This is a genomic window from Roseovarius sp. MMSF_3298 (assembly GCF_030733705.1).
Taxonomy (GTDB): domain Bacteria; phylum Pseudomonadota; class Alphaproteobacteria; order Rhodobacterales; family Rhodobacteraceae; genus Roseovarius; species Roseovarius confluentis.
Map to the genome: position 1 here is coordinate 109,503 of NZ_JASHIN010000002.1, position 55,384 is coordinate 164,886.

A 55,384-nucleotide genomic window follows, 5' to 3' on the forward strand; every position below is an offset into this window, starting at 1 on the left:
TTTCGGGATGGGCAAGCGGCACGGGGCGCTGGCGATGTTCCACCGCGCGCATCCGCGGCTGGGCACGCCGGTTCTGGCGACGTTGCTGGTGGGCGCAGGTGTGATCGCGGGGGCGCTGGCCCTGCCGGTCGCCGATCTGGCCGAAGTGACCTCGGCCATCCTGCTGTCGGTGTTCGTGCTCGTCAACGCGGCGCTGATCGCGATGAAGTTCAAGAGCCCCGAGGCGCCGTTCCGGGTGCCGATGGCCGTGCCGGTCTTCGGGCTGGTCGCGGCGCTGGCCGCCTTTGGCGTGACGATTGGAGGTGTCGTGTGACCGTAGTCTTGCTGGCCTGTCTGTGGGTGGTTGCGGGATCGCTCGTGGCGTTTCTGCCGATGCGCCATCAATACGCGCCGGGGATCGCGCTTTTGGTGCTTGCCCCGGTGTTGATCTGGATGGTCGGGCAGGAGTATGGCGTCGTACCCGCCGCGCTGGCGGTGCTGGCGTTTGTGTCGATGTTTCGCAATCCGCTGCGCTATTTCGCGCGGCGCCTCGGAGGTGAAAGACCGGAGATACCGAAATGAGCCTGTCCCTTGTTCTTGCCTGTATCTGGGCCGTGGCGGCCAATCTTCTGGCGATGATCCCGAGCCGGGACAATCACTGGCGGCGGGCCTATCTGTTGGTCGCCGTGGGTATCCCGATCCTGGGCTATGTCACCTGGCAGAACGGGCCCTGGGTCGGTCTGTTCGTGCTGGCGGCGGGCATGAGCCTGTTGCGCTGGCCGGTGATCTATCTTGGCCGCTGGGCCCGGCGGGCTGTCGGCGGGGACGTGGCCCGCGATGGGGATTGAGTATTTTCGGCAAGAAAAAGCGCGGTTGGTCTTTTATCCCGGAACAGGGTGAGGCAATAGCTGGCGCATGAGCGATTTTCCCGAGGTACGTGGCCGGTTGAGCGAGAAGCGGATGCTGGCCGATCTGACCTGGCTGCGTGTGGGCGGGCCGGCGGACTGGTTGTTTCAGCCGGCCGATCTTGACGATCTGGCGGCGTTCCTGCGCGATCTGTCGCCAGGCGTGACGGTCTTTCCCATGGGGGTTGGCAGCAACCTGATCGTGCGGGACGGTGGCTTGCGCGCCGTGGTGATCCGGCTGGGACGCGGGTTCAATTCCATCGAGGTCGAGGGCACGCGCGTGACCGCCGGGGCGGCGGCGCTGGATGCGCACGTGGCCCGCCGGGCCGGCGAGGCGGGGGTCGACCTGACCTTTCTGCGGACCATTCCCGGCGCCATTGGCGGGGCCGTGCGCATGAATGCAGGGTGTTACGGCAGTTACGTGGCCGATCATTTCGTCGAGGCGCAGGCGGTCAGCCGCGCGGGCGAGGTGGTGACGCTGAGCGCCGATGATCTGAAGTTCCAATATAGACAGACCGATCTGCCCGAGGGCTGGGTCATCACGCGGGCGACGTTCGATGGCGTTGCGGGCGATCCTGAGGACCTGGCCATGCGAATGGAAGCGCAGCTGAAGAAGCGCGACGAGACGCAGCCGACCAAGGATCGCACGGCCGGAAGCACGTTTCGCAATCCGGCCGGGTTCAGCAGCACCGGGCGGGCCGACGACACCCATGACCTGAAGGCGTGGAAGGTGATCGACAACGCCGGGATGCGCGGCGCCACGCGGGGCGGGGCGCAGATGAGCGAGAAGCATTCCAACTTCCTGATCAATACCGGGGGCGCCACGGCGGCGGACCTGGAAGGTTTGGGCGAGGAAGTGCGAAAAAAGGTTTTCCAAGACAGCGGAATAGAGTTACATTGGGAAATCATGAGGGTCGGCGAAACGGCCCCTTCCGCGGATTGAGGCGGACACAATAAAACAAGGGTCGATAACGACCCGGGACATTGAGGCAGTAAGGTGGTTTCTTCGAGCGGAAACGCCCCGACTGTTGCGGTGATAATGGGTGGCCCCTCGGCCGAACGCGAGGTGTCCCTCTCGTCAGGACAGGAATGCGCCGCAGCACTCCGGGAGGCAGGCTATGAGGTGGTCGAGGTCGATGCCGGCCGCGACCTTGCCGTGGTTCTGGCGGATCTCGAACCCGACGTGGTGTTCAACGCCCTGCATGGCCGCTGGGGCGAGGATGGCTGCGTGCAGGGTTTGCTGGAATGGATGCAGATCCCCTATACGCATTCGGGCGTTCTGTCCTCGGCGCTGGCGCTGGACAAGCAGCGCACCAAGGCGGTGTACCGGGCCGCGGGCCTGCCGGTGGTCAACAGCATCATCGTGGACAAGGACGAGGTGGCCAAGGCGCATGTGATGCCGCCGCCCTACGTGGTGAAGCCAAATAACGAAGGCTCGTCCGTGGGCGTCTACATCGTGCACGAAGCCGCGAACGCGCCGCCGCAGCTGTCCGAGGACATGCCGCGATCGGTCATGGTGGAGGCGTTCGCGCCCGGGCGGGAACTGACGACCTCGGTGATCGGCGACCGGGCGCTGGGGGTGACGGATATCATCACCGATGGCTGGTACGATTATCATGCGAAATATGCCGCCGGTGGGTCGCGCCACGTGATCCCGGCGGACATTCCGCAGGAAATTGCCGAGGCCTGCGAGGATTACGCGCTGCGGGCGCATGAGGTGCTGGGCTGTCGCGGTTTGAGCCGCACGGATTTCCGCTGGGACGAGGCGAAAGGGCTGGACGGCCTGATCCTGCTGGAGACCAACACCCAGCCCGGAATGACCCCCACATCGCTGAGCCCCGAGCAGGCGCAGGCGGCGGGCATGAGTTTTCCGCAATTGTGCGACTGGCTGGTGAAGGACGCGTCATGCAACAGGTGAAACGACTGGAGCCCAAGGCCGATCCCGCGCCGTCGCGTTGGTCCTATCGCTATCAGCGGCTGATGCTGACGCCGCTGTTTCGTAAGCTTCTGCGGGTGGGGGTGCCGTTCTGCCTGGCCTTCGGTCTGGGCACTGCGTATTTTTCGGACCCCGAGCGGCAGGAGGCAATCGCGCTGGCGGTGGCCGATATCCGCGAGCAGATCGAGACGCGGCCCGAATTCATGGTGAACCTGCTGGCCGTGGAAGGCGCCAGCGGCACGGTCGAGGAGGATATTCGCGAGATTTTCCCGCATGACCTGCCGGCCAGTTCCTTTGACATCGACCTTGACGCGGTGCGCGTGTCGATCACCGGGCTTCCGGCTGTGGCCAACGCATCTGTCCGCGTGCGGCAGGGCGGTGTGCTGGTGGCGCAGGTGGAAGAGCGCCAGCCGGTGGCGATCTGGCGGTCGCGCGATGGACTGGGCGTGGTGGACGTCGAAGGCGTGGTGATCGGCGATATCGCGCAGCGGGCGGACCGCGCCGACCTGCCGGTGATCGCCGGCACGGGCGCGAGCGAGGCGGTGCCCGAGGCGCTGGAGATCCTGAAGGCGGCGGCGCCGCTGCGGTCGCGGCTGCGCGGGCTGGTGCGCATGGGCGAGCGGCGCTGGGACGTGGTGCTGGATCGTGACCAGCGCATCCTCTTGCCGGAAACCGATCCGGTGCGCGCGTTGGAGCGCGTGATCGTTCTGGCCGAAGTGCAGGACATGCTGGAGCGGGATGTTGCGGCGGTGGACATGCGCCTTGCGTCCCGGCCGACCATAAGAATGAACGAAAACGCGGTGTCCGAGTGGTGGCGCGTGACAAACATGACCGTAGGGGCGGAATAAGATGATCGAGCTTTATGAATCGCAAAGGGCGATGCGGAACATGCGCCGGGCGGCGATGCAGCGCGGTGTCGTGGCGGTTCTGGACGTCGGGACCTCGAAGATCGCCTGCCTCGTGCTGCGTTTCGACGGCAGCGACCGGCTGCGCGAGACCGAGGGTGTGGGTGCTCTGGCCGGTCAGGCCGGGTTCCGGGTGATCGGGGCCGCGACGACGCGGTCGCGCGGCGTGCGATACGGCGAGATCACGACGATGGCCGAGACCGAGCGGGCCATCCGCACGGCCCTGCAGGCGGCGCAGAAGATGGCCAATATCCGCGTCGACCACGTGATTGCCTGTTTCTCGGGGGCCGAGCCGCGCAGCTATGGCCTGGCGGGCCAGGTGGAACTGGAAGCCAGCACCGTGTCCGAGCAGGACATCAGCCGGGTGCTGTCGTCCTGTGACGTGCCCGATTTCGGCGAAGGGCGCGAGGTGCTGCATGCCCAGCCGGTGAATTTCGCGCTGGACCACCGCTCGGGACTCAATGATCCGCGCGGGCAGCTGGGACAGGACCTGGCGGTGGACATGCACATGCTGACGGTCGATGGCGCGGCGGTCCAGAACCTGGCGCATTGCGTGAAACGCTGCGACCTGGAACTGGCGGGGCTGGCAAGCTCGGCCTACGTCTCGGGGATTTCGTCGCTGGTCGAGGACGAGCAGGAGTTGGGCGCGGCCTGCATCGACATGGGCGGCGGCAGCGCCGGCGTGTCGATCTTCATGAAAAAACACATGATCTATGCCGACACGGTGCGGATCGGGGGCGAACATGTCACCGGCGACATCTCGATGGGGCTGCAGGTGCCGCATGCCACGGCGGAGCGGATCAAGACCTTCTATGGCGGCGTCGTCGCCACGGGCATGGACGACCGCGAGATGATCGAAATCGGCGGCGAGACCGGCGATTGGGAGCATGACCGGCGCACGGTGAGCCGTGCCGAACTGATCGGCATCATGCGGCCTCGGGTCGAGGAGATCCTGGAGGAAGTGCGCGCGCGGCTGGACGCCGCCGGGTTCCAGCATTTGCAGAGCCAGCAGATCGTGCTGACCGGCGGCGGCAGCCAGATCCCCGGCCTTGACGGGCTGGCGACGCGCATCCTGGGACAACAGGTGCGGCTGGGCCGGCCGTTGCGGGTGCACGGGTTGCCACAGGCGGCGACCGGGGCGGGGTTTGCCAGCGCGGTGGGTATGTGCCTGTTCGCGGCGAATCCCCAGGACGAATGGTGGGACTTTGAAATTCCGGTGGATCGCTACCCGGCGCGGTCCCTCAAGCGGGCGGTAAAATGGTTCAAGGACAACTGGTGATCGCAAAATCTGGGGGTTTCGGCGAAATCCCGCGTGAAAGCGTGAAAAAACACCCATATTTTGTGGCATTTCCTTGTTTTTTGGGTGACGTAACGGCGACGGGACGGTACTGTTAATACAATTTAGGCGGATTAAGCCTGCGCAAGGCGGGCACAACAGCAGGCAAAGAAGGCGGAGCAATGACACTTAATCTCAGCATGCCAGGTCAGGGACAGGACCATGAACTCAAGCCGCGCATCACCGTTTTCGGTGTCGGCGGGGCAGGCGGCAACGCCGTCAACAACATGATCGAGAAGCAGCTGGAAGGCGTCGATTTCGTCGTCGCCAACACCGATGCGCAGGCGCTGTCCCAGAGCAACGCGCCGAACCGCATCCAGCTGGGTGTGAAAGTCACCGAAGGTCTTGGCGCCGGCGCGAAAGCCGCCGTGGGTGCAGCGGCCGCAGAAGAGAATATCGAACAGATCGTCGACCAGCTGGCGGGGGCGCACATGTGCTTCATCACCGCCGGCATGGGCGGCGGCACGGGCACCGGCGCGGCCCCGATCATCGCTCAGGCAGCGCGTGAACTTGGCGTGCTAACCGTCGGCGTCGTCACGAAACCTTTCCAGTTCGAAGGCGCCAAGCGGATGCGCCAGGCCGAGGAAGGCGTGGACATGCTGCAGAAGATGGTCGACACGCTGATCATCATCCCGAACCAGAACCTTTTCCGTCTGGCGAACGAGAAAACGACCTTCACCGAGGCGTTCTCGTTGGCCGATGACGTTCTTTACCAGGGTGTGAAGGGTGTGACCGACCTGATGGTGCGCCCGGGCCTGATCAACCTCGACTTTGCCGACGTGCGCGCGGTGATGGACGAGATGGGCAAGGCGATGATGGGAACCGGCGAGGACGACAGCGAAGAGCGCGCGATCCAGGCTGCCGAGAAGGCCATAGCGAACCCGCTGCTGGACGAAATCAGCCTGCGCGGGGCGAAGGGTGTCCTGATCAACATCACCGGCGGGCACGACCTGACGCTGTTCGAGCTGGACGAAGCGGCCAACCGCATCCGCGAGGAAGTGGACGCCGACGCCAACATCATCGTGGGCAGCACGATGGATCCGACGATGGAAGGCTTCATGCGCGTCTCCGTCGTGGCCACCGGCATCGACGCCAGCGACGAGAGCAAGGAAATCCCGGTGCCGCGTCGCTCGCTTGCAGAGCCGCTTAAGCCGGTTGAAGACGTCGAGGTCGAGGCGATCGAGGCCTACGAGGAAAAAGTCGAGCCGGTAGCGGAGCCCGCCGTGGCGGCGAGCACCGAAACGGCCGAAGAGCAGATGGAAGACATCTTCGAGGCCGAGAGCGGCGAGCGCGACTTGCCGCCGCCGGCCTATACGCCGCGCCCCGAGCCCGAAACTTTCGTGGCGCAGGCGGAAGAACCCGAGACCTTCGTGGCGCCCAAGGCCCCCGCGCCGGGCACCCCGTCGCAGGACGCTCTGGCCCGGCTTCAGGCCGCGGTGCATCACCGTGGCGGCGAAACCCGCCAGCCAGCGCAAGAAGCGCCCGCAGCTGCACAGGGGCAGGGTCCGGCACATGCCGCCGAGAAGCCGCGTTTCGGGATCAACTCGCTGATCAACCGGATGACGGGTCATGGCATGGAAGGGCAGCCGCAGCAGCCGCAGCGCCCGGTGCGCCAGCAGCCGCCGATGCAGGCCACGGCGCCGCAGCCGGAGGTGCGCGACGAGCGTGAGGAAGAGGACGACCAGATCGAAATTCCCGCATTCCTGCGCCGCCAGGCGAACTGATCCGAACAATAAATCACTATGCTAAGGGGCCGCGAAGAGCGGCCCTTTTTCGTTGTGGTGCAAGGAGTTGGCCGGTTGTGCGGCAGAGTTGGCAAAAAACCGCCAAGCCTTGCAACATCGATGTTTCAGCGCGTTGCAAAGAGTGAATTGAGGATTTCTTCGGAGCGAAATAGGTGTGGCTGAGTTAATTAAAATATGCCGATCTTCGGCCTGAGGTAAGCACGTGCAAAATACGGTCAAAACCCCGGTATCTTTCGATGGCCTCGGCCTGCACTCGGGTGCGCCCGCGCGCCTGACCATCCTGCCGGCGCCGGCGAACCGCGGAATCGTCTTTCGCCGGATCGACGGCGATTTGCGTGACTGCGAAATCCCGGCGCGCTGGGACATGGTGAACCAGTCGCCGCTTTGCACCCTTCTGGAAAACGCGGCGGGCGTCAGTATTTCGACGGTCGAGCACATCATGGCGGCCCTGTCGGGATGCGGTGTGCACAACGCGGTGATCGAGGTCAACGGACCGGAGGTGCCCATCCTGGATGGCAGCTCGGCCCCGTTCGTGCATGGCATCCTGTCCACCGGGCTGCGCCGGCAGCACGCGCCGGTACGCGCGCTGAAGGTTCTGAAGCCTGTCGAGGTGGCCAAGGGTGACGCAAAGGCCCGGCTGGTGCCGCATGACACGCTGCTGCTGGAATTCGTGATCGAGTTCGATGATGCGGCGATCGGGCGGCAGAAAAAGCTTCTGAATATGTCGAACGGCAGTTTCGTGCGCGAATTGTCGACCGCGCGCACCTTCTGCCGCAAGGCGGACGTGGACGCGATGCGCGCCAACGGTTTGGCCCTGGGTGGCAATCCCGGAGAGAACGCGGTGGTCTTCGACGGGGACCGTGTGCTGAGCCCAGGCGGGCTGCGCCAGCCGGATGAACCGGTGCGGCACAAGATGCTGGATGCGCTTGGCGACCTGGCGCTGGCCGGTCTGCCGATCCTGGGCCATTACAGCGGCCTGCGCGCCGGTCATGCGGTCACCAACGACCTGCTGCGCGCGATGTTCGCCCAGCCCGATACGTTCGAGATCGTGACCTGCGACGCCGAGACCGCCGCCCGGCTGCCCGGCGCGGGCGTGCATTGGGCCGAGGTGCCTGAGGTCGCCTGACCACAGGTTAGTGCTTTGTGACCTGCAATCGGGTCTAAGGCGTTTTGCACCGGAAAATTATGTGCTAGGACGCCGTTGATATTGCAGATATGATCCTGCGACATCACGCGGCCTTAAGGCCTGAACACGAGTTTAGCACAGGGCTTTTGGGGGTACGTGCGAGCATGACAGGCGGCAGAATCGGGATCGGTTTGGCAGCGGCCCTCGTGGCCTCGACACTCCTTGCAAGCTGTGGTGGCGTCAACTCGCGCATTTCGCGCGGTGAAGTCGACTACGAACAGTTCACGGCGGAACAGATTTTCGGCCGGGCCGAGTACGACTTGGCAAGCGGTGACCCCGAACAGGCGGCGGAACTCTTCGCCGAGGTCGAGCGGCTGTATCCCTATTCGGAGTGGGCCAAGCGCGCCGTGATCATGCAGGCCTTTGCCTATCACAAGGACGAGGATTACGAGAACAGCCGGTCCGCCGCGCAGAGGTATCTCGATTTCTATCCCGCCGATGGCGATGCGGCCTATGCGCAATACCTGCTGGCGCTCAGCTATTACGATCAGATCGACGAGGTGGGCCGCGATCAAGGGCTGACGTTCCAGGCGCTGCAATCGCTGCGACAGGTGATCGAACAGTATCCCGACAGCGAATATACCAGCTCGGCGATCCTGAAGTTCGACCTGGCCTTCGACCACCTGGCGGCCAAGGAAATGGAGATCGGGCGCTATTACCTGCGGCGCGATCACTTCACGTCGGCCATCAACCGCTTTCGCGTCGTGGTCGAGGATTTCCAGACCACGACCCACACCGCCGAGGCGCTGCACCGGCTGGTCGAGGCGTACCTGTCGCTGGGCCTGACGAACGAGGCACGCACGGCAGGCGCGATCCTGGGCCACAACTTCAAGAGCACCGAATGGTACGAGGACAGTTACAAGCTGTTGACCGGGCAGGGGCTGACACTGGAAGCGGTGGGCGACAGCTGGCTGCGGCAGGTCTATCGGCAAACGATCCTCGGACGCTGGTTGTAACCGCCCGGGGGGCCTGATGCTCCGCGCGTTGGAGATTCGTGACATTCTGATCATCGACCGGCTGGACCTGGCGTTTCAGCCCGGTCTGAACGTGCTGACCGGCGAGACCGGGGCCGGCAAGTCGATCCTGCTGGACTCGCTGGGCTTCGTGCTGGGCTGGCGCGGACGGGCCGAACTGGTGCGGCAGGGGGCCGAGCAGGGCGAGGTGGTGGCCGAGTTCGATCTGCCCGAAGGGCACGCGGCACGGGCGGTACTGGAAGAGGCGGGGCTGCCGGTGGAGGACACGCTGCTGCTGCGGCGCGTGAACACCGGCGACGGGCGCAAGACGGCCTGGGTCAATGACCGCCGCTGCTCGGGTGACGTGCTGCGGGCGCTGTCGGACACGCTGGTGGAACTGCATGGGCAGCATGACGACCGGGGCCTGCTGGACCCCAAGGGGCACCGGGACCTGCTCGATGAGTTTGGCGGGCTGTCGGGACTGCGCGAAAAGGTGCGCGGCGCGTGGAAGGCGCGCAGCGCGGCGCGCAAGGCGTTGCGCGAGGCCGAAGCGAAGCTGGCCGAGATGCGCGCCGAGGAAGAATTCCTGCGCCACGCGGTCGAGGAACTGGACGCGTTGTCGCCCCAGCCGGGCGAGGAGGCGGAGCTGGACACGCGCCGCCGCCTGATGCAGCAGTCCGAACGCATCCGCGAGGATATCGCCAAGGCGCAGGCCGCCCTGCGCGATGGCGCCGAAGGGCAGGCGCAGGATGCGCTGCGCTGGCTGGAAGGGGCTGCCGACAAGGCCGAGGGCCGGTTAGAGGAGGCGCTGGCCGCCCTTGGCCGCGCCATGGTCGAACTGGACGAGGCCGCGAGCGGCGTCGAGGATTGCCTTGAGGCGCTGACCTTCAATCCGCTGGAATTGGAAGAGACCGAAGAGCGGCTTTTCGCGATCCGGGCGCTGGCCCGCAAGCATGGCGTGGCGCCGGATGACCTGGCCGGGTTTGCCGAGGGCGTGCGCGACCAGGTTGCGACCCTGGAACAGGGCGATGCGGACCTCAAGGCGTTGCAGGCGGCGGTCACGGAGGCGGATGCGGCCTATGCCGAGGCCGCCGGGACGCTGAGTGATGCGCGAACCAAGGCGGCGGGCAAGCTGGACAAGGCCGTGATGGCCGAACTGGCGCCGCTGAAAATGGATCGCGCGGTCTTTGCGACGCAAGTGACCCAAGCCGATCCCGGAGAAACGGGACAGGACGCGGTGACCTTTACCGTGGCCACCAATCCCGGCGCGCCGGCAGGCCCCTTGGGCAAGATCGCCTCGGGCGGGGAGTTGAGCCGGTTCCTGCTGGCGCTCAAGGTCTGCCTGACCGGCGGGCAAAGCGGCCTCACGCTGATATTCGACGAAATTGACCGGGGCGTGGGCGGGGCCACCGCCGATGCCGTGGGCCGGCGGCTGGCGGGGCTGGCGTCGGACAACCAGGTTCTGGTGGTCACCCATTCGCCGCAGGTTGCGGCAAGAGGCGCGCACCACTGGCGCGTCGAAAAGCGCGTGGCCAAGGGGCAGACGCTGTCGACGGTCACGGCGCTGGATGCAGGGGCGCGCACCGACGAGATCGCGCGGATGTTGTCGGGCGAAACCATTACCGAGGAGGCTCGCGCCGCCGCCGAGGCGCTGATGGCGGGCTGACCCCCGGCATTTCCTCTGGCCATAATTATCCCGGCGAAGCGGCGAAACCGCAGGTTCGCCGTCGGGGGCAGCGCCCCCTCTTCGAGGCGTCACACGCGCCGCGCGGTCAGTTGCGGGGCGGCACGAGTTTGCCGGGGTTCATGATGTTGTCTGGGTCAAGCGCCTGCTTGATCGTACCCATGAGGCCCCAGGCGGGACCATGTTCGCGTTCCATGTAGCCCAGCTTGCCCACGCCGATGCCATGCTCGCCCGTGGCGGTACCGCCGAGCGACAGCGCCAGCTCGACCAGATGCTCGGAGGCTTTCAGCACGCGGGCCTTGTCGGCGGCATCCTCGGGGTCGAATTGCAGGATGGCGTGGAAATTGCCGTCGCCCACATGTCCCAGGATCGGGCCTTCGATGCCTTGCGCATCGAGGTCGCGCCGCGTCTCTTCAATGGCGCGGGCCAGGTTCGAGATCGGCACGCAGATATCGGTGACCAGCGCCTTGGTTCCGGGACGGTGAGCGACGATGGCGTGATAGGCGGCGTGGCGCATGGCCCAGAGCGCGGAGCGTTCCTCGGTCTTGCGGGCCCAGTCGAAGCCCTTGCCGCCGAACTCCTGTGCCAATTCACCGAACATCCGCGCCTGTTCCGCGACGCCCGCGTCCGAGCCATGGAATTCCAGCAGCAAATGCGGGCAGGCGGGCAGGGCGGCGCCGGAATAGGCATTCACCGCTGCGACGCTTTGGGTGTCCATCAGCTCGATCCGGGCGAGCGGCAGGCCCATCTGCACAGAGGCCATGACCGCCTCGACCGCGTCGCCCACGGCGTCAAAGGCGCAGACGGCGGCAGATATGGCCTCGGGCGTGCCCTGCAGGCGCAGCGTGATCTCGGTGATCAGGCCCAGCGTGCCCTCGGAGCCGACGAACAGCGCGGTCAGGTCGTAGCCCGCCGAGGATTTGCGGGCGCGGGTGCCGGTGCGGATGACGTCGCCCGTGGCAGTGACCACTTCGAGCCCCAGCACGTTGTCGCGCATGGTGCCATAGCGCACCGCTGTCGTGCCGCTGGCGCGGGTCGAGGTCATGCCGCCGATCGAGGCGTTGGCGCCGGGGTCGACGGGAAAGAAAAGGCCCGTGGCGCGCAATTCCTCGTTCAGCGCCTCGCGGGTGACGCCGGGCTGCACGCGCACGTCCATGTCGCCCTGGGACACTTCGAGGATGCGGTTCATGCGCTGGAAGTCGACGCAGATGCCGCCCGAGAACGCCTGCGCCTGCCCTTCGAGCGAGGTGCCGGTGCCCCAGCCGTTGACCGGCACGCCGTGGCGGGCGCAGGCCTGCACGATCCGGCGCACCTCGTCTGTGTTTTCGGGATAGGCGACGGCATCGGGCGGCGCGTCCGCGAAATGCGTCTCGCTCCGGCCATGCTCTTGCAGATCGGACTTGGACAGGCTGAGCCGTTGCCCTAAAACGGGCGATAACTCTGAAATGGCGTCACGAATACCCATGTCGAACCCCTGCATTCCCCTGAAACCGCACAGTATGCGAAGCGGTTCCGACAGGGAAGCGCCCTGCGTCACAAGGCCGGGGGCAGGCGGTTGACCGATACCGAGACAGCGCAGGGCGAGGACAGCCCGGGCCGATTGCGGCGCGGATGGCAGCGGATCGACACGTTCGGCCGCAACGCGTGGCGGGTGCTTCGCGACAAGGGGCCGAGCCAGTTCCAGTTCTGGCTGATCGCGCTTTGCATCGGGATCGCGGCAGGCTTCGCGGCGCTGTTCTTTCGCAAGGGAATCAACGCGCTACAACTGCTGCTTTACGGGTCCGAGGACCCGTCTCTGATGCACAGCTGGGTATCGAACCTGCCGTGGTACTGGGTTCTGGTGATCCCGGTGGGCGGCGGGCTGGTGGTGGGGGCGATCCTGCACCGCTTCACCCCCGATGGTCGGGCGCGGTCGGTGGCCGACGTGATCGAGGGGGCCGCGCTCAACGAGGGCCGGGTCGAGACGCGGGCCGGTGTGGCCTCGGCGCTGGCGTCGATGATCACGCTGGGCACGGGCGGCTCGTCGGGCCGGGAGGGGCCGGTGGTGCATATGGCCGGCGTCATCTCGACCTGGGTCAGCAACCGGATCAACGCCGACGGGATCACCGGCCGCGACCTTTTGGGCTGCGCCGTGGCGGCGGCGGTGTCGGCGTCGTTCAACGCGCCCATCGCGGGTGCCCTGTTCGCGCTGGAGGTGGTGCTGCGCCATTTCGCGCTGCACGCCTTTGCGCCCATCGTGATCGCGTCGGTGGCGGGCACGGTGATCAACCGGCTGGAATTCGGCGATGTGACCGAGTTCGAGTTGCCCATGGCGAGCATGCTGGAATTCTACGTGGAATTGCCCGCCTTCCTGATCCTGGGGTTGATGTGCGGGGCGGTGGCCGTCGTGCTGATGCGCGGAATTTTCTTTGCCGAGGGATTCGCGGATCGGGTGCAGGCGCGCACCGGGTTGCCGCGCTGGCTGCGGCCCGGTGTGGCGGGGCTGATGCTAGGCGTGCTGGCAATCGGATTTCCGCACATCATCGGCGTGGGCTATGAGACCACGTCGAAGGCGTTGACCGGCAAGCTGCTCTGGAATGAGGCGGTGATGTTCTGCATCCTGAAGGTCATCGCGGTGGCGATCACCATCGGCGGGCGTATGGGCGGCGGGGTCTTTTCGCCCTCGCTGATGGTGGGGGCGCTGACGGGGCTGGCCTTCGGGCTGACGGCGACGGCGCTGTTGCCGCAATGGTCGGGGGCGCCGACGCTTTACGCGCTGGCGGGGATGGGGGCCGTGGCCGCCGCGGTGCTGGGCGCACCCATATCGACCACGCTGATCGTATTCGAACTGACGGGGGACTGGCAGACCGGGTTGGCGGTGATGGTGGCGGTGTCGATGTCCACGGCGTTGTCGTCAAAGCTGGTGCGCCACTCGTTCTTCCTGACGCAGCTGGATCGGCGGGGTGTCAGGCTGGCGGCGGGGCCGCATGCCTATCTGCTCACCATGTATCGCGTTGCGCGGGTGATGCGGGAGAAGGGGGCCGAGCGCAGCGCCAACGAAGAGACCTGCTGGGAGTTGATCGAGGACGGGGTCTATATCGACGCGAATGCGACGCTGGACGTGGCGATGCCGATCTTCGAGCGCACGGGCGTCGCGTTCATCCCGGTGGTGACGCTGACGGGCGAGGATTCCACGCCCGAATTGCAGGGCGCGCTGTTCCATGTCGATGCGCTGAAGGCCTATAACCGCGCGCTGACGGCGGTGTCGGCGGAAGAGCATAGCTGAGCGGCGAGCGCCTATTTGGGTCGCCTAAGCGCGGTAGCGCTTCAAACTATGTTGATGTCGCGAAAAGCGTATGTACCGGGCGTAGCGCTTTCGATAGCCTCGCGAAACACATCATCGCAGAACCATACCGAGGTCGCCGCATCCCGAACGAGGTGATGGCCCTCGAAGCTCTCTTTGCGGACAAACATTTTGTTCAAGCTTCGCGAAGCTGGGGAAAATGGGTGTCCCATTTTAGGGTTCGTGACCTCTCGCACTTCGGTTTTGTCCAAGTCGATAACGGGCGCGGCGTTGTAGACATTGGCCACAAAGTAAGGCTCTGTTACTTCTGCATCGTCTTTCAAGGACCAGAGTTTCTTGATCGGCACGATCTGGCAGTTGCCTTCCGAATACATCTCGAACACGTCACAGATATATCTGCGGGCAAACGGGGCGCCGGTGAAATGCGCCGACTTAAGTCGACCGATGGTATCGGGAGGGGGATCCATTTTTCCTAGGCTTAGAGCCCAGTGCGCATCTATCTCTGCCAGAATTTCTTGGGGAAAAGGTCCAAGCGGGGCTCGATCAGCGTCCGTTGCAAACCAGCGTTCAAGGTTACGCGCGGGTTTTCGAGGTTTTGTCGTTTCCGACCAATCAACCCCGCCTGCGACAGCATCAGTATGCGTTTGCAGCCAATAAATCGACATACTACCCCTGCCTATTCTCGCCTCTTTCTTTCGGCCCTCCCACAAACCCGCTGCCGGACGATTTCAGCTCGCTCGAAGCGGGAGAGGATTTCGAGACGGTTTTTGCCACGAAAGTTCGTCACTTGACAGGCCGGTTGAAGGCGGTGTCGGTGGAAGAGCATAGTTGATCCGGCAGAACCGCGGCTTTGGTCCGGGGCGAGGTGAGACCCGGTAAGGAGCACAACTAAAGGCGGTTGTACGAAAAGTGATTTCTTGTTTAAAGTGTTTTTCGTGCTCTCACCTCATCGCGGGGGGATGCCATTTTTCAATTGTTTCACATCAAAGGATTTCCGACCATGCTGACCTTTCTTCAAGGCGAGTCCACCCTACCGCCAACGATCACCGACATCCCCTGGGCCGACGCTTACAAGATCGGCGGCGGTGTGGATGCCGTCACCGGCGACACGTTCGACGGCTCGGCGCTGACCTCGACCGACACGACACCGGCCAAGGTCGGGGAGGGGCAGATTTCGATCAAGATCATTTCGACCGAAGCGGAGATGGAGCGCGAGATCGACGTGGGCGCGTCGGGGTCCTACAACACCGGCGCGGTCGAGATCTCGGCCGAGGCGTCATACCTCAACAGTGTCAGCTACTCGGCCACGTCCCTGACCGTTCTGGCGCAGGTCGAGATCAGCGATACGGACTATGCGACGATCAAGGACCCGGCGCTGAAGGCGAAGGCGAAGAGCTTGCTGGACAGCGACCAGGCGAAGTTCAAGAAAACCCATGGCGACTATTTCATCAGCGGGGTCAAGTCCGGCAGCCTGCTGAGCGTGGTGTTGCGGATCACGGCGGAGTCCGAGTCGCGGCTGGATGATTTCAAGTCCAAGTTCTCGGGTTCGAAAGGAAACCTCTTTTCCGCGTCGGGCTACGCCAATTTCAAGCAGGCGGTGTCGAGCAGCAAGACGACGTTCGAACAGACGGTCGTGCATTTCGGCACCAAGACCGGGGCGGTGCCGCCCAAGGCCGACGACCCCGAGGAATTGCTGGCGTGGTTCAAGGACAATCTTCAGGCGGCGCAGATGCGGGCCTACCTGACCAGCTATTCCTCGCTCGATCCGAATTTCGACCGGACCGTGCCGGTGGCCCCGGCGGTCTTCGGGGAGATCACCGCGCTATACAAGCAGGTCTGGCTGGTCGAGAGCCGGTTCAAGACCTGTCCGGGCGATTACGCCGACGCCTACGCCCATACGTTCGACACGCTGACGGGCGAGATTCGCGCGGCGCGTGAGGAACTGGCCTCGGAGCCGTCGAAAATTGCTGAGTACGCTAGCCAGCTTGCCTCGCTGAAGACCGAGCTGGATGAGATCTATGCCCGCTACGCGCTTTACATGAGCGTGAAGGGAGCAAAGTCCAGCGTGCCGAAGAAGGACAAGGAACACGAGTCGGGCGATACCAATATCTGGCATTACGGTTACGACACCTGGCCCGGGATCGCGACACAGATCTCGACCACCGAACAAAGCTATAGCGAGAAATGGCAAATCGGCCACCGCACCCACACGTTCGACTGGGGCGGCAGTTCCAAGTACATGCTGGTGGGCTTCACGGTTGACAGCGTCCGGCATTCGCATAACGGGTCATGGAAGCTGACGACGAGCGATCCTCTGTTGAAGGATACCGCCAGCATCTACGTGTCGTCGGAATACGACCGGGGCACGAACTGGAAGGTCAAGTGGCACTACGTCGAGGCCAAGGAATATCAGTTCGATTGAAGCGCGACACGCGAGGCCGGGGCGGAATTTTTTGAAAATTCTTGGTGCGCCTAGCGGACCAGTTGCGCTTTCATCCCCGGTTCGGGAAAGCAGGTGGCGGGCTGGCCTGTCGCCTCTTGCCAGCGGCCGATGGAGCGGCGGGTCTTGAAGCCCGGCAATCCATCGGCACCGCCGACGTCGTGGCCCATGCCTTCAAGGCTGCGCTGCATGGCGGCGATGTCGGAGCGGTACATCTTGCCGACAGCCCCCCAGGGTGCCGCGAAGTCGCCGACGCCGTACTGGATGCGGTCGCCGACATGGCCCACGTAAAGCGCGTAGAGGTCGGACATGTTGTAGTCCTTGAGCACGTAGAAATTGGGCGTGACAACGAAGGCCGGGCCGTTGCGCCCGGCGGGCATCATCAGGAAGCCTTCGCCGTTTCGTTCATGATCAGGGAAGGGGCGGCCCGAGACGCGGGTGATCCCCATGGCTTCCCATTCGGTGATTGGACGGCCCTGGTCGGGGCCTTCGAGGGAACAGGAGACGGAGGATGGTACGGTGACCTCGAAGCCCCAGTCGCGGCCCGCGACCCAGCCGTGGCGGGCGAGGTAATTGGCGATGGAGGCCAGCGTGTCGGGCACCGAGCCCCAGATATCGGCACGCCCGTCACCGTCGCCATCGGAAGCGTATTGCAGGAAGCTGGAGGGCATGAATTGCGGCTGGCCGAGCGCGCCGGCCCAGGAGCTGCGCAGGGGGCCGCTTGTGTGGCCGGCCTCGGCGATTTGCAGGGCGGCGATGAGTTCCTCGCGGAAATAGGGCGCGCGGGTGGCCATGAAGCCCTTGGTGCCCAGAACCTCGAACACGTTGTGCGGGATCTTGGCGCGGCCATAGGCGCTTTCGCGGCCCCAGATGCCCAGCAGGATGCGACCGGGCACGCCGGTCTGCTGTTCGATCCGGGCGAGGGTGGATGCGTGGCGGCTGGCCAGTTGGCGGCCGATGGCGGCGTCGCCCGAGACGCCGCGGAAATAGCGGCCCGGGGCGCCGAATTCGGACTGGGTCTGGCGCTTGGGCGTGGTGGCTTTCGATCCCGGCGGGACGAGGTCGGGCAGGTCCCAGTTGAGGTGCACGCCGCCCATTGCGCCGTCGAATGTCGCGCGGGAGACGCCCTTGGCCCGGGCGGCGGGCCAGACGTCTTGTTGTAGCCAAGACTGGAATTGGCGCTCGATAGCGGCGCGGTCCTGTGCAAGGGCAGGAATGGCGACGAGGATTGTAACGATCGTCAGTACAAAGCGGATCATGGGCGAAACGGTTTCATATTGCCCGGTTGGAGACAAGATGTGGTGGCAGGCGGGATGAAATCCCGCCCTACACAGGGCGCTTCGGTTCGGTTCACGTCCGGGTCAGACGTAAACGCATCACCCCAGGCTGACGCTCGCCGCGCTTTCGGGCAGTTCCTCGTCGAAGCAGCGCTGGTAGAACTCGGCCACGGTCTGGCGTTCGAGTTCGTCGCATTTGTTGAGGAACGTCAGGCGGAAGGCATAGCCAACGTCGCGGAAGATGCGGCTGTTCTGGGCCCAGTTGATCACCGTCCGGGGGCTCATGACGGTCGACAGGTCGCCGTTCATGAAAGCGGTCCGGGTGAGGTCGGCGACAGTGACCATCTGGCTGATCGTCTTGCGCCCGGCCTCGGTGTTCATCTGGGGGGTCTTGGCGATGACGATGGCGGTTTCGGCGTCGTGGCTGAGGTAGTTCAGCGTTGCGACGAGCGACCAGCGGTCCATCTGCGCCTGGTTGATCTGCTGCACGCCGTGATAAAGACCGGTCGTGTCGCCCAGGCCCACGGTGTTGGCCGTGGCGAAAAGGCGGAAACAGGGATGGGGCGTGATGATCTCGTTCTGGTCCAGCAGGGTCAGCTTGCCGTCATGTTCCAGCACCCGCTGGATGACGAACATCACGTCGGCGCGGCCCGCATCGTATTCGTCGAACACGATGGCGACGGGGTTGCGCAGCGCCCAGGGCAGGATGCCTTCGTGGAATTCGGTCACCTGCACGCCCTCGCGCAGCTTGATCGCGTCCTTGCCGATCAGGTCGATCCGGCTGATGTGGCTGTCGAGGTTTACGCGCACTGCGGGCCAGTTGAGGCGGGCGGCGACCTGTTCGATATGGGTCGACTTGCCGGTGCCGTGATAGCCCTGCACCATGACGCGGCGGTTGTGGGAAAACCCGGCCAGGATCGCCAGCGTCGTGTCGGGGTCGAACTTGTAGGTCGAATCGATATCCGGCACGCGTTCGCTTCTGTCGGCGAAGCCCTTGATGACCATGTCGGTGTCGATCCCGAAAACATCGCGGACCGAAAGCTCCTCGGTCGGTTTCATGTCGTGATCCATGTTCCCGTCGGCCATCTGCCTTGATCCTTCAATCGTCGTTTTTTCGTTCGCCCTTCCGTGCAACATATCGCCGGGAAGGGCAAGGGAAAGGGAAAGAATTACTGGCACTCGCCATGTGCCTGCCCTAGGTTCCGATTTCGAAAGGGATGCGCGTTCCATGAAAGACCTCGACGCTATCGAACACATGATCGGTCGATGCGCCCTGAACGACAGGGCCGCGTTTTCCGAACTTTATTCCGCGACTTCGGCGAAACTATTCGGCGTGATCCTGCGTGTGTTGGGTAACCGGGCCGAGGCCGAGGAGGTGCTGCAAGAGGTCTACGTGAAGATCTGGCGCAATGCCGACCGGTACAGCACGGGCGGGTTCAGCCCCATGACGTGGCTGATCACGATCGCGCGGAACGCAGCCATCGACATGCTGCGCAAGCGCAAGGGGGCGGGCGAGCAGATGCCGGAAGGACTGGCTGAAGCGATGCCGGATGCCGCACCGGGGCCGGAGGCGCAAGCCGTTCAGGCGTCGGAGCGGGAAAAGTTGGACGGGTGCTTCGACGAGTTGGAGGCCGATCGCGCGCAGGCCGTGCGCGGGGCTTACCTTGACGGAGAGACCTATGCCGATCTGGCGGCGCGGTTTGACGTGCCGCTGAACACGATGCGAACCTGGCTGCGCCGCAGCCTGCTGAAACTGAGGGAGTGCCTGTCGCGATGAGCGAGGTGCCGGAAAAAGACGACGACGTGGTCCTGGCGGGTGAATACGCGCTGGGATTGCTGTCGGCTGCGGAGGCCGCGGCCTTCGAGTCGCGTCTTGGCGCCGAGCCCGAATTGCGGGCGCTTTACGCGCAATGGGCCGAGGATTTCGCCGTGCTGGCGGATGAGATCCCCGAAGAGGCCCCTCCGGCACGGGTGAAAGCGGCGCTGTACCGCCGCCTGTTCGCTGACGAGCGCCCGGCGCGGCGCGGCCTGTTCGAGCGGTTCGGACTGACCGGATTGGCAGCAGCGGCGCTGGTCGTGGCGCTGTTCTTCGTCGTGGACCTGCCGGGGTCGGGCGTGCAACCGCCGGAGAGCCCGGTCTACCATGCTGACCTGCGGGCCGAGGGTGAGGAAGAGATCATCCTGGCGGCGGGGTATGACGCGACCACGCAGGAAATGTATGTCGAGCGGCGCGGGATGCAGGACCGGCCTGACCGCGATATCGAGATGTGGCTGATCGCCGGGGACAACCCGCCGGTGTCGCTGGGCGTGCTGCCGGAAAACGAGCGGCTGCGCCTGCCGATGACGCCGGAGCAGATCGCGGTGTTGCAAGGCGCGACGCTGGCGATTTCGGACGAACCCGAGGGCGGCTCGCCCACCGGGGCGCCCACGGGCGACATCCTGGCCACTGGCCCGCTCGAAGACGTCTGAAAAATTTCCCGAAACAGCTGAAACTTTCGGTTCGCACCTCCCGTGGCTGCGTATGGGTTGGGCAACAAGGCCCGGCTTTTGTGCATTAAGTTAGGGAGTAGAGATATGTTTAACGTGAAATCAATGACCGCCGCCGTGGCCCTCGCAGCGACTGCGAGCGTTGCCTATGCCGACAATCCGATGGTCGGCGGTGCGGCGATGTATGCCGACAAGAACATTGTTGAAAATGCCGTGAACTCGGCCGATCACACGACGCTGGTGACCGCCGTGAAGGCCGCGGACCTTGTCGACACGCTGTCGAGCGAAGGGCCGTTCACCGTGTTCGCGCCGACCAACGCCGCCTTTGGCGAGCTGCGCGAAGGCGCGGTCGAGGCACTGCTGCAGCCCGCGGCTAAGAAACAGCTGACCGAGATCCTGACCTGCCACGTGGTATCGGCCGACGCGATGTCGACGGCGATCAAGGGCATGGTCGACGATGACGGTGGCGCGCACATGGTGCCGACCGTGGGCGGCTGCATGTTGAAGGCCACTTACCAAGGCAACAGCATCATGCTGGAAGACGAGCGTGGCCGCGTGGCCAACGTGACCATCGCAGATGTCGAGCAATCGAACGGCGTGATTCACGTGATCGACACGGTGATGCTGCCGGCCAAGCAGTAACAAGCTCGTAAGCTGCGGAACGGGGGCGTTCGTCCCCCGTTCTATCCTCGAATGACAAACGCAGGAGGCTGAAGATGCTACGACGCACATTCATACTGTCGGCCCTGTCCGGGGGCACTTTTCTGACCGCGCTGCCGGGATTTGCCGCGCCGGGCACTTTCGAGGTGACACGCACCGAGGCGGAATGGCGCGAGATGCTGACCGATCTGGAATATGAGGTCATGCGCGAGGAAGGCACCGAGCGCGCCTTTAGCAGCCCTTTGCATGATCTATACAAGCCGGGGACGTATCATTGCCGCGGCTGCGACCTGCCGCTTTATTCGTCCGAGACCAAGTATGACAGCGAGACCGGCTGGCCCAGTTTCTGGAAGGCGATGGACAATGCCATCGGCACCAAGCCGGATCATTCGCTTTTCGCGACGCGGACCGAATGTCACTGCCGCCGCTGCGGCAGCCACCTTGGCCATATTTTCGATGACGGGCCACAGCCGACGGGCAAGCGCCATTGCCTGAACGGAGTCAGCCTGACATTCCGCGACGCCTGAATTCCGGGTCCGATCGCGCACCGGGTGGTTTCAGGACCCGGAACGGTACGAGTGACCCGGTGCGCCCTATTTTTCCAGCTTACTTGAAGTTGCGGCTCTGCTTGATCTGGTCCCAGGCCCAGACGACCTGTTGAAGCTGTTCTTCCTGGCTGCGGTCGCCGCCGTTGATGTCGGGGTGCAGCACCTTGATCAGCGCCTTGTAGGCCTTGCGGATCTCGGCCTTGGAGGCGTGTTCGTTTGCCTCAAGGATTTCGATGGCGCGGCGTTCGGTCGGGGGCAGCTTGCGCTGGCCGCCGCGGTTCTTGCCGGGGTTCTGCGTGGCATTGCCGCCCAGCACCTGGTGCGGGTCCTCGATGCCCAGCCGGGCCCAGGCACGCGCCTCGGGGTCGTTGAACGCCTTGGTCTTGCGCTCCCACACCTTGTCCGAGGACATCTGGGCGTTCATCTCGGCCTCGGTGGTGCCGTCGAAGAAGTTCCACTTGGTATTGTACTCGCGCACGTGGTCCTTGCAGAACCAGTAGAAGTCGTCGAGCACGTCCGGCGCCTTGGGCGCGCGGTACTTGCCGGGCTGGTTGCAGCCCTCGTGGTCGCAGACGCGCGTCGACGTTTCGGATGCCCCGGACATGCCCCGCCGACCGCGCGGGTTCTTCTTTTTCGCGGATGAAACGGACATGTCGAAACCAAACGGATCGGATTTAGCCATTGGCATTCCCTTTGCGACTCGAGGCCAAGAGTGTATGTGATTGCGCGGCAAATTGAAGAGGAAAGATCGGGAAAAAACCGCGCGGTCCCGAACTTCCTTGCACGGGTCAGTCCCGGGGTGGCAGATCGGGGCGCGGCGTGTCTTCGCCATCCCCGTTATCCGCGTCGTCATCTGGCGTATCGTCCTGATTATCCTCGATTTCGTCAGTCTCGGCGGCGGTTTCCAGCTCTTCCGCCTCGTGGTCGTCCCACGGCAGCGGCGGCGGGCTGTCGACGCCTTCCAGTTCCAGCGGGCGGCGGAAGACCAGCATGCTGCGATAGACCGTCTGCGACGAGGTCAGGCCCTGACGTTCCTCGCTGGGCAGGATGTCGGCGCGCAGGTATTCCCAGCCCTCGAGCGCCAGTTCGTTGATCACCGTTTCCAGCCCGTGGGCAAAGCGGCCTTCAGCGCCCTTGACGCCCGGGCCCTTGCGGCCCTTGGCGGGGGCGGGGATGACCTTGTACTCGTATTTCTGGATCACGAAGTGCACCTCTCAAAATTGGCAGGACATCGTAACGTCCTGAGGCTCGGGTGCAACATCAAACCGAAGAAGAAGCGGTCAGCCGCCGGACCAAAGATCCTCGTAGACCTGGGCGATGGTTTCGGCCTCTCGGGTGACGCTGAAATGGGTGCAGGCAATGGTGCGGGCGGCTTGGGACATGGCGGCGTGGCGGTCGGGGTCTGACAGGATGCAGGCGAGCGCATCGGCGGCATCGCCCGGATCGTCCGGCACGATAAGGCCGGTTTGGCCCTGGCTGGAAAAGCTGCGGTAATAGCCGGTCTCGGTGGCCACGAACGGCACGCCCGATGCCATCCCTTCAAGCGGGGTCATGCCATAACCTTCGTAGCGGGGCAGTTGCATCACGGCAGAGAGGGAACGTGTGAGGGTGGGCAGGGCGTCGGGGGAGACCTCGCCGGGGAAGAGGATGCGGTCACTGAGGCCCGCTGCCGCAATCTGCGCCTTGAGCTTGTCCAGGAAAGGCCGATCGGACTTGGCCGCGCGACCGATGACGAGAGCGGTCAGGCCGGGGTGCTGCGGCAAGAGGCGCAGCATGGCGGCGACGAAGCGGTCAGTGCCTTTCTCGGGGCGGATGCGCCCGATGGTGGCCACGCCGTGGGTGCCGGGATAGCCGGTGGCGGCCCACGCGGCGGGGCGGTCGGGGGCAGGCGTGAAACGGTCGGTGTCGACGCCGTGCGGGGCGACGGCGCGGACATGCGGGACGAACCCGGCTGCGGCCTCGGTCGTGGCTATGACGGCGTCCATGTGCGAAATGAGCCAGCGCGGAAAGGCCGAATGCCGCCGGATCGCGGCGGAGGTGAAGACGATGCGGATGGGGCGGCGCAGCACGTCGCGGACCCAGATGGCCGCGCGCATTTCGGGATTGCGGCGGACATGCCAGATGGTGAAGGGGTGGTCTTTGGGAGGGGTCTTGGAAAATGCCGCGGCTTGGGCCTTGGTGATTGGGTCCGGGCAGCCGGGCAGGGGGTGGCCCGCAAGCGCGAGGTCGTATTGCGACACCTGGCAGCGCACCACGCTGGCGGCGGTCGAGGAGACGCCGGTGAAGTTGCGGTTGAAATTGGTGACGATGAGGTCCGGCACGCGGGGCGGCTTTCCTTGGGGTTCTCGACAGGTGCTAGCGCAGGCCGAGCGACTTGGAAAGGGTGGTCGCGAAGTCGTCCAGCACGTCAGCCTGTACGGCGGCAAAAGCGCGGGTTCGGTCGCGCAGCGCGTCGAGGGCGGCGGGATCGTTAAGATAGGTGGTCAGCTTGGCGCCGAGGTCTTCGGCATCGGTGACCTCGATACAGGCCTCGTTGGCCTGCATCTCGGCATAGGCCTCGGCGAAATTGGCGTAGTGCGGGCCGTGGAGGACGGCGGAGCCGGCATGGGCGGGCTCGAACGGGTTGTGGCCGCCCACATCGGTGAAGCTGCCGCAGATGCAGGTCAGGGGGCTGAGCGCGTACCACAGGCCCATCTCGCCCAGTGTGTCGGCGAGATAGACGCGGGTCTGCCCGGTGATGGTCATGCCGGTGGAGCGGCGGGCGCCCTCGAAGCGGTGCTCGGCGATCATGCGCTCGATATCATGGGCGCGTTCGGGGTGGCGCGGTACGAGGATCAGGAGCGCGTCGGCATTGCCGCCGGTCATGGCGCGGTGGGCCCTGAGCACGACCTCGTCCTCGCCCGGATGGGTGGAGGCGGCGAGCCAGACCGGCCGGCCGGCGATGAGGCCCTGCATCCGGAGCAGTTCGTCCCGGTCGAAGGGGAGCGGGCCGGCGACGGATTTGAGGTTCATGCCGGCTTCGGCCTGTCTGAGGCCGAGGTCTTGTAGATGGCTCGCGGTGCGGCCGTCCTGGCAATGGATCAGGCGGAAATGATCCATCAGATGCCGCGCGGTGCGGGGGAACCGTTTCCAGTTGCGGGCGGATTTTTCGGAAATCCTGGCGTTGACCAGTGCCAGCGGGACGCCTGCGGCATGGGTCAGACGCAGCATCTGGGGCCAAAGCTCGCTTTCCACGAAGACTGCCGCCGAGGGGCGCCAATGGTCGAGGAAGCGCAGGACCACGCGGCGGGAATCGAGCGGCGCGAATTGATGCGTGGTGCGCGGCGGCAGGCGCTTGCCGACGATCTGCGCCGAGGTGGCGGTGCCGGAGGTTATGAGGAAGGACAGGTCGGGATGCGTGTCGCCCAGATGCTCGATCAGGCGCAGGACCGACAGGCTTTCGCCGACCGAGGCCGCGTGGAACCACATGAGGTCGCCGACGGGGCGCGGTGCGGTGGCATGGCCCTGCCGTTCGGGCAGGCGGTTTGCGGGAATGCCTTGGCGCGAGAGGTTTTCCGAGACGCGGCGATAGGCCAGCCGCTCAAGCAGATTTGCCGCCACGCCGTAAAGACGCACGGGCAGGGGCGCCGGATTGCGGGGCATCAGCCGCCGGTGTGGCTCATGTGGCGGGACATGCGCCCGTCCACGGTCTGACGGGAATAGTCGAAATCGTGGCCCTTGGGCTTGCGGGTGATGGCCTCGCGGATGGCGGCCTCGAGCGGGGCGTCATCGTTCGGCGTGTTGCGCAGGGGCGGGCGCAGGTCGGCCATGTCTTCCTGGCCGAGGCACATGTAAAGCTCGCCGGTGCAGGTGAGGCGCACGCGGTTGCAGCTTTCGCAGAAATTATGGGTGAGGGGCGTGATGAAGCCGATTTTCTGGCCGGTTTCTTCCAGCCGCACATAGCGGGCGGGGCCGCCGGTGCGTTCGGAAAGCTCGGTCAGGGTGTATTGCTCTGCCAGGGTCTGGCGCAGATCGGACAGTTTCCAGTATTGGTCCAGCCGGTCCTCGTTGCCGATATCGCCCATCGGCATGACCTCGATGAAGGTCAGGTCCATGTCGCGGGATTTGCACCATTCGACGATGTCGAAAAGCTCGTCCTCGTTGAAGCCCTTGAGAGCGACGACGTTGATCTTGATGCGCAGGCCGGCGGCCTGGGCGGCGTCGATCCCCTTGAGCACTTGCGGGAGGCGACCCCAGCGGGTGATGTCGGCGAATTTCTGTTCATCGAGCGTGTCGAGCGACACGTTCACCCGGCGCACGCCGGCGGCATAGAGGTCTTCGCTGAAGCGGGCGAGTTGCGAGCCGTTGGTGGTGAGCGTCAGTTCCTTGAGGTCGCCGCTGTCGAGGTGGCGTTTCATGCCGTGGAAGAAATGCATGATGTTGCGCCGCACAAGCGGTTCGCCGCCGGTGATCCGCAGCTTTTCCACGCCCATGCGCACGAAGGTGCTGCACATGCGGTCCAGTTCTTCCAGCGTCAGCAGTTCCTTCTTGGGCAGAAAGGTCATGTTCTCCGACATGCAATAGACGCAGCGGAAATCGCAGCGGTCGGTGACAGAGACGCGCAAATAGGAAATGGCGCGCTGGAACGGGTCGATCAAAGGTGCGGTCATGGGGCAGAACGTATGCAAACCGCCGATGAACGGCAAGGGGCATCTTGGGAATTGATGCCGGCGCGCAGGGGTCATAAGGTGAGTGTATGAAACGATTTGTATGCCTTGTCGCCTGTACCGTCGGCCTGTCGGCCTGTGATATTTTGCCCACCATGCAGCAGCAGACGCCGCCGCCTGACCCCGCGTCCGGGAGCGCCGAAGCCGAGGCGGAGGTGCAGACCGCGGGTGTCGCCCCGCCGGCCAATGCGCGGACCGCCGACGAGTTCGACACCACCACGGAAGAAGAGCGCGCGGCAGCGGTGCAATCTGCGCAGAGCGGCGGTGGCGACCGCGACCTGGGGATCACGGTCGCGTCGCTGGGTGCGGCGTCGGATCCGGGCATCTGGATGAAGACACCGCTTGTCGACAGCCCCGGAAAGGGCCGGGTGGAATACCCGGCGAAGGGCACGACGGTGGCGGTCGATCTTATCCCGCTGGACGCGGAGCCGGGATCGGGCAGCCAGCTGTCGCTGGCGGCGATGCGGCTCTTGGAGGCGGATCTGACGGGGCTGCCCGAAGTGCGGGTTTTCGCGACAGGCGGCTGACCTTAAAGGAACTTCTCGGCTTCCTTGCGGGCAAACGGCTTCATGTGGCGGCCGTTTGCGGCCATGAAGGCGCGCACGCGGTCCGGGTCGTGTTTGGACAGGTCACGCAGCCACCAGGCGACGGATTTCTGGATGAACCACTCGCTGTCCTGCACGTAAGCTGCGGCCCAGCCCAGCACGCGTTCGCGCGCCTCGGCCTCAGCCGGTTTGAGGTTGTTGAGCTTGGCGAGCGGCAGGGTGACGATCATCGCGGCGCGCCTGATCCAGTGACTGTCGGAGGTGGTCCAGGTCTCGACCTCGTCCATGCGGGTGAGGTCGGCCATCAGCCGTCGTTGCCCCGCCGTCATGGCGTGGTCGGCGATGGCCCAGCTGTCGAGGTCGGGCAGCCACGCGGTGATCAGTGCCCAGACGGCATCGTCGGGTGTGATCCGGGCCTGCGTCAGCAGCTTGGCCGCAGCGAGGCGGGCCTCGAAGATGTTCGTCCGCCAGAGTGCGTCGGCCAGCGTGACACGCTCTTCGACAGTGAGCGCGCGGCGCCATTCGGTCGTCAGGTCGTTGATCGCCGGGTTGGGCACGCCGAGATAGTCGCGGGGCACCTTGTGATAGTCCGCCATGCCTTCGGCCCGGCCGGGTTCGGCATGCGTGCGAATCTGATCGAGGGCAGTTTCGGGGGTCATGGGTGCAATCCTTTGAGAAGGTCTATAAAGGCCTGTCCCTCGACACCGCCGGAGCAGGACGCCTGAGCCTCGTCGAAGAGGCGTTCAACCTGATCGGCGGGCATGGATGACAGCGTTGCGCCTGCGTCGATCAGCATCGCGCCGCCCCTTGCGTTGCAGGTGCCGAAGACGGTTTCGAACAGTGGAGTCCGGTCGTAGGTGTTCAGGCCGTTCGGGTCTGCACCGTGTTCGAGCAAAATGGCGAGAAGCCGGTTGTCATCGCCGCCCGCCGCCTTGGACAGGGCGAGATCGCCGTGGGAATCAGGGCGCGAAAAATCCGCGCCGTACGCGCCCAGTATCTCGATCATGCGCAGGAAGTCGGGATGTTCTCGATCGTGTACGAAATTGATCGCATCGACAAAGGCGGGGGACCCGTATTTGTCCGAGGTGTTCGGATCGGCTCCGGCCTGCAGCATCAATTCCACTGCCTCCGGATCGGATCTGGAGACCACGATTTCGCGGAACGGCACGCGGCCATCCGCCAGCGGTGCCGAGAAATCGAACCCTGATTCGGCACAGGTCCTGATGGCAGATAGCGGTGACCCCGCGCCGAACCGCAGGACGCTGTCGGGAGACGTCTCGAACGGACAAGCCAGCGCGGCCGGCGCGGTCAGGATCAGGACGACGAGGCCGTGCGACAGGTAACGCACGTTTCTTATTCCACCGTCACGGACTTGGCGAGGTTGCGCGGCTGGTCCACGTCGGTGCCCTTGGCGACGGCGGTGTGATAGGCCAGAAGCTGGGCGGGGACAGCGTAGAGGATGGGCGACAGGACCGGGTCGACCTGGGGCAGGACCAGCGTCATCCAGGTGTCGTCGGCGGCCGCCTCGGCGCCGGGGGCGTCGGTGATCAGCATCACCTTGCCGCCGCGGGCCATGACCTCCTGCATGTTCGACACGGTCTTGTCGAACAGCGCATCGCGCGGTGCCATGACGATGACCGGCATCTTCTTGTCGATCAGCGCGATGGGGCCGTGCTTCAGCTCCCCCGAGGCATAGGCCTCGGCGTGGATATAGCTGATTTCCTTGAGTTTCAGAGCGCCTTCAAGGGCCAGTGGGTACATGACGCCGCGCCCGAGGAATAGCGCGTTGTCGGCCGTTGCCAAACGGTTGGCGGCCTTGTGAAAATCGGCGTTCAGTTCCAGCGTGTTGTTGATGGTCGAGGGTAGGCCGCGCAGGTGCGACAGCAGGTCCGAGATGCGCGCGGGGTCGAGCGTTTCGCGGTCGGAGGCGGCCTTGAGCGCCATCAGCAAGAGCACGGTCAGCTGACAGGTGAACGCCTTGGTTGAGGCCACGCCGATCTCGACGCCGGCATGGATCGGCAGGGCGAGGTCGCTTTCGCGGGCGATGGAGCTTTCGGGGACGTTGATGATCGACAGGATCTTCGCGGCCCGCCCCTCGCAGTAGCGCAAGGCGGCGAGCGTGTCCGCGGTTTCGCCCGACTGGCTGACGAAGATGGCGCCGGTCCTGGCGGGAACGGGAGGCTCGCGATAGCGGAACTCGGACGCGATATCGACGTCGACGGGCAGGCCGGCCAGTTGCTCGAACCAGTATTTCGCGGTGAGGCAGGCGTAATAGGCCGTGCCGCAGGCCACCAGCGTCAGGCGGTCGTATTGGGTGAAGTCCAGTTCCGGTTGGGGCAGGGTCAGGCCGCCCCCGGCCTCGGACAGGTAGTGGCGCAGGGTATCGCCGATCACGGCGGGCTGCTCGGCGATTTCCTTGGCCATGAAGTGCTTGTGCCCGCCCTTGTCGACATGGGTGCTGTCGATCTGGATGGTGCGGACGGCGCGGTTGGCGCGATTTCCTTGCGCGTCGATGATGTCGAGCGTGGTGCGGGTGACGACGGCGATGTCGCCTTCCTCCAGATAGGTGATCCGGTCGGTAAGGGGGGCGAGCGCGATGGCGTCGGAGCCGACATACATCTCGCCGTCGCCGTGGCCGATGGCCAGCGGGCTGCCCTTGCGGGCGGCGACGATCAGGTCATCCTCGCCATCGAAGAGAAAGCCGAGCGCATAGGCGCCTTCCAGCCGGGCGATGGCGGATTTGGCGGCCTCGACAGGGGTTTGACCCTGTTCCATCAGGTGATGGACCAGCATGGCGACGGTCTCGGTATCGGTGTCGGTCTCGTGCGCCAGCCCGGCTTGGGACAGTTCGCTGCGCAGCTCACGGAAATTCTCGATGATGCCGTTATGCACCACGGCCACCGGCCCGGCCTTGTGCGGGTGGGCGTTGACGGTGTTGGGCGCGCCGTGCGTGGCCCAGCGGGTGTGGCCGATGCCGGACTTGCCGCGCAGGGGCTCGTGCACCAGCAGGTCCGACAGGTTCACCAGCTTGCCGACGGCGCGGCGGCGGTCCAGTTGTTTGCCGTTGATCGTGGCGATGCCGGCGCTGTCATAGCCGCGATATTCGAGCCGTTTGAGCGCCTCGACAAGGATGGGCGCGGCTTCGTGCTTGCCTAGAACCCCTACAATTCCACACATTATCCTGCCTCTTTCGCTTGCTTGGCCTTCTTGGACTTTAGCATTTCGAGCAATTTGCGCGCCATGCCCGGCTTGTTGGCCTGCGGGCTGCGGGCAATGGCGAGCGCGCCGTCGGGGACGTCGCCGGTGATGACCGAGCCCGAGCCGGTCATGGATTCGTCGCCCAGTTTGACGGGGGCGACGAGCATGGTGTTGGAGCCCACGAAGACGCGCGCGCCGATCTCGGTGCGGTGTTTCATCACGCCGTCATAGTTGCAAGTGATCGTGCCCGCGCCGATATTGCTGGCCTCGCCCACGGACGCGTCGCCGATATAGCTGAGGTGATTGACCTTGGCGCCTTCGCCGATGAGGGCGTTCTTGACTTCGACGAAATTGCCGATGCGGGTGTCCTCGGCCAGTTCCGCGCCGGGGCGCAGGCGGGCATAGGGGCCGACGATCGCGCCGCGCGAGACGTGGCAGCCTTCGAGATGCGAGAACGCCTTGATATGCGCGCCGGATTCGACGGTGACGCCGGGGCCGAAGACCACGTTGGGTTCCACGATCGTGTCGCGGCCCAACACGGTGTCATAGGCGAAATGCACGGTCCCGGGGGCCGTGAGGGTGATGCCATCGTCGAGCGCGGTGGCGCGGGAGCGGGTCTGGAAGGCGGCCTCGGCCGCGGCCAGATCGGCGCGGGAGTTGATGCCCATGGTCTCGGCCTCGTCACAGGCGATGGCGGTGGCCGAGAGGCCCCGGTCGCGGGCGATGCCGATGATATCGGTGAGGTAGTACTCGCCCGCCGCGTTGTCGTTGGTGACGGCGCGGATGAGGTCGAAAAGGACGGGCGCAGAGGCGGCGATGACGCCGGAGTTGCAGAAGGTGATGGCGCGGGTGGCCTCGTCCGCGTCCTTGAATTCGACAATCTTTTCAAGCGTGTCGCCGGACATGACCAGCCGGCCATAGCGACCGGGATCGGCGGCCTCGAAACCCAGCACGACGACGTCATGTTGCGCGCGGGCCGCGACCATGCGGTGCAGCGTGTCCTCGGAGATGAAGGGCGTGTCGCCGTAAAGGACGATGGCGTCGCCCTCGTAGCCCGCGAGCGCGGGCTCGGCCTGCGCCACGGCGTGGCCGGTGCCGTCCTGCGTGGCCTGGTGGGCGGTCAGGATGTCGGGGTCATGGTCGTGCGCCGCCGCCGCGACGGCCTCGGACCCGTGGCCGGTCACGACGACGGTGCGGTCGGGGGACAGGGCCGATCCGGCCTGCAACGCATGGACCAGCATCGGCGCGCCTGCGATCTGGTGCAGCACCTTGGGCAGGTCCGATTTCATGCGGGTGCCCTGGCCCGCGGCCAGGACGATCAGGCTGATGCTCATATGGTTTCTCTTTCCTTCCTGACGTGCCCGTTTTATCCGGTTGCGCAAGCCGCGCAAGGCTGGGCCGTATCAAAGATGATTGCGGGATGTGACAGGGACGGGCGGAAAAGTGCCAACCGTTGCAGGATGACAAGAGGGACGAGTGACATGGGTGAACGGCTGGGCACGGTGGTGTTCGATCTGGACGGGACGCTGGCGGATACCAGCGGTGACCTGATCGCGGCTGCGAATGCCTGTTTCCGGGGGATGGGCGAGGGCGATCTGCTGGATCCGGTGGCGGATGCCGGCACGGCGCTGCGCGGCGGGCGTGCGATGCTGACGCTTGGCATGACACGACTGGGGCGGGCGGATGATTTTGCCGAGATCGACCGGCAATATCCAATTCTTTTAAAGGCTTACGGCGAGGCCATCGACACGCACACGGTGTTCTATCCCGGCGCGATGGACGCGGTGGAGAACCTGCGGCTGGCGGGGCATCCGGTGGCGATCTGCACCAACAAGCCCGAGGCGCTGGCGCTGAAGCTGATGACCTCGCTGGGCGTGCTGGACCGGTTCGGCGCACTGGTGGGGGCCGACACGCTGGCCGTGCGCAAGCCCGACCCCGAGCCGTTGCGCGAGGTCGTGCGGCGGGTGGGCGGCGACCCGGGCCGCTGTCTGCTGGTGGGAGATACGATAACGGACCGCGAGACGTCGAAGGCGGCGGGGGTGCCGTCGGTGCTGGTGACGTTCGGGCCGGGGGACGAGGACGTGCGGGCGCTGGAGCCGGAGGCCACGATCGACCATTTCGACGAGTTGCAGGGCGTGGTGCAAAGGCTCTTCGCCTGAAACCGGGTTTCGGGAAAGCGAAATGCCGCTTTTCCACAGGCGCTTCGCGATTGACCTGCGCCGCGCGGGGCCGCAATAAATGGCCATGAGCGAGGTTTTCACACGCAGTTTCACCCAGCAGGAGCCGATCCCCGAAGAGGGGATGCGCGCCGCGATGGAGGTGATGCAGAGCGGGCGGCTGCATCGGTATAACCTGTCGCCCGGAGAGCTGGGCGAAGTGGGCCTGCTGGAACAGGAATTCGCGGCCTATACGGGCGCGAAATACGCGCTGGCGGTCGCTTCGGGCGGGTACGCGATGGCCACGGCGTTGCGGGCGCTTGGGGTCCAGCCTGGCGAAAAAGTGTTAACGAATGCTTTCACACTCGCGCCGGTGCCGGGGGCGATTGCCAGCGTCGGCGCGGTGCCGGTCTTTGTCGGCGTGACGGAAAGCCTGACGATCGACCTTGAAGACCTGGTTAACAAGGCGGGCGAGGCGCGCATCCTGATGCTGAGCCATATGCGCGGGCACCTGTGCGACATGGACCGGCTGGTGGAGGTCGCCTGCGACCACGGCCTGACCATCATCGAGGATTGTGCCCACACGATGGGGGCGGCGTGGAACGGTATGCCCTCGGGGCGGCATGGGCTGATCGGGTGCTATTCGACGCAGACCTACAAGCACATGAATTCGGGCGAGGGCGGCCTGCTTGTGACGGACGATGCGGACGTCATGGCGAAGGCGGCGATTCTGTCGGGATCCTACATGCTGTACGGCCGGCACGGGACGGTACCGCCGGAGGAGGCCTTCGAGGCGATCAAGTACGACACGCCCAGTATCTCGGGCCGGATGGACCACCTGCGCGCCGCGATTTTACGCCCGCAACTCAAGGCGTTGGACGACCAATGCGCGAAATGGAACGCGCGGTACGCGGCGGTCGAGGACGGGCTGCGCGGCACGCCGGGGCTGACGGTGGTGGAGCGTCCCGAGGCAGAGCGTTACGTGGGCTCGTCGATCCAGTTTTTGTTGCTGGACTGGAGTGATGCGGCCATCGCGGAGGTAGTCGAACGGTGCGGCAGACGCGGCGTCGAACTGAAATGGTTCGGGGGCGCGGAGCCGGTGGGGTTCACCAGCCGCTACGACAGCTGGCGCTATGCGCCGATCGTGCCGATGCCCGCAAGCGATCGGGTGCTGAAGGGCATTCTGGACATGCGCCTGCCATTGACCTTCACCTTGGACGATTGCGCACTGATCGCGCGGATCATCCGGGCGGAGGTGGGGGCGGTGCAACAGGCCGCCGCGTCGTAAGGCGGAAAGGTTAATCGCGAATCGGGGCCTGAATACCGCGTCGGTATCGCGTCGGTATGTCCGACTGTATGGCGTCGGTGCCAGTGTCGGGCGCCCAAGGTGAAGGCATCGCGCGGGGAGTGTCCCGGAAATGGCGGGCAGTCGGCGTGATGGCAAGTGTCGGATCTTGAGTATTTTTGGAACAGTGAAAGCGGGTCGGGGGCTGTGCGGAAATCGGGGGCTCAGTCGGGCGCGGGGTCGGAGCGACTGTCGCCGGGAATCGGGACGGTGGAGATCGAGACCTTGGCCGAGCCTTGCGACAGCTCGCGCCCGTGCGAAATGTAGACCAGCGTCTGACGTTGCGCATCGTAGATGCGTTTCACCCGCAAGGTCTTGAAGATGATCGAACGGCTGGCGCGAAAGACGTCTTCGCCATCCTCGGAGCGGTCAATGTCGCCCAGAATGATCGGGCCGGTCTGCTGGCATTCGATGGCGCTGTTGGAGGGATCCTCGAACCAGTTGCCATTCGCCAGTCGGTCGATGAAGCCCCGCTCGAAATAGGCGAGGTGGCAGGTGACGCCCTGCACGTCCGGGTCTTCGATCGCCTCGACGATGATGTCGTTGCCGGCCCAGTCGACGCCGATCTCGCCCACCTGCTCGGCGCGGGCGGGCGAGATCATGGGGGCCACCAGCAAGGCGACCCCGAGAAGTGCGCGGCGCATCAGAACGTGACCGTGCCGTGGGTGCCAACATCGGGCGTGTCGCCCGAAAGGGAGGCGCGGGCAAATTCAAACAGCGACTTGGCATTGCCGTCAGTGGCCCAGACCACAGCCTTTTTCGGGCGCATGCAGACCAGCACGATGTCGTCGTCCTGGCGGCCATCCTCGAACCAGACGGCGGCCATGGGTGACCAGATCTCGTCCAGCTTGGCTTCGCTGGTCTCGACCGACAGCTCCCCGTCGATATCGGCATAAAGCTGCGCGCTGGGGCAGGCGGCGATGAACTTGCAGTTCTCCTTTTCGACTGCGGCGGCGGCGATATCGGTGCCCTTGGCGGTCACGAACCAGATCGCGTCGTCCTCGCCCGTGATCGTGGGGGCCATGGGGCGCGGCGGGGCGCCGGTGGTGGACAGCATCCCGGCCTGAAGGCTGTCGAGGCGCTTCCAAAGGGCTTCTTTCAGATCATCGGACATCGGGTGTCTCCTTTGCTAAACTGGGTGTCAGTGGGCCAACACGTGGTGCGCGGAATCGGTTCCGGGCCGGCGCGGCGGGATTGACGATACGCCGGAGCAGGCCTATAAATGAACAAGTGTTCAATAAATGCTGGGAGGGGTGCAGATGTTCGACGCGGTGATGAAGTTCGACCTAGGCGAGGACGTGCATGCCCTGCGCGAGATGGTGCATCGCTGGGCGCAGGAGCGGGTGAAGCCGTTGGCCGTCGAGATCGACCGGACGAACGATTTTCCCTCCGAGCTGTGGACCGAGATGGGTGAACTGGGCCTTCTGGGAATCACCGTGCCGGAGGAGCATGGCGGTGTCGGGATGGGATACCTTGCGCATGTGGTCGCGGTCGAAGAGGTGGCGCGGGCCTCGGCCAGCGTGTCGCTGTCCTATGGCGCGCATTCCAACCTGTGCGTGAACCAGATCAAGCTGAACGGCAGCGATGCGCAGCGGGCGAAATACCTGCCCGGGCTGATTTCGGGCGAGCATGTCGGCGCGCTGGCCATGTCCGAGGCGGGCGCGGGCAGTGACGTCGTGTCGATGAGCCTCAAGGCCGAAAAGCGCAATGATCACTATCGCCTGAACGGCAACAAGTACTGGATCACCAACGGGCCGGATGCCGATACGCTGGTGGTCTATGCCAAGACCGAGCCCGAGGCCGGGGCCAAGGGAATCACCGCGTTCCTGATCGAGAAGACGATGACCGGGTTCACGACCTCGGCGCATTTCGACAAGTTGGGGATGCGCGGGAGCAATACCGCCGAGCTGATCTTCGAGGATGTGGAGGTGCCGTTCGAGAACGTGCTGGGCGAGGAAGGCAAGGGGGTGAAGGTGCTGATGTCTGGGCTGGATTACGAGCGCGTTGTGCTGGCCGGGATCGGGTTGGGCATCATGGCGGCCTGCCTGGACGAGATCATGCCCTACATGGCCGAGCGCAAGCAGTTCGGGCAGCCCATCGGGAATTTCCAGCTGATGCAGGGCAAGATCGCGGACATGTACACGGCGATGAATTCGGCCCGGGCCTATGTCTACGAGGTGGCCAAGGCGTGTGACCGGGGCGAGGTGACGCGGCAGGATGCGGCGGCCTGCTGTCTTTACGCCAGCGAGCAGGCGATGGTGCAGGCGCATCAGGCGGTGCAGGCGATGGGCGGCGCGGGGTTCCTGAACGATGCGGCGGTGGCGCGGATCTTCCGCGATGCCAAGCTGATGGAGATCGGGGCGGGCACGTCCGAGATCAGGCGGATGCTGATCGGGCGCGAGTTGATGGGGGCGATGGCGTAGGCCATGCGGTTCGGGCGCGCTCCGTGGTTTTTCATCCCGCTTCTGGCGCTTGTCTGCCTGGGCGCGGTGGTCGCGCTGCTGCTGGGCGGACGGTCTGTGACCACGACCGAAACTGCGGTGATCGAGGCGGTGGCGGATCGCTACGTGGCCGAGACCGGGGCCGCGCGAACCGATTGCCACGCGACGCCGGCGCAGTCGGCCGGGCTGTGGCTGGTGGTGACCTGTGCGGGCGCGGACGGCGGACGGGTAGAGTATTTCATCGATCGGTTCGGCGATGTGACCGACCGGAAAGAGATGAAGGGAGGCGTGTAAGGTGCTGGAGCATAAAGATTATGATGCATTGAAGGCCACGTTTTCCTGGGACCTGCCGGCGCGGCTGAACATGGCGGCGCAGGCGTGTGACGACTGGGCGGCGCGCGCGCCGGACCGCGTGGCGATCAGGGACCTGGCGGAGATGGGCCGGGACCTGAGCTATGGCGATCTGCGGGACATGGCGGACCGGTTGGCGCATGCGCTGGTGGCGAAAGGCGTCGCGCGGGGCGACCGGGTGGGCGTGCTGCGCAGCCAGGGCGCCTGGTGTGCCGCGGCACATATCGCGATCTGGAAGATCGGGGCGGTGTCGATCCCGCTGTTCAAGCTGTTTCGCGAGGATGCGCTGACCAGCCGGGTGCGGGACGCGGGCGCGAAAATCGTCGTGACCGACGCGGAAGGCGTTGATATGTTGGCGGTTTTGGCCGAAGTCGAGGCCTTAGTGCCGGAGCAGGCGGAACTGCCGGAGCGCGGCGCGTTCAAGACCGCCGGCACCGGGCCCGAGGATCCGGCGGTGCTGATCTATACCAGCGGCACGACCGGCAGCCCGAAAGGCGCGCTGCACGGGCACCGGGTCCTGACCGGGCATTTGCCGGGGGTCGAGATGCCGCATGATTTCCTGGGCCAGCACGAGGGGGATTGCCTGTGGACGCCGGCCGATTGGGCCTGGATTGGTGGCCTCTTCAACATCCTGATGCCGGGGCTTGCCTTGGGCGTGCCGGTGGTGGCGGCAAGATTGCCGAAATTCAGCGTCGAGGAGTGCGTGAGGATCATCCGGCAAGGGGCTGTTCGGAATGTCTTTTTCCCGCCCACGGCATTGCGGATGCTGAAGGCCGCCGACGAGCGCATCGAGGGCCTGCGCACGGTGGCCAGCGGGGGTGAGCCGCTGGGCGCGGAGATGCTGGACTGGGGGCGCAAGGCGTTCGGGCTGACGATCAACGAGTTTTACGGGCAGACCGAGTGCAATCTGGTGGCCTGTTCCTGCCAGAGCCTGTTCGACCCGAAACCGGGCTGTATCGGCAAGGTGGTGCCGGGGCACGAGGTGGCGGTCTTGAACCCGGACGGAGAGCCCACGCAGGACGAGGGCGATGTCGCCGTAAAGCGCGGGTCGGCCAGCATGATGCTGGAATACTGGAACCGGCCCGAGCAGACCGCCGAAAAGTTCCGCGGCGACTGGATGCTGACCGGCGACCGGGGCGTGTGGGACGGGGAGTTCCTGCGCTTTGTGGGGCGCGAGGATGACGTGATCACCAGTTCCGGCTATCGGATCGGGCCGGCGGAGATCGAGGATTGCCTTTTGACCCATGACGCGGTGGCGACGGTGGGCGTGGTGGGCAAGCCCGACGCCCTGCGTACCGAGATCGTGAAGGCCTATGTGGTGGTGCGGGACGGAGTGACGGCGGATGACGCCTTGGCCGAGGCGTTGAAAACCCATGTGAAAGAACGGCTTGCGGGGTATTCCTATCCCAGGGAGGTGACGTTCCTGGATGCGCTGCCGATGACGGTGACGGGCAAGGTCATTCGCAAGGAGTTGAAGGCGCGGGCCGTGGCGGAAACGGAGGAAGAGGCATGATTGGACGCAGTCTTGCGATTGTCCTGATAGCGGCAGGCGCCGCGCAGGCGCAGGACCCGAGCGTGAACGAAAACACGGTCGCGGCGTGTTTCGACAGCGCCCCGCGGGAGGCGGGCGTGCCGGGCTGCGTGGCCGATGCGGCCAACCAGTGCCAGGCGCAGCCGGGCGGGTCCTCGACCATCGGCATTGTTGCGTGCCTGCAAGCCGAGACGGCGGTGTGGGACAGGTTCTTGAACCGGGAATACAAGGCGACACGGGCGCAGGTGGATCAGTTCGATTCCGGTCAACCGCCTGTTTCAGAGGCACTTTTGACGGCGCAGCGGGCGTGGATCGCCTTTCGCGACGCCGAATGCAGCCTGGCCTATGAGCGCAACCGGGGCGGCACAATCCGGTCGGTCGCGGCGGCGTCCTGCCTGATGCGGATGACGGCACAGCGGTCGTTGGAACTGCGCGACATGCGCGGAGGGCTGTAGGAATGGCATGGCGGCACAACCTGATCCTGCCGCTGGCCCAGGTGGCCCTGTGGCCCGCCATGGCGATGGCCGAGGAGGCGCCGCTGCCGGATTTCGAGACCTGCCTGCGCGGCGAGATCCTGCGCTATGAGCAGGCGGTCGATGCCTTTGCGCCGACCCCGGCGGAGAAGGCGGGCTATCCGCTGGCCAATGTGAACGGGGTGGAGTTTTGCGGCACGATCGGGATCGTGATCTGCGACCGGTCCGAGGAACCGCTGGGCTGTCAGAAGGCGCTGGCGGTGGAGCAGGATATCTGGCGGGCGCGGGTGCTGACCGAGTTGCCGGAGCCGAAAGACGCGGAAGGCGCGGAGGTGGAAAAGCCTTTTGCAGAAGTGCTTTACGAGCAGCTCTTCCACTTGGCGCATGGCATGTCGGCGGGGCAGGATTGTGCCGGGCACAGCCCGCGGATGGAGATGTGGTGCCGGGCGCGCGAGGCCAACGGGCGGCTGCGCGCCGCGGTGATCGCGTGGCAGGTGGCGCGGCACCAGGACATGGTGCCGCCTGCCTTCGAGGCGGGCTGGATCGCCGCGCCCGACCCGGTTCGGCCAAGGTCAAGGCCGGAAGAATGACCCGGGTGATGCTTGCCGCATACGAAAACGGGGCCGGCCCGATGGCCCGCCCCGCCTGTGTCCGGGTTCGCCGGGACGGTTCAGAACGTGTGGACGTAGGACACGCCGAAGACCCACGGGTTGATCTTGGCCTTGCCGATGTCCACGCCGTTCAGTTTCACGTCGCTTTCGATGTTCATCCAACGCACGTCTGTCCGCAGGGCACCATGCTCGGAGACCCTGTAGTCAAGGCCCGCGTGCAGGGCGAGCCCCCAGCTGTCGTCGAGGTCGAGGCTGTTGCCGGCGAGCGGGCCGACGGCCTTGTCCTCGGTGAAGGTGGTATAGTTGATGCCCGCGCCGATGAAGGGTGTGACGTTGCCTTTGTTGGTGAAGTGATATTGCAGCGAGAGCGTGGGCGGCAGGTGCTTGACCTCGCCGATCTTGACGCCGCCGGAGTCAATGTCATGGGCGAAGGGCCAGGCGGCCAGAAGTTCGATCCCGAGGTTGTCGGCGATGAAGTATTCGCCGGTCAGCGAGAGCGAGTAGCCGTTTTCGACGCTGATCGGCGTCGGGCCGGCGAGCACGCCGTTTCCGCTTTCGGGGATGACGCCGGCGAGGCCGACGCCGAGAGAGACGTCGCCACGCTCCTGCGCGAAGGCCGGAACCGCGCCGGCGACGAGTGCTGCGAGTGCGAGGGCGGTGAGATGTTTCATGGTCTTTCCACTTCTGAGTTGTTTGAGCGGAAGATGACGCGGGCCGGGCTAAACCGCCTTGATGTATGTCAAAATCGCAGCGAGCGCGCAGGGCGTTGCAAATATATCACTGTGCTTTGCGGTGCAGCGGGGGCGCGGCCCCAACAGATGAGTGCGAAAGGAGTGGCGGGATGAAGATTTCCTCTCAGATTCTGACCGGATCGGCGGAATTCCAGGCCAACCGGGAGGCGCATCTGGACGCGCTGGTGGTGGTGGAAGAGGCCGCGCGCGCCGCGGCCGAAGGTGGCGGCGAGGCCGCGCGGGAGCGCCACAAGAGCCGAGGCAAGATGCCGCCAAGGGAACGGGTGGCGAACCTGCTGGACCCGGGCAGCCCGTTCCTGGAGGTGGGCGCGGTGGCCGCACATGGGCTTTACGACGGGGCGGCGCCCTGTGCCGGGGTGATCGCGGGCGTGGGGCGCGTGCAGGGCCGCGACTGCATGGTGGTGTGCAACGACGCCACGGTGAAGGGTGGCACGTATTACCCGATGACGGTGAAAAAGCACCTGCGGGCGCAGGAGATCGCCGAGGAATGCTGCTTGCCCTGCATATACCTGGTGGATTCGGGCGGGGCGAACCTGCCCAACCAGGACGAGGTGTTTCCGGACCGGGATCATTTCGGGCGGATTTTCTACAACCAGGCGCGGATGAGCGCGAAGGGGATTGCGCAGATCGCTGTCGTCATGGGGTCGTGCACGGCAGGCGGGGCGTATGTGCCCGCGATGAGCGACGTGACGATCATCGTGCGGGACCAGGGGACGATTTTCCTGGCAGGGCCGCCGCTGGTGAAGGCGGCGACGGGCGAGGACGTGACCGCCGAGGACCTGGGCGGCGGGGATGTGCATACGCGGCTGAGCGGCGTGGCGGATTACCTGGCCGAGGATGATGCGCATGCGCTGGCCTTGGCGCGGCGGGCCGTGGGGTCGTTGGGCGGTGGGCTGTCACCCACCCTACGGATGGAGGCGCCGGAGGAACCGGCCTATGACCCCGAGGAGATATTGGGCGTGGTGCCGGGGGATCTGCGCACGCCCTATGACATCCGCGAAGTGATCGCGCGGCTGGTGGATGGCAGCCGGTTCGACGAGTTCAAGGCGCGGTTCGGCGAGACGCTGGTGACGGGGTTTGCCCTTGTGGAGGGGTGTCCGGTGGGGATTGTCGCCAACAACGGCGTGCTGTTTTCCGAAGCCGCCCAGAAAGGCGCGCATTTCATCGAGCTGTGCAGCCAGCGCAAAGTGCCGCTGGTGTTCCTGCAGAACATCACCGGGTTCATGGTGGGCCGCCGGTACGAGAACGAGGGGATCGCGCGGCACGGAGCCAAGATGGTGACGGCCGTGGCGACGACGAGCGTGCCCAAGGTGACGATGCTGGTGGGCGGGTCGTTCGGCGCCGGGAATTACGGCATGGCGGGGCGGGCCTATCAGCCGCGGTTCCTCTGGACATGGCCCAATTCCCGCATTTCCGTGATGGGCGGCGCGCAGGCGGCGGGCGTGCTGGCCACGGTGAAGCGTGACGCGATCGAGCGCAAGGGCGGGACCTGGAGCGCCGACGAGGAGGCGGCGTTCAAGCAGCCGACGATCGACATGTTCGAGGCGCAGAGCCATCCGCTTTATGCCAGCGCACGGCTTTGGGATGACGGGATCATTGATCCGAGGAAATCGCGGCAGGTCTTGTCGCTGAGCTTGCGGGCGGCGCTGAATGCGCCGGTGGAGGAGACGCGGTTTGGCCTGTTTCGGATGTGAGGCGCGCGGGTATCGTGTGGCGGCGTCGGAGTTTGAGTATTTTGGGAACGATGAATGTGGGCGTGGGGCGCGGATGCGCGTCCGGGCCCGGATGTGACGGAGGCGGGAGCCATGTTTGACACGATCCTGATTGCCAACCGGGGCGAGATCGCCTGCCGCGTGATGGAGACGACGCGGGCCATGGGGGTGCGCTGTGTCGCGGTCTATTCCGATGCCGACCGGGCGGCGCGGCATGTGGCGCTGGCGGATGCCGCTGTGCATATCGGCGGGGCGGCGCCGGCGGAGAGCTACCTGGATGGTGCGCGGATCATCGAAGCGGCAAAGGCGACGGGGGCGAAGGCGATCCATCCGGGCTATGGCTTTCTGAGCGAGAACCCGGATTTCGTGGAGGCGGTCGAGGCGGCGGGGCTGGTCTTTATCGGGCCGTCGGCCAAGGCGATCCGGGCGATGGGGCTGAAGGATGCGGCCAAGGCGTTGATGCACGATGCCGGGGTGCCGGTGGTGCCGGGCTATCATGGCGAGGAGCAGGATCCGGGGGTCTTGGCCGAAAAGGCCGGGGAGATCGGATATCCGGTGCTGATCAAGGCCGTGGCGGGCGGCGGCGGCAAGGGGATGCGGCTGGTAGAGGAGGCCAAGAGCTTTGCCGAAGCGCTGGAGAGTGCAAAAGCCGAAGCGAAGACGGCCTTTGGCAACGCCGCTGTCCTGATCGAGAAGTATATCCAGCAGCCGCGGCATATCGAGGTGCAGGTCTTTGGCGACGGGCAGAGCGCCGTGCATCTTTTCGAGCGGGATTGCTCGTTGCAGCGGCGGCACCAGAAGGTCATCGAGGAGGCGCCAGCGCCGGGGATGACCGAGGAGGTGCGCGAGGCCATGGGCGCGGCGGCGGTGCGTGCGGCGGAGGCGATCGGCTATGCCGGGGCGGGGACGGTGGAGTTCATCGTGGACGGTGCGGATGGGCTGCGCAGCGACGGCTTTTGGTTCATGGAGATGAACACCCGGCTGCAGGTGGAGCATCCGGTGACGGAAGAGATCACCGGCGTCGACCTGGTGGAGTGGCAGTTGCGCGTGGCCGCGGGCGAGGGGCTGCCGAAGCGGCAGGAGGACCTGTCGATCAATGGCCATGCGTTCGAGGCGCGGCTCTATGCGGAGGACGTGCCAAAAGGGTTTCTGCCTGCGACGGGGTGCTTGCGGCACCTGGTGTTTCCCGAGGGGGCGCGGGCGGATACCGGGGTTCGGGCGGGGGACGAGATCAGCCCGCATTACGACCCGATGATTGCCAAGCTGACGACGCATGGGCCGACGCGGGCGGTGGCGTTGCAGCGGCTGGGCGCTGCGCTGGAAGCCACGCAGGTGGCAGGGACGGTGACGAACCTGGCTTTCCTGGGGGCGCTGGCGCGGCACGAAGCGTTTGGCCGCGGCGAGGTGGATACCGGGCTGATCGCACGGGACCTGGAGGCGTTGAGCGCGGCGCCGGAGGTGAGTGATGCCACTGTGGCGCTGGCGGCGTTGGCGAGCCTTGGCCTGTTGGACGGTGGCGGGGCGGAGACCGGGTTTGTCCTGTGGCAGCCTTTGCGGCGGAGCGTGGTGCTGCGGCGCGAGGGGGAGGAGGTGCAGGCAAAGGTGCAAAGCCTGTCCGCGGAGGCGCATGACGTGGAGGTCGGCGACAGGCGGGTCGCGGCGCGGCGCGTGGGCGGGCGCTGGCAGCTGGACGGGGCGCTGGCGCCGGAGGTGGCGGTGACGGGCGACCTGGTGACGGTCTTTGCGGGCTACGGGATCGGGTTCGACATCCTCGACCCGCTGGAGCGGGGCGAGTTTGCCGCAGGCGACGCCAGCGTGATCGAGGCGCCGATGCCCGGCATGGTCAAGGCTGTCTTTGCCGAAGCCGGGCAGGAAGTGGCCAAGGGCGACCGGCTGGCCGTGCTGGAAGCGATGAAGATGGAGCACAGCCTGCTGGCCCCGCGCGACGGGGTGGTGGCCGAGGTGCTGGCCGATGCGGGCACACAGGTGGAGGCCGGGGCGGCGCTGATCCGGCTGGAGGAGGACGCGGAGGCGGCGGCGTGACGGATGGTTTGCGGCTGACGGGCTATCACTTTGGCGTCTGTATGCGCAGCGTGCGGATGGGGTTGGCGGCGAAGGGGTTGACGCACGACTTTGACGAGGGTGATCCTTTTGGAGAAGGCGCCGAGGCTTTGACCCGGCTGCAAACGTTTGGCCGGAGTCCCGTGTTGGAGGCGAGGGCGCTCCGGCGCATTGAAGCTGGCACAATGGCACCTGTGGCCGATGCTGGATTATTTTGACATGGTGCCGGGCAGGGAGGAGAGGATCGCCGCAGGATCCGCGTTGGCGGCGTGGTGCGGATGGATGCAAACCTGCCCCGCGGCGCAAGCGACGCGTCCGGTGCTGACCAAGGAGACGATGGCGTGATTGTCCTGCACCATGTGCCGCAAAGCCGCTCGATGCGGGTGTTGTGGCTGCTGAACGAGTTGGAAGGCGTCGAGTTTCGCGTGGTGACCCATGCGTTCGACAAGAGCCTGCGCCAGCCGGAATTCCTGAGCCTGTCGCCGGCGGGGCGCGTGCCCGCGCTGGAGATCGAGGGCGAGCGGATGTTCGAATCGGGCGCGATGATTGAATACCTGTGCGAGAAGTTTCCCGAGCGCGGGATGGGGCGGATGCCCGGCGACATGGACCGGATGGCCTATCTGGTCTGGTTGAATTTCGCCGAGACGGTGAGCCAGCATGTCGCGATCCTGACCCAGCAGCATATCGTGCTGCGCGAGGATCACATGCGCAGCCCGACGGTGATGCAGCTGGAGGCGGCGCGGCTGCGCAAATGCTATGGCGCCATCGAGGCGCGGCTGAGCACGCCGGTGGAGAACCGCGATTACCTGCTGACCGGGGGCTATTCGGCCTGCGATATCGCCGTGGGGCAGGCGGTGTACATGGCGCAGCATTTCGCCACGCTGGACGGCTTTCCCGAGACGGCGAAATGGTACGAAAGGCTGACCGAGCGGGCGGCGTTCCAGGCGGCGCTGCCCGAGGAGAGCGGCGCGCGGATATACGAGCAGGCGTTCTATGCGGCGCCGGAGGAGGACGCGGGTGTCTGAACGGGTCGAGATCTTCGAGGTCGGGCCGCGCGACGGGTTGCAGAACGAAAAGCGCGAGATATCCGTGGCCGAGAAGGTGGCGCTGATCGACTGCCTGAGCGGCGCGGGGTTTTCCCGGATCGAGGTGGCGAGTTTCGTCAGCCCCAAATGGGTGCCGCAGATGGCCGGCTCGGCCGAGGTGCTGGCGGGGATCACCCGTGTGCCGGGGGTGAGCTATGCCGCGCTGACGCCCAACATGCGTGGTTTCCAGGATGCGATGGCGGCGGCGGCGAACGAGGTGGCGATCTTCGGGTCCGCCTCGGAAGGGTTTTCCAAGGCCAATATCAACGCCACGATCGAGGAGAGCCTGGAGCGCTTTGCCCCGGTGGCCGAGGCCGCGCGGGAGGTGGGCGTGCCTTTGCGCGGCTATGTCTCCTGCGTGACGGATTGCCCTTATGATGGGCGCGTTGCGCCCGACCAGGTGGCCGAGGTGGCGGGGCGGCTTTACGAGATGGGGTGTTACGAGATCAGCCTGGGCGACACGGTCGGGCAGGGCACGCCGGAGAGCATCGGCGCCATGCTGCGGGCGGTGACGCAGGTGGTGCCGGCGGAGAAGCTGGCGGGGCATTACCATGATACCGCAGGCCGGGCGCTGGACAATATCGAGATGTCGCTGCAACACGGGGTACGCGTGTTCGACGCCGCCGTCGGAGGGCTGGGGGGCTGTCCCTATGCGCCGGGGGCCAAGGGGAACGTGGCGACCGAAAAGGTACATAACCGGCTGGTGTCGCTGGGATACGACACGGGGCTGGACCGGGATGTTCTGGCGCGGGCGGCGGAGATGGCGCGCGCGATGCGGACCGGGTGACAAGAATTTTCGAAAATTCTTGTCAAAATTCTTGGAAGAATTTTGGCGCGGGGAGAGGACGGATGTACGAAACGGTGAGGATCGAGCGGGACGACCGCGGCGTGGCGACGCTCTGGCTGGATCGGGCGGAGAAGCACAACGCTTTGTCTGCGCGGATGATCGCAGAGCTGCACGCGGCCGCACAGACGCTGGGCGCGGACGAGAGTGTGCGCGTGGTGGTGATGGCCGCGGAAGGCAAGACATTCTGTGCCGGGGGCGACCTTGGCTGGATGCGCGACCAGTTCGCGGCCGATCCCGAGACGCGGGCCGCGGAGGCGGGCAAGCTGGCCTACATGTTGCAGGCGCTCAACACGCTGCCCAAGCCGCTGATCGCGCGGGTGCATGGCAACGCGTTCGGCGGCGGGCTGGGCATGATCTCGGTCTGTGACGTCGCGGTGGGCGCGGACAGCGTGCAGATGGCCTGCACCGAGACGCGGCTGGGGCTGATCCCGGCCACCATCGGGCCTTATGTCGCGGCGCGGACGGGCGAGGCTAAGGCGCGCCGGTTTTTCATGTCGGGGCGGCGGTTCGATGCCGCCGAAGCGGTCCGGCTGGACCTTTTGGCCCGCGCGGTGCCGCAGGATGCGCTGGATCAGGCCATCGAGGAAGAGGTTGCGCCCTACCTGGACTGCGCGCCCGAGGCCGTGGCGCAGGCCAAGAGCCTGTTGCGTCGGCTGGGACCGAAGATCGACACGGACGTGATCGACGACACGATCGAGGCGCTCAGCGCCTGCTGGGCGGGCGCGGAGGCGCAGGCCGGTATCTCGGCGTTTTTCGACAAGCGGGAGCCGCCTTGGCGCGGCGGTGACTGACCGGCGAAAATACCGCCGAATTTAACGAAAAATCAACTTTTCTGCCGCCTTCTGAGCCCCGTGGGGCCGGAAAGGACGGTTATGAAGCGCATTCTGCAACGTCTCGGAGCTTTGGAAACGGCGATGCTGTGCGTCGCGCTGTGCTGGTTCTCGGCTGGTTTCGCCGCGACCGAGGAGGGTATTTACGCGACGGCGGACGGCCGATTGCGCGCCGATCTGCGCTATTCCGAACGGGTTTTCGACCGCCAGAACGACGTGACCAACAAGGTGGCGCGACTTCTGCGGGCCCGGGCCAAAGGACAGGTGCGGGAGGGATCGCTTACCTTTGGCGGGCGGCTGATCGCCACGCAGATTTCCGAGCGCACGGACACGCCCGGCAAGTTTCCCATCCTGTCGCGCCTGCCGCCGACGCATACGCGCGGCACGTCCGACAGCTATGGCGTGATCAACGAGATCTCGCTCAATGCCACGCTGGCGCTGCCGTGGGTGACGGGCTTTGTACAGGGCGAGTTCACCGAGGTCGAATATCCCGGGCAGGACGATGTGCAGCTGCGCAAGTACATGGTAATTTTCGGGGATCTGAACCGGTCGCCCTTTTACCTGGCGGTCGGGCGCAAGACGTTGAGTTTCGGTAATTTTGCCAGCTACGCACCGTTCACCCACACCCATTCCAGCCATTATTTCTGGGCCCAGAGCGAAGACCCGGTGATCGAACTCGGGTATGTCACCGACCGGTCCGAGTTCAGTTTTACCCTGATTCCGGCGCATCGCGGCAACCGGGTGATCAGCAGCCCGAGGAACGATGGCGCGCTGTCGAATTTCACGTTGAACGGATCGCATCGGTTCGGAACCGCGCCGGGACATGACCTGACGGTCGGGGGCGGCTTTTTACGCGGGTCGATCTATGACAGCACCATCGCGCATCACCCGCCGGGGCGGGGGATCAATCGCTTCTGGAACGAGCTGTGGGACGTCAACCTGACCTGGAGCGGGCCGCGATTCGACGTGCAGGCGGAGTTCACGCGCTCGATGCATGGCTGGCCCGCGACGGGGCACCACGTGCAGGCGACGACGCTGCAGGCGCGGTGGCACCGCGAACTGGCCGGCAACCCGATCACCTGGTCGGTTTCCGCCAGCCGGGGGGTGCAGGGCACCGACGGCACCGAATGGGAACGGATGGAGCAGGTGATCCTGGGCGTCGAGTACGAGGCCACGCGGCATGTCACGCTGGGGGCGGAGTACATGTACAACGCAGGCTTTGTGCCGCTGATCCTGCCGACAATCACCGGCGACAGGTCGGTTGAGTCGCACACGCTGATCGCCGGGCTGAAGCTGACGTTCTGACCGGGGCAGGCTGAAGGGGCGCGCGGCGCAGAGCGGTATGCGTCGCGATCCGGGCCTGTTTGTGCCCCCGAAGTGCCGGGGCGTTTCGCGCGCGAACCGGGACGCGTCAATTTGTCTGGTACACCAGAAACCACCTATTACCGATACAGCAGCGTATTCGCGGAATTTTTGGCGTCGAAGGGCGCGCGAAATCACGTCTCGCTTGGTTGACCCTGCCCCGGGGCAGCGGTAAACCCTCACGAGTACTGTACGCCAATCTTATGCGCGGTCCGCCTTGATGGCACGGCGCGCATGAAAGGAGCCACACGTGGAAGAGATGCTGAGGGAGTACCTCCCTGTTCTCGTTCTTCTGGGTATCGCCATCGGTCTCGGACTGGTCCTGATCCTCGCCGCGGTCGTTCTGGCCGTGCGGCACCCCGACCCGGAAAAGGTCAGTGCCTACGAATGCGGCTTCAACGCCTTCGACGACGCGCGGATGAAGTTCGATGTCCGATTTTACCTTGTCTCGATCCTGTTCATCATCTTCGATCTTGAGATTGCGATGTTGTTTCCCTGGGCGGTTGCCTTCGCGGATCTCAGCATGACGGCGTTCTGGTCGATGATGGTCTTCCTGGCGGTACTGACGGCCGGGTTTGCCTATGAATGGCGGAAAGGGGCGATGGAATGGCAGTAGAGGACAAGACCGCGCACACCGCCGATGACGAGATGGTCACCGAGGTGCAGAGCGAAGGGTACCAGTCTCCGCGGATCAAGACCGGGCCGTCGAGCCAGGTGCCGCTGGAGGCCTATGCCGACGACTACCAGCGCGACACCGCCACGCAGGCGCTGAACCGCGAATTGCAGGACAAGGGATTCCTCGTCACCTCGACCGAGGACATCATCAACTGGGCCCGCACCGGCAGCCTGCACTGGATGACTTTCGGTCTGGCCTGCTGTGCCGTCGAGATGATGCACACCTCGATGCCGCGCTATGACCTGGAACGGTTCGGCACGGCGCCGCGCGCCAGCCCGCGCCAGTCGGACCTGATGATCGTGGCCGGTACGCTGACCAACAAGATGGCGCCGGCGCTGCGCAAGGTCTATGACCAGATGCCCGAGCCGCGCTACGTGATCAGCATGGGCTCCTGCGCCAATGGCGGGGGATACTATCACTACAGCTATTCGGTGGTGCGCGGCTGTGACCGGATCGTGCCGGTGGATGTCTACGTGCCCGGTTGCCCGCCCACGGCGGAGGCGCTGGTCTATGGCATCATGCAGCTGCAACGCAAGATCCGGCGCACCGGGACGATCGTGCGCTGAGGCGCCTTTGGGGGATGCAAGATGACTGACGCGCTGACCGAACTTGGAACCCATATCGAAAGCCGCCGGCCCGATTGCGTGGCCGGCTGGTCGGTGGATCATGGCGAGCTGAACGTGACCGTGGCCTTGACCAGCATCAAGGGACTGGTGGAATTCCTGAAGACCGATCCGAACTGCCGCTTTTCGACGTTGGTGGACATCACGGCGGTGGATTACCCGGACCGGCCCAAGCGGTTCGACGTGGTCTACCATTTCCTGAGCATGTACCAGAACCAGCGCATCCGCCTGCGCGTTGCGGTGCGCGAAGAGGACATGGTGCCGTCGATCACCGATATCCACCCGTCGGCCAACTGGTTCGAACGCGAGGTGTTCGACATGTACGGCGTGCTGTTCAGCGGCCACCCGGACCTGCGGCGCATCCTGACCGACTATGGGTTCCGCGGCTTCCCGCTGCGCAAGGATTTTCCGACCACGGGCTATACGGAAGTGCGCTATGACGAAGTGCAGAAACGCGTGGTCTACGAGCCGGTGAACCTGACGCAGGAATACCGGCAGTTCGATTTCATGAGTCCGTGGGAGGGTGCCGACTATATCCTTCCGGGCGACGAGAAAACCGACGAGAAGGCCAAGTGAGCCGGGGCGGAATATGGGGCAGCCGACATGGTCTGGGTGATACTGTTCATGGCGGCGTTCGTGGTCCCGTTCTGGAAGCTGCTGCCGGGCTACGGCATCGCCAGCCCATGGGCGCTGGTGGCGATCTTTCCGCTGGGCGCACTGGCGCTTTTGTACCTGATGGCGTTCGGCCCGCGCGCGGACGATAGAGGATAAGGAGACCAAGGATGATGGACGGCTCCAACACGATGACGAAGGGCTTTGCCGACGCCGAGACCGGCGAGCAGAAGATCCGTAACTTCAACATCAACTTCGGCCCGCAGCACCCGGCGGCGCACGGCGTGTTGCGCCTTGTGCTGGAGCTGGACGGCGAGATCGTGGAACGCTGCGATCCCCACATTGGCTTGCTGCACCGTGGCACCGAGAAGCTGATGGAGAGCCGGACATACCTGCAGAACCTGCCCTATTTCGACCGGCTGGACTACGTGGCGCCGATGAACCAGGAGCACGCCTGGTGCCTGGCGATCGAGAAGCTGACCGGCGTCGAGGTGCCGCGCCGCGCGAGCCTGATCCGGGTGCTGTTTTCCGAGATCGGGCGAATCCTGAGCCACCTTCTGAACGTCACGACGCAGGCGATGGACGTGGGCGCGCTGACCCCGCCGCTGTGGGGCTTCGAGGAACGCGAGAAGCTGATGATCTTCTACGAGCGGGCCTGTGGCGCGCGGCTGCACGCGGCCTATTTCCGGCCCGGTGGCGTGCACCAGGACCTTCCGCCGGAGTTGCTGGACGATATCGAGACCTGGGCGCGGGACGAATTTCCGAAGTTCATGGACGATATCGACGGGCTGCTGACGGAGAACCGCATCTTCAAGCAGCGTAACGCCGATATCGGCGTCGTCAGCCAGCAGGAGGCGCTGGACTGGGGCTTTTCCGGCGTGATGGTCCGCGGCAGCGGGATGGCGTGGGACCTGCGCCGGTCGCAGCCCTATGAATGCTACGACGAGTTCGATTTCCAGATCCCCGTCGGCAAGAACGGCGACTGCTATGACCGCTATCTGATCCGGATGGAGGAGATGCGCCAGTCGGCGTCGATCATGCTGCAGGCGATCGAGAAGCTCCGCGTGCCCGAGGGGCAGGGCGATATCCTGTCCCGCGGCAAGGTCACGCCGCCCAAGCGGGGCGAGATGAAGACCTCGATGGAGGCCCTTATCCATCACTTCAAGCTGTATACCGAAGGCTTCCACGTGCCGGAGGGCGAGGTTTACGCCGCCGTCGAGGCGCCCAAGGGGGAATTCGGCGTCTACCTGGTGTCGGACGGCACCAACAAGCCCTATCGCGCCAAGCTGCGCGCGCCGGGCTACCTGCATTTGCAGGCGATGGACCATGTTGCGAGCGGGCACCAGCTGGCCGACGTGGCGGCGATCATCGGGACGATGGACGTGGTCTTTGGGGAGATCGACCGCTAGGCGGGACAACGGATATTGACCCTGTAGAAGAATAAGGCCGAAACAGGGGCGGCGAAGGTTCGGAGAGACGACAAGATGAAGACAAAATTCGGTTTGATGGGCGCCATTGCGGCGATGGGGATCGTCGCAGGCTGCACCGCGCCGCCCGAGGGGACGGGCGAGCAGGACGTGGCCAAGTTCCAGGTGGCGGTGGCCAGCATTGGCTGCACCCTGAAGACCGAGGGGGATTACCTGCCGGTCGAATTGCAGACCGGCCTGACCCGCGAGCAATCGACCCAGATGGCCGCCTACATGGTCACCACCGAACGCGCCGTGCGCCTTGAGGGCGGCGGCATCCGAATGACGACAGGAGCGTGCGCAGCCTGATGCTGAGACGTCTACACAGAGAACAACCCGAGAGCTTTGCCTTCACGCCCGACAACCAGGCGTGGGCCGAGGCGCAGATCTCGAAATATCCCGAAGGGCGCCAGGCGAGCGCCATCATCCCGCTTTTGTGGCGGGCGCAGGAGCAGGAAGGCTGGCTGACACGCCCGGCGATCGAGCATATCGCCGAGATGCTGGAGATGGCGCATATCCGGGCGCTGGAAGTGGCCAGCTTTTATTTCATGTTCCAGCTGTCTCCGGTCGGCAGCGTGGCGCATTTCCAGATTTGCGGCACCACGTCCTGCATGATCTGCGGGGCCGAGGACCTGATCGGGGTGTGTCGTGAAAAGATCTCGGACAAGCCGCATACGGTCAGCGACGACGGCAAGTTCAGCTGGGAAGAGGTGGAGTGCCTTGGGGCCTGTGCCAATGCGCCGATGGCGCAGATCGGCAAGGATTACTACGAGGACCTGACCGCCGAGCGGTTTGCCGAGATGATCGACGAGTTCGCCGCCGGCAAGGTGCCGGTGCCGGGGCCGCAGAACGGGCGCTATGCGTCCGAGCCGCTGGCCGGTCTGACGACGCTGAAAGAGTTCGACTCGGGTCACACGAAATACAATGGCTCGGTCCAGCGTGCGGTGGATCTGGACGACACGATCAAGCGGATCGACGGCAGCGAGGTGCCGCTGGTGGCGCCGTGGCGCGAGCATGGTGCGAACCATCAGCCCGCGCCGCCGAAAGTGAAACTGAACGAGTCGCCCGCCAACCCGGGGCTGAAGGCGCCGAAACCCGACCGCTCGGAAGGCCGGCCCGCCGACGATACCGGTACGACCAAGGCCGAGGCGCCCGCCAAGAGCAAGGCCAACCCGGTGTCCAAGGACGAACCGGCTGGCGACGACAAGAGCAAGAGGGCCAAGGCCAAGGCGCCCGCAGCGGCAACCGAAGACGCGGGCACCAAGCCCGAGACGATGGACGCGCCGCGCGACGGCGGGGCGGATGACCTGAAGATGATCAAGGGCGTGGGGCCGAAGCTGGAGCAACTTCTGCACTCTATGGGCTTTTACCATTTCGATCAGATCGCTGCATGGGGGCCGCAGGAAGTGGCCTGGGTGGATCAGAACCTGGAAGGGTTCAAGGGCCGCGTGAGCCGGGACGACTGGGTCGCCCAGGCGAAAACTCTGGCCGATGGCGGAACGACGGATTTTTCGAAGAAAGTCAAAAAGGGGGACGTCTACTAGACGATCTTCACGCCAAAGGGAGTTGAGCCATGTTCGATGATATACTGAAGTCACAGTGCAAGCTGGTATGCTTGGGCGTCGGTTTTGCAGCGGGGATCATCGCGATCTACGCTGCGATCGGCAAAGTCGGGATCTTCGCGGCGCTTCTGCTGGGGCTTGCGATGGGCGTGTTCATGGCGTTGGTTCTGTTGCAGATCTTCTGCACCGGCGAGAACGCGGACCTGGGGCAGTTGGAGGAAATGCCCGAGGGAACTGCGACAGCGGCTTCATCTGGCGGCAAGCCCTCCGGCCCGCCGAAGGCGAATGCACCGAAGGACCGGGGCACGCCCGCGCCGAATGCGCCCGTGCCCAACCCGCCGAAACCGAATCCGCCGGTGGGCACCGAGCCCGAGCCGATCCTGCCGAACAAGGCCGATCCTTTGAACGCGCGCACGGGCACGAGCGCCGCGGCGGCGGGAACCGACAAGGTCGCGATGCGGGCCGAGACGCATTCCGGCGGGAACGATGCCGCCACGGCGCAGGATCCGACCTTTACCTCGGCCTCGACGGATGCAGAGGCGGGGGCCAAAGTAGATCCCGCGCCGAAGGCGCCTAAGCCTGAGAAAAAGGCCAATACCAAGAAGGCGGCGGCCAAGCCGAAGGCGAAGACGAAGACCGCGGACGCCGCCGAAGAGGATGTGGGCACCAAGCCCTCGACGCTGTCCGGCCCGCGCGGTGGAAGCGCCGACAACCTGAAGGAAATCAAGGGCGTCGGTCCGAAGCTGGAAGGCGTGCTGCACGACATGGGGTTCTACCATTTCGACCAGATTGCCAACTGGACCTCTGACGAGGTGGCATGGGTCGACGCGAACCTTATCGGCTTCAAGGGCCGGGTGAGCCGCGACAACTGGATCGATCAGGCGAAAACCCTGGCGGCGGGCGGCGATACCGAGTTCTCGAAGCGCGTGGACAAGGGTGATGTTTACTGAATGAGCGAGGCGAATGAGCGACCGAAACTCAGTGTCGAAAAAGGGCCGACGCGCCGGGCTGGTGATTGCCGGCACGGGCGTGTTCTGGGTGCTGGTCACCCTGATCGGCGAGAAGGAGGGGTTCAGCACCGAGCTGCGCCTCGCCTTCGACCTTGTGGCACTGGCGGGGTTCCTGTTCGCCTTCTGGCTCATCTATCAAATCTGGCGCGACAGCCGGGGAAACTAGGGGTTATCTGATGCTGGACGATCAGGATCGTATCTTTACCAATCTCTACGGGATGCACGACCGCAGCCTGAAGGGCGCGCAGGCGCGTGGCCATTGGGACGGGACCAAGACCATCCTCGAGAACGGGCGCGAGTGGATCGTCGAACAGATGAAGGCCAGCGGGCTGCGCGGCCGGGGCGGCGCGGGCTTCCCGACCGGGCTCAAGTGGTCCTTCATGCCCAAGGAAAGCGACGGGCGGCCCGCCTACCTGGTGGTCAATGCCGACGAGTCCGAGCCGGGCACCTGCAAGGACCGCGAGATCATGCGCCACGATCCGCATACGCTGATCGAGGGGTGCCTGATCGCCAGCTACGCGATGCAGGCCCACGCCTGTTACATCTATATCCGCGGTGAATATATCCGCGAGAAGGAAGCGTTGCAGGCGGCGATCGACGAGGCCTACGAGGCCGGGCTGATCGGCAAGAACGCCTGCAAGTCGGGTTATGATTTTGACCTGTACCTTGCGCATGGCGCGGGGGCGTATATCTGCGGCGAGGAAACCGCGCTGCTGGAAAGCCTTGAAGGCAAGAAGGGCATGCCCCGGATGAAGCCGCCGTTTCCGGCCGGGGCGGGGCTTTATGGCTGTCCCACGACGGTGAACAACGTGGAGAGCATCGCGGTCGTGCCGACGATCCTGCGGCGCGGGGCGGACTGGTTCGCCGGCTTCGGACGGCCCAACAACGCGGGCACCAAGATTTTCGCCGTGTCGGGCCATGTGAACAACCCCTGCGTGGTCGAGGACGCGATGTCGATCAGCTTTGAAGAGTTGATCGACAAGCATTGCGGCGGCATTCGCGGCGGGTGGGACAACCTGAAAGCGGTCATTCCCGGTGGTTCGTCGGTTCCGTGCGTGCGCGGCGAGAACATGAAGGACGCGATCATGGATTTCGACGCGCTGCGCGAGGTCGGATCGAGCCTGGGGACCGCGGCGGTGATCGTGATGGACAAGAACACGGACATCATCAAGGCGATCTGGCGGCTGTCGAAATTCTACAAGCACGAAAGCTGTGGGCAATGCACGCCCTGCCGCGAGGGCACGGGCTGGATGATGCGGGTGATGGACCGGCTGGTGCGCGGCGAGGCGGAGGTCGAGGAGATCGACATGCTGTTCGACGTCACCAAGCAGGTCGAGGGTCATACGATCTGTGCCCTGGGCGATGCGGCGGCCTGGCCGATCCAGGGCCTGATCCGCAACTTCCGCGACGAGATCGAGGACCGGATCAAGGCGCAGCGCACCGGCAAGGTGTCTGCGGTGGCGGCGGAGTAAGGAACCGATGCCCGGCACACCTCATCTTGCGCAATTGAATGTCGGACGGCTTGTCGCGCCCACGGATGACCCGCGCGTGGCGGAGTTCATGGGCGCGCTGGACCGTGTGAACGGCATGGGCAAGCGGATGCCGGGGTTCGTGTGGATGATGGAAGGCTCGGGCGAGCCTGGCACGGGCAACACCGAGACCAGCATCGGGGGGGATCCGCAGTTCGTGGCCAACCTGACCGTGTGGGAAGATGCGGCGAGCCTGGAGAATTTCGTTTGGAACACCGTGCATCGGCAGTTCTATGAACGCCGCGCGGAATGGTTCGAGGTGATGGGCGAGATGCATTTCGTCATGTGGTGGGTGCCGCAGGGGCACCGGCCGACATTGGACGAGGGGTTGGAACGGCTGGAGCGCCGGAAGGCGGAAGGCGACAGTGACCATGCCTTTGGCTGGTCTCACCTGGAAGAGGCCCGGTTGTGGCAGACCCGCGGCTGCGCCCCTGTGGCGGCGGAATGACAAGAATGGAAGGCCAGAGAGCGTGACCAGGATGACGACATTGAAAAACGGGGCGCGGGCCCTTGTGCTGGTGCTGATGGCCGGCGCGATGGTTGCGGGGTGTAACCGGACCACCGAACGGGTCACGT

Annotated in this window: 60 protein-coding genes (2 of these 60 only partly in view); 44 read left to right on the plus strand and 16 right to left on the minus strand. The window is 65.2% G+C overall.

Annotated elements, in window-relative coordinates:
- The 11 genes from RBB18_RS02560 to recN form a co-directional block, all read left to right on the plus strand.
- A protein-coding gene (locus tag RBB18_RS02560; RefSeq protein WP_306111713.1) for an APC family permease crosses the window boundary here: on the plus strand, positions 1-313 show its 3' end. Its footprint begins 875 nt before the window's first position; only the last 313 of its 1,188 coding nucleotides appear in the window; its start codon lies off the left edge, out of view; its stop codon occupies positions 311-313.
- On the plus strand, positions 310-561 hold the full coding sequence (locus RBB18_RS02565) for a DUF2484 family protein (protein ID WP_103761564.1): 252 nt from the start codon (positions 310-312) through the stop codon (positions 559-561). The genes RBB18_RS02560 and RBB18_RS02565 overlap by 4 nt, the downstream gene beginning before the upstream one ends.
- A complete protein-coding gene (locus RBB18_RS02570) occupies positions 558-827 on the plus strand; it encodes a DUF2484 family protein (protein ID WP_306111714.1) in 270 nt (89 codons plus the stop codon). Before RBB18_RS02565 ends, RBB18_RS02570 begins: the two co-directional genes overlap by 4 nt.
- 67 nt (positions 828-894) lie before the next feature.
- Positions 895-1,827 carry a UDP-N-acetylmuramate dehydrogenase gene (murB, locus tag RBB18_RS02575; RefSeq protein WP_306111715.1) on the plus strand — a complete coding sequence of 311 codons (933 nt, stop codon included), beginning with the start codon at positions 895-897 and terminating at the stop codon, positions 1,825-1,827.
- 96 nt (positions 1,828-1,923) lie between these two features.
- Positions 1,924-2,802, plus strand: coding sequence for a D-alanine--D-alanine ligase (locus RBB18_RS02580; protein ID WP_274592086.1), 879 nt, complete (start codon positions 1,924-1,926; stop codon positions 2,800-2,802).
- Positions 2,790-3,668 (plus strand): cell division protein FtsQ/DivIB, encoded by an 879-nt coding sequence (locus RBB18_RS02585; RefSeq protein ID WP_103761560.1) that lies wholly within the window; start codon positions 2,790-2,792, stop codon positions 3,666-3,668. The genes RBB18_RS02580 and RBB18_RS02585 overlap by 13 nt, the downstream gene beginning before the upstream one ends.
- 1 nt (position 3,669) lies before the next feature.
- Entirely contained in the window at positions 3,670-5,004 is a 1,335-nt protein-coding gene (gene ftsA, locus RBB18_RS02590; protein WP_103761559.1) for a cell division protein FtsA, read from the plus strand.
- Between the two features lie 179 nt (positions 5,005-5,183).
- On the plus strand, positions 5,184-6,785 hold the full coding sequence (gene ftsZ / locus RBB18_RS02595; protein ID WP_306111716.1) for a cell division protein FtsZ: 1,602 nt from the start codon (positions 5,184-5,186) through the stop codon (positions 6,783-6,785).
- Between the two features lie 223 nt (positions 6,786-7,008).
- Positions 7,009-7,932, plus strand: coding sequence for a UDP-3-O-acyl-N-acetylglucosamine deacetylase (gene lpxC, locus RBB18_RS02600; RefSeq protein ID WP_306111717.1), 924 nt, complete (start codon positions 7,009-7,011; stop codon positions 7,930-7,932).
- Positions 7,933-8,096: 164 nt separating this feature from the next.
- Positions 8,097-8,948 (plus strand): outer membrane protein assembly factor BamD, encoded by an 852-nt coding sequence (locus tag RBB18_RS02605; protein WP_103761556.1) that lies wholly within the window; start codon positions 8,097-8,099, stop codon positions 8,946-8,948.
- Between the two features lie 16 nt (positions 8,949-8,964).
- Positions 8,965-10,611, plus strand: a complete 1,647-nt coding sequence (gene recN / locus RBB18_RS02610) for a DNA repair protein RecN (protein WP_306111718.1) — start codon at positions 8,965-8,967, stop codon at positions 10,609-10,611.
- A gap of 106 nt (positions 10,612-10,717) precedes the next feature.
- On the opposite strand, the gene RBB18_RS02615 is transcribed toward recN, so the two are convergent.
- On the minus strand, positions 10,718-12,094 hold the full coding sequence (locus RBB18_RS02615) for an FAD-binding oxidoreductase (protein ID WP_306111719.1): 1,377 nt from the start codon (positions 12,092-12,094) through the stop codon (positions 10,718-10,720).
- Positions 12,095-12,229: 135 nt separating this feature from the next.
- On the opposite strand from RBB18_RS02615, the gene RBB18_RS02620 reads away from it, so the two are divergent.
- The gene (locus RBB18_RS02620; RefSeq protein ID WP_306111738.1) at positions 12,230-13,894 is read left to right on the plus strand and encodes a chloride channel protein; all 1,665 of its coding nucleotides are present in this window, start codon (positions 12,230-12,232) and stop codon (positions 13,892-13,894) included.
- A gap of 41 nt (positions 13,895-13,935) precedes the next feature.
- Here the strand turns inward: RBB18_RS02620 and RBB18_RS02625 are convergent, their stop codons facing one another.
- The gene (locus RBB18_RS02625; RefSeq protein WP_306111720.1) at positions 13,936-14,577 is read right to left on the minus strand and encodes an imm11 family protein; all 642 of its coding nucleotides are present in this window, start codon (positions 14,575-14,577) and stop codon (positions 13,936-13,938) included.
- 335 nt (positions 14,578-14,912) lie between these two features.
- Here RBB18_RS02625 and RBB18_RS02630 point away from each other — a divergent pair, with 335 nt between their 5' ends.
- The gene (locus RBB18_RS02630) at positions 14,913-16,334 is read left to right on the plus strand and encodes a hypothetical protein (protein WP_306111721.1); all 1,422 of its coding nucleotides are present in this window, start codon (positions 14,913-14,915) and stop codon (positions 16,332-16,334) included.
- Between the two features lie 50 nt (positions 16,335-16,384).
- Here the strand turns inward: RBB18_RS02630 and RBB18_RS02635 are convergent, their stop codons facing one another.
- Positions 16,385-17,611 carry a lytic transglycosylase domain-containing protein gene (locus RBB18_RS02635; protein WP_306111722.1) on the minus strand — a complete coding sequence of 409 codons (1,227 nt, stop codon included), beginning with the start codon at positions 17,609-17,611 and terminating at the stop codon, positions 16,385-16,387.
- A 117-nt stretch (positions 17,612-17,728) separates the two neighbouring features.
- Positions 17,729-18,715, minus strand: coding sequence for a cobaltochelatase subunit CobS (gene cobS, locus RBB18_RS02640; RefSeq protein WP_103761551.1), 987 nt, complete (start codon positions 18,713-18,715; stop codon positions 17,729-17,731).
- Between the two features lie 142 nt (positions 18,716-18,857).
- Between cobS and RBB18_RS02645 the strand changes: the two genes are divergently transcribed.
- From RBB18_RS02645 to msrB, 4 genes are all read left to right on the plus strand, one after another.
- Positions 18,858-19,406, plus strand: coding sequence for a sigma-70 family RNA polymerase sigma factor (locus RBB18_RS02645; RefSeq protein WP_306111723.1), 549 nt, complete (start codon positions 18,858-18,860; stop codon positions 19,404-19,406).
- The gene (locus tag RBB18_RS02650) at positions 19,403-20,098 is read left to right on the plus strand and encodes an anti-sigma factor domain-containing protein (protein WP_306111724.1); all 696 of its coding nucleotides are present in this window, start codon (positions 19,403-19,405) and stop codon (positions 20,096-20,098) included. The genes RBB18_RS02645 and RBB18_RS02650 overlap by 4 nt, the downstream gene beginning before the upstream one ends.
- Positions 20,099-20,203: 105 nt before the next feature.
- On the plus strand, positions 20,204-20,758 hold the full coding sequence (locus RBB18_RS02655) for a fasciclin domain-containing protein (protein WP_103761548.1): 555 nt from the start codon (positions 20,204-20,206) through the stop codon (positions 20,756-20,758).
- A 74-nt stretch (positions 20,759-20,832) separates the two neighbouring features.
- The gene (gene msrB, locus RBB18_RS02660; protein ID WP_274592073.1) at positions 20,833-21,303 is read left to right on the plus strand and encodes a peptide-methionine (R)-S-oxide reductase MsrB; all 471 of its coding nucleotides are present in this window, start codon (positions 20,833-20,835) and stop codon (positions 21,301-21,303) included.
- Positions 21,304-21,382: 79 nt separating this feature from the next.
- Here msrB and RBB18_RS02665 read toward each other — a convergent pair whose 3' ends face one another.
- From RBB18_RS02665 to moaA, 5 genes are all read right to left on the minus strand, one after another.
- Positions 21,383-22,006 (minus strand): DnaJ domain-containing protein, encoded by a 624-nt coding sequence (locus RBB18_RS02665; protein WP_103761546.1) that lies wholly within the window; start codon positions 22,004-22,006, stop codon positions 21,383-21,385.
- Positions 22,007-22,112: 106 nt separating this feature from the next.
- Positions 22,113-22,526 carry a DUF4177 domain-containing protein gene (locus tag RBB18_RS02670; RefSeq protein WP_306111725.1) on the minus strand — a complete coding sequence of 138 codons (414 nt, stop codon included), beginning with the start codon at positions 22,524-22,526 and terminating at the stop codon, positions 22,113-22,115.
- Between the two features lie 78 nt (positions 22,527-22,604).
- Complete coding sequence (locus tag RBB18_RS02675) at positions 22,605-23,645, minus strand: glycosyltransferase family 4 protein (protein ID WP_306111726.1); 1,041 nt, start codon at positions 23,643-23,645, stop codon at positions 22,605-22,607.
- A gap of 34 nt (positions 23,646-23,679) precedes the next feature.
- Complete coding sequence (locus RBB18_RS02680; RefSeq protein WP_306111727.1) at positions 23,680-24,966, minus strand: 3-deoxy-D-manno-octulosonic acid transferase; 1,287 nt, start codon at positions 24,964-24,966, stop codon at positions 23,680-23,682.
- Complete coding sequence (moaA, locus tag RBB18_RS02685) at positions 24,966-25,973, minus strand: GTP 3',8-cyclase MoaA (protein ID WP_274592070.1); 1,008 nt, start codon at positions 25,971-25,973, stop codon at positions 24,966-24,968. Before moaA ends, RBB18_RS02680 begins: the two co-directional genes overlap by 1 nt.
- A gap of 86 nt (positions 25,974-26,059) precedes the next feature.
- Here moaA and RBB18_RS02690 point away from each other — a divergent pair, with 86 nt between their 5' ends.
- The gene (locus tag RBB18_RS02690) at positions 26,060-26,557 is read left to right on the plus strand and encodes a hypothetical protein (protein ID WP_170067103.1); all 498 of its coding nucleotides are present in this window, start codon (positions 26,060-26,062) and stop codon (positions 26,555-26,557) included.
- 2 nt (positions 26,558-26,559) lie between these two features.
- On the opposite strand, the gene RBB18_RS02695 is transcribed toward RBB18_RS02690, so the two are convergent.
- From RBB18_RS02695 to glmU, 4 genes are read right to left on the minus strand one after another with little or no spacing between them, the layout of a single operon-like run.
- Entirely contained in the window at positions 26,560-27,234 is a 675-nt protein-coding gene (locus RBB18_RS02695; protein ID WP_103761542.1) for a DNA alkylation repair protein, read from the minus strand.
- A complete protein-coding gene (locus RBB18_RS02700; protein ID WP_274592069.1) occupies positions 27,231-27,923 on the minus strand; it encodes an ankyrin repeat domain-containing protein in 693 nt (230 codons plus the stop codon). The genes RBB18_RS02695 and RBB18_RS02700 overlap by 4 nt, the downstream gene beginning before the upstream one ends.
- A gap of 5 nt (positions 27,924-27,928) precedes the next feature.
- On the minus strand, positions 27,929-29,752 hold the full coding sequence (gene glmS, locus RBB18_RS02705; RefSeq protein ID WP_306111728.1) for a glutamine--fructose-6-phosphate transaminase (isomerizing): 1,824 nt from the start codon (positions 29,750-29,752) through the stop codon (positions 27,929-27,931).
- Positions 29,752-31,107 (minus strand): bifunctional UDP-N-acetylglucosamine diphosphorylase/glucosamine-1-phosphate N-acetyltransferase GlmU, encoded by a 1,356-nt coding sequence (gene glmU, locus RBB18_RS02710; protein WP_306111729.1) that lies wholly within the window; start codon positions 31,105-31,107, stop codon positions 29,752-29,754. The genes glmS and glmU overlap by 1 nt, the downstream gene beginning before the upstream one ends.
- 159 nt (positions 31,108-31,266) lie before the next feature.
- Between glmU and RBB18_RS02715 the strand changes: the two genes are divergently transcribed.
- Positions 31,267-31,932 (plus strand): HAD-IA family hydrolase, encoded by a 666-nt coding sequence (locus RBB18_RS02715; RefSeq protein ID WP_103761891.1) that lies wholly within the window; start codon positions 31,267-31,269, stop codon positions 31,930-31,932.
- Positions 31,933-32,017: 85 nt separating this feature from the next.
- Entirely contained in the window at positions 32,018-33,217 is a 1,200-nt protein-coding gene (locus RBB18_RS02720; protein ID WP_306111730.1) for a DegT/DnrJ/EryC1/StrS aminotransferase family protein, read from the plus strand.
- A gap of 221 nt (positions 33,218-33,438) precedes the next feature.
- Here the strand turns inward: RBB18_RS02720 and RBB18_RS02725 are convergent, their stop codons facing one another.
- On the minus strand, positions 33,439-33,918 hold the full coding sequence (locus RBB18_RS02725; protein WP_274592065.1) for a CreA family protein: 480 nt from the start codon (positions 33,916-33,918) through the stop codon (positions 33,439-33,441).
- The gene (locus RBB18_RS02730; RefSeq protein ID WP_306111731.1) at positions 33,918-34,388 is read right to left on the minus strand and encodes a pyridoxamine 5'-phosphate oxidase family protein; all 471 of its coding nucleotides are present in this window, start codon (positions 34,386-34,388) and stop codon (positions 33,918-33,920) included. The genes RBB18_RS02725 and RBB18_RS02730 overlap by 1 nt, the downstream gene beginning before the upstream one ends.
- Before the next feature lie 145 nt (positions 34,389-34,533).
- Between RBB18_RS02730 and RBB18_RS02735 the strand changes: the two genes are divergently transcribed.
- The 5 genes from RBB18_RS02735 to RBB18_RS02755 all read left to right on the plus strand — a co-directional run bounded on the left by RBB18_RS02735 (position 34,534) and on the right by RBB18_RS02755 (position 38,660).
- The gene (locus RBB18_RS02735; RefSeq protein WP_306111739.1) at positions 34,534-35,697 is read left to right on the plus strand and encodes an isovaleryl-CoA dehydrogenase; all 1,164 of its coding nucleotides are present in this window, start codon (positions 34,534-34,536) and stop codon (positions 35,695-35,697) included.
- A gap of 3 nt (positions 35,698-35,700) precedes the next feature.
- On the plus strand, positions 35,701-36,009 hold the full coding sequence (locus RBB18_RS02740; RefSeq protein ID WP_103761535.1) for a hypothetical protein: 309 nt from the start codon (positions 35,701-35,703) through the stop codon (positions 36,007-36,009).
- A 70-nt stretch (positions 36,010-36,079) separates the two neighbouring features.
- Positions 36,080-37,579, plus strand: coding sequence for an AMP-binding protein (locus RBB18_RS02745; protein WP_371931582.1), 1,500 nt, complete (start codon positions 36,080-36,082; stop codon positions 37,577-37,579).
- The gene (locus RBB18_RS02750) at positions 37,576-38,052 is read left to right on the plus strand and encodes a lysozyme inhibitor LprI family protein (RefSeq protein ID WP_306111733.1); all 477 of its coding nucleotides are present in this window, start codon (positions 37,576-37,578) and stop codon (positions 38,050-38,052) included. Before RBB18_RS02745 ends, RBB18_RS02750 begins: the two co-directional genes overlap by 4 nt.
- 2 nt (positions 38,053-38,054) lie before the next feature.
- Positions 38,055-38,660 carry a hypothetical protein gene (locus RBB18_RS02755; RefSeq protein WP_306111734.1) on the plus strand — a complete coding sequence of 202 codons (606 nt, stop codon included), beginning with the start codon at positions 38,055-38,057 and terminating at the stop codon, positions 38,658-38,660.
- A gap of 80 nt (positions 38,661-38,740) precedes the next feature.
- Here RBB18_RS02755 and RBB18_RS02760 read toward each other — a convergent pair whose 3' ends face one another.
- Complete coding sequence (locus tag RBB18_RS02760) at positions 38,741-39,352, minus strand: OmpW family protein (RefSeq protein WP_274592059.1); 612 nt, start codon at positions 39,350-39,352, stop codon at positions 38,741-38,743.
- Positions 39,353-39,522: 170 nt separating this feature from the next.
- On the opposite strand from RBB18_RS02760, the gene RBB18_RS02765 reads away from it, so the two are divergent.
- From RBB18_RS02765 to RBB18_RS02855, 19 genes are all read left to right on the plus strand, one after another.
- The gene (locus tag RBB18_RS02765) at positions 39,523-41,127 is read left to right on the plus strand and encodes a carboxyl transferase domain-containing protein (protein WP_306111735.1); all 1,605 of its coding nucleotides are present in this window, start codon (positions 39,523-39,525) and stop codon (positions 41,125-41,127) included.
- Between the two features lie 111 nt (positions 41,128-41,238).
- Positions 41,239-43,188, plus strand: a complete 1,950-nt coding sequence (locus RBB18_RS02770) for a biotin carboxylase N-terminal domain-containing protein (protein WP_306121235.1) — start codon at positions 41,239-41,241, stop codon at positions 43,186-43,188.
- Between the two features lie 189 nt (positions 43,189-43,377).
- Complete coding sequence (locus RBB18_RS02775; RefSeq protein ID WP_306110605.1) at positions 43,378-43,551, plus strand: hypothetical protein; 174 nt, start codon at positions 43,378-43,380, stop codon at positions 43,549-43,551.
- Positions 43,548-44,231 carry a glutathione S-transferase family protein gene (locus tag RBB18_RS02780; RefSeq protein ID WP_306110604.1) on the plus strand — a complete coding sequence of 228 codons (684 nt, stop codon included), beginning with the start codon at positions 43,548-43,550 and terminating at the stop codon, positions 44,229-44,231. Before RBB18_RS02775 ends, RBB18_RS02780 begins: the two co-directional genes overlap by 4 nt.
- Positions 44,224-45,078 carry a hydroxymethylglutaryl-CoA lyase gene (locus RBB18_RS02785; protein ID WP_103761529.1) on the plus strand — a complete coding sequence of 285 codons (855 nt, stop codon included), beginning with the start codon at positions 44,224-44,226 and terminating at the stop codon, positions 45,076-45,078. The genes RBB18_RS02780 and RBB18_RS02785 overlap by 8 nt, the downstream gene beginning before the upstream one ends.
- A gap of 62 nt (positions 45,079-45,140) precedes the next feature.
- Positions 45,141-45,929 (plus strand): crotonase/enoyl-CoA hydratase family protein, encoded by a 789-nt coding sequence (locus tag RBB18_RS02790; RefSeq protein WP_274592053.1) that lies wholly within the window; start codon positions 45,141-45,143, stop codon positions 45,927-45,929.
- Between the two features lie 81 nt (positions 45,930-46,010).
- The gene (locus tag RBB18_RS02795) at positions 46,011-47,273 is read left to right on the plus strand and encodes a hypothetical protein (RefSeq protein ID WP_306110603.1); all 1,263 of its coding nucleotides are present in this window, start codon (positions 46,011-46,013) and stop codon (positions 47,271-47,273) included.
- 307 nt (positions 47,274-47,580) lie between these two features.
- Positions 47,581-47,946, plus strand: a complete 366-nt coding sequence (locus RBB18_RS02800) for an NADH-quinone oxidoreductase subunit A (RefSeq protein WP_057789898.1) — start codon at positions 47,581-47,583, stop codon at positions 47,944-47,946.
- Positions 47,937-48,572, plus strand: coding sequence for an NADH-quinone oxidoreductase subunit B family protein (locus RBB18_RS02805; protein WP_245890373.1), 636 nt, complete (start codon positions 47,937-47,939; stop codon positions 48,570-48,572). The genes RBB18_RS02800 and RBB18_RS02805 overlap by 10 nt, the downstream gene beginning before the upstream one ends.
- A gap of 21 nt (positions 48,573-48,593) precedes the next feature.
- Complete coding sequence (locus tag RBB18_RS02810; RefSeq protein ID WP_103761526.1) at positions 48,594-49,205, plus strand: NADH-quinone oxidoreductase subunit C; 612 nt, start codon at positions 48,594-48,596, stop codon at positions 49,203-49,205.
- 27 nt (positions 49,206-49,232) lie between these two features.
- Positions 49,233-49,400: a hypothetical protein gene (locus RBB18_RS02815; protein ID WP_274592051.1), complete on the plus strand. Its 168-nt coding sequence runs from the start codon at positions 49,233-49,235 to the stop codon at positions 49,398-49,400.
- An 11-nt stretch (positions 49,401-49,411) separates the two neighbouring features.
- Positions 49,412-50,650 (plus strand): NADH-quinone oxidoreductase subunit D, encoded by a 1,239-nt coding sequence (locus tag RBB18_RS02820; protein ID WP_306110602.1) that lies wholly within the window; start codon positions 49,412-49,414, stop codon positions 50,648-50,650.
- Positions 50,651-50,725: 75 nt separating this feature from the next.
- Entirely contained in the window at positions 50,726-51,016 is a 291-nt protein-coding gene (locus tag RBB18_RS02825; protein WP_245890372.1) for a hypothetical protein, read from the plus strand.
- Entirely contained in the window at positions 51,016-52,251 is a 1,236-nt protein-coding gene (locus tag RBB18_RS02830; protein WP_306110601.1) for an NADH-quinone oxidoreductase subunit E, read from the plus strand. Before RBB18_RS02825 ends, RBB18_RS02830 begins: the two co-directional genes overlap by 1 nt.
- A 29-nt stretch (positions 52,252-52,280) precedes the next feature.
- Entirely contained in the window at positions 52,281-53,219 is a 939-nt protein-coding gene (locus tag RBB18_RS02835) for a hypothetical protein (RefSeq protein ID WP_306110600.1), read from the plus strand.
- Positions 53,220-53,232: 13 nt separating this feature from the next.
- Entirely contained in the window at positions 53,233-53,445 is a 213-nt protein-coding gene (locus RBB18_RS02840; protein ID WP_103761522.1) for a DUF5337 domain-containing protein, read from the plus strand.
- A gap of 10 nt (positions 53,446-53,455) precedes the next feature.
- Positions 53,456-54,751: an NADH-quinone oxidoreductase subunit NuoF gene (nuoF, locus tag RBB18_RS02845; protein WP_103761521.1), complete on the plus strand. Its 1,296-nt coding sequence runs from the start codon at positions 53,456-53,458 to the stop codon at positions 54,749-54,751.
- A gap of 7 nt (positions 54,752-54,758) precedes the next feature.
- On the plus strand, positions 54,759-55,256 hold the full coding sequence (locus tag RBB18_RS02850) for a DUF3291 domain-containing protein (protein ID WP_306110599.1): 498 nt from the start codon (positions 54,759-54,761) through the stop codon (positions 55,254-55,256).
- A gap of 31 nt (positions 55,257-55,287) precedes the next feature.
- Positions 55,288-55,384, plus strand: the 5' end (the start) of a protein-coding gene (locus RBB18_RS02855; protein ID WP_103761519.1) for a hypothetical protein. It continues 257 nt past the right edge of the window; 97 of the gene's 354 nt are visible here — the first part of the coding sequence; it begins with the start codon at positions 55,288-55,290; its stop codon lies off the right edge, out of view.

Bases quoted from the DNA above. Each gene is read 5' to 3' on its own strand.
- RBB18_RS02570 (WP_306111714.1), top strand. From the start codon at position 558: ATGAGCCTGTCCCTTGTTCTTGCCTGTATCTGGGCCGTGGCGGCCAAT.
- murB (WP_306111715.1), top strand. From the start codon at position 895: ATGAGCGATTTTCCCGAGGTACGTGGCCGGTTGAGCGAGAAGCGGATG.
- RBB18_RS02580 (WP_274592086.1), top strand. From the start codon at position 1,924: ATGGGTGGCCCCTCGGCCGAACGCGAGGTGTCCCTCTCGTCAGGACAG.
- RBB18_RS02585 (WP_103761560.1), top strand. From the start codon at position 2,790: ATGCAACAGGTGAAACGACTGGAGCCCAAGGCCGATCCCGCGCCGTCG.
- ftsA (WP_103761559.1), top strand. From the start codon at position 3,670: ATGATCGAGCTTTATGAATCGCAAAGGGCGATGCGGAACATGCGCCGG.
- ftsZ (WP_306111716.1), top strand. From the start codon at position 5,184: ATGACACTTAATCTCAGCATGCCAGGTCAGGGACAGGACCATGAACTC.
- RBB18_RS02605 (WP_103761556.1), top strand. From the start codon at position 8,097: ATGACAGGCGGCAGAATCGGGATCGGTTTGGCAGCGGCCCTCGTGGCC.
- recN (WP_306111718.1), top strand. From the start codon at position 8,965: ATGCTCCGCGCGTTGGAGATTCGTGACATTCTGATCATCGACCGGCTG.
- RBB18_RS02615 (WP_306111719.1), bottom strand. From the start codon at position 12,094: ATGGGTATTCGTGACGCCATTTCAGAGTTATCGCCCGTTTTAGGGCAA.
- RBB18_RS02625 (WP_306111720.1), bottom strand. From the start codon at position 14,577: ATGTCGATTTATTGGCTGCAAACGCATACTGATGCTGTCGCAGGCGGG.
- RBB18_RS02630 (WP_306111721.1), top strand. From the start codon at position 14,913: ATGCTGACCTTTCTTCAAGGCGAGTCCACCCTACCGCCAACGATCACC.
- RBB18_RS02635 (WP_306111722.1), bottom strand. From the start codon at position 17,611: ATGATCCGCTTTGTACTGACGATCGTTACAATCCTCGTCGCCATTCCT.
- cobS (WP_103761551.1), bottom strand. From the start codon at position 18,715: ATGGCCGACGGGAACATGGATCACGACATGAAACCGACCGAGGAGCTT.
- RBB18_RS02645 (WP_306111723.1), top strand. From the start codon at position 18,858: ATGAAAGACCTCGACGCTATCGAACACATGATCGGTCGATGCGCCCTG.
- RBB18_RS02650 (WP_306111724.1), top strand. From the start codon at position 19,403: ATGAGCGAGGTGCCGGAAAAAGACGACGACGTGGTCCTGGCGGGTGAA.
- RBB18_RS02655 (WP_103761548.1), top strand. From the start codon at position 20,204: ATGTTTAACGTGAAATCAATGACCGCCGCCGTGGCCCTCGCAGCGACT.
- msrB (WP_274592073.1), top strand. From the start codon at position 20,833: ATGCTACGACGCACATTCATACTGTCGGCCCTGTCCGGGGGCACTTTT.
- RBB18_RS02665 (WP_103761546.1), bottom strand. From the start codon at position 22,006: ATGGCTAAATCCGATCCGTTTGGTTTCGACATGTCCGTTTCATCCGCG.
- RBB18_RS02680 (WP_306111727.1), bottom strand. From the start codon at position 24,966: ATGCCCCGCAATCCGGCGCCCCTGCCCGTGCGTCTTTACGGCGTGGCG.
- moaA (WP_274592070.1), bottom strand. From the start codon at position 25,973: ATGACCGCACCTTTGATCGACCCGTTCCAGCGCGCCATTTCCTATTTG.
- RBB18_RS02690 (WP_170067103.1), top strand. From the start codon at position 26,060: ATGAAACGATTTGTATGCCTTGTCGCCTGTACCGTCGGCCTGTCGGCC.
- RBB18_RS02695 (WP_103761542.1), bottom strand. From the start codon at position 27,234: ATGACCCCCGAAACTGCCCTCGATCAGATTCGCACGCATGCCGAACCC.
- glmS (WP_306111728.1), bottom strand. From the start codon at position 29,752: ATGTGTGGAATTGTAGGGGTTCTAGGCAAGCACGAAGCCGCGCCCATC.
- glmU (WP_306111729.1), bottom strand. From the start codon at position 31,107: ATGAGCATCAGCCTGATCGTCCTGGCCGCGGGCCAGGGCACCCGCATG.
- RBB18_RS02720 (WP_306111730.1), top strand. From the start codon at position 32,018: ATGAGCGAGGTTTTCACACGCAGTTTCACCCAGCAGGAGCCGATCCCC.
- RBB18_RS02725 (WP_274592065.1), bottom strand. From the start codon at position 33,918: ATGCGCCGCGCACTTCTCGGGGTCGCCTTGCTGGTGGCCCCCATGATC.
- RBB18_RS02730 (WP_306111731.1), bottom strand. From the start codon at position 34,388: ATGTCCGATGATCTGAAAGAAGCCCTTTGGAAGCGCCTCGACAGCCTT.
- RBB18_RS02735 (WP_306111739.1), top strand. From the start codon at position 34,534: ATGTTCGACGCGGTGATGAAGTTCGACCTAGGCGAGGACGTGCATGCC.
- RBB18_RS02740 (WP_103761535.1), top strand. From the start codon at position 35,701: ATGCGGTTCGGGCGCGCTCCGTGGTTTTTCATCCCGCTTCTGGCGCTT.
- RBB18_RS02745 (WP_371931582.1), top strand. From the start codon at position 36,080: ATGGCGGCGCAGGCGTGTGACGACTGGGCGGCGCGCGCGCCGGACCGC.
- RBB18_RS02750 (WP_306111733.1), top strand. From the start codon at position 37,576: ATGATTGGACGCAGTCTTGCGATTGTCCTGATAGCGGCAGGCGCCGCG.
- RBB18_RS02755 (WP_306111734.1), top strand. From the start codon at position 38,055: ATGGCATGGCGGCACAACCTGATCCTGCCGCTGGCCCAGGTGGCCCTG.
- RBB18_RS02760 (WP_274592059.1), bottom strand. From the start codon at position 39,352: ATGAAACATCTCACCGCCCTCGCACTCGCAGCACTCGTCGCCGGCGCG.
- RBB18_RS02765 (WP_306111735.1), top strand. From the start codon at position 39,523: ATGAAGATTTCCTCTCAGATTCTGACCGGATCGGCGGAATTCCAGGCC.
- RBB18_RS02770 (WP_306121235.1), top strand. From the start codon at position 41,239: ATGTTTGACACGATCCTGATTGCCAACCGGGGCGAGATCGCCTGCCGC.
- RBB18_RS02790 (WP_274592053.1), top strand. From the start codon at position 45,141: ATGTACGAAACGGTGAGGATCGAGCGGGACGACCGCGGCGTGGCGACG.
- RBB18_RS02795 (WP_306110603.1), top strand. From the start codon at position 46,011: ATGAAGCGCATTCTGCAACGTCTCGGAGCTTTGGAAACGGCGATGCTG.
- RBB18_RS02805 (WP_245890373.1), top strand. From the start codon at position 47,937: ATGGCAGTAGAGGACAAGACCGCGCACACCGCCGATGACGAGATGGTC.
- RBB18_RS02810 (WP_103761526.1), top strand. From the start codon at position 48,594: ATGACTGACGCGCTGACCGAACTTGGAACCCATATCGAAAGCCGCCGG.
- RBB18_RS02815 (WP_274592051.1), top strand. From the start codon at position 49,233: ATGGTCTGGGTGATACTGTTCATGGCGGCGTTCGTGGTCCCGTTCTGG.
- RBB18_RS02820 (WP_306110602.1), top strand. From the start codon at position 49,412: ATGATGGACGGCTCCAACACGATGACGAAGGGCTTTGCCGACGCCGAG.
- RBB18_RS02825 (WP_245890372.1), top strand. From the start codon at position 50,726: ATGAAGACAAAATTCGGTTTGATGGGCGCCATTGCGGCGATGGGGATC.
- RBB18_RS02830 (WP_306110601.1), top strand. From the start codon at position 51,016: ATGCTGAGACGTCTACACAGAGAACAACCCGAGAGCTTTGCCTTCACG.
- RBB18_RS02835 (WP_306110600.1), top strand. From the start codon at position 52,281: ATGTTCGATGATATACTGAAGTCACAGTGCAAGCTGGTATGCTTGGGC.
- RBB18_RS02840 (WP_103761522.1), top strand. From the start codon at position 53,233: ATGAGCGACCGAAACTCAGTGTCGAAAAAGGGCCGACGCGCCGGGCTG.
- nuoF (WP_103761521.1), top strand. From the start codon at position 53,456: ATGCTGGACGATCAGGATCGTATCTTTACCAATCTCTACGGGATGCAC.
- RBB18_RS02850 (WP_306110599.1), top strand. From the start codon at position 54,759: ATGCCCGGCACACCTCATCTTGCGCAATTGAATGTCGGACGGCTTGTC.